The sequence below is a fragment of the Tropicimonas marinistellae genome (genome assembly GCF_001509585.1).
Taxonomy (GTDB): Bacteria; Pseudomonadota; Alphaproteobacteria; order Rhodobacterales; family Rhodobacteraceae; genus Tropicimonas; species Tropicimonas marinistellae.
Map to the genome: position 1 here is coordinate 286451 of NZ_LNCI01000005.1, position 57671 is coordinate 344121.

47 protein-coding genes (2 of these 47 running past the window's edge) are annotated in these 57671 nt (G+C 62.3%); 9 read left to right on the forward strand and 38 right to left on the reverse strand.

Annotated elements, in window-relative coordinates; all coding sequences use genetic code 11:
• The 23 genes from ARC39_RS12485 to nifH form a co-directional block, all read right to left on the reverse strand.
• Positions 1-121 carry the beginning of a 2Fe-2S iron-sulfur cluster-binding protein gene (locus ARC39_RS12485; protein WP_068115194.1) on the reverse strand. Its footprint begins 248 nt before the window's first position, so the window shows 121 of its 369 coding nt (coding positions 1-121); it begins with the start codon at positions 119-121; its stop codon lies off the left edge, out of view.
• 216 nt (positions 122-337) lie between these two features.
• Positions 338-1624 carry an RNA polymerase factor sigma-54 gene (gene rpoN, locus ARC39_RS12490; protein ID WP_068114894.1) on the reverse strand — a complete coding sequence of 429 codons (1287 nt, stop codon included), beginning with the start codon at positions 1622-1624 and terminating at the stop codon, positions 338-340.
• A 51-nt stretch (positions 1625-1675) separates the two neighbouring features.
• On the reverse strand, positions 1676-2374 hold the full coding sequence (locus ARC39_RS12495) for an ATP-binding cassette domain-containing protein (protein ID WP_068114896.1): 699 nt from the start codon (positions 2372-2374) through the stop codon (positions 1676-1678).
• Positions 2371-3066 carry a molybdate ABC transporter permease subunit gene (gene modB / locus ARC39_RS12500; RefSeq protein WP_068114898.1) on the reverse strand — a complete coding sequence of 232 codons (696 nt, stop codon included), beginning with the start codon at positions 3064-3066 and terminating at the stop codon, positions 2371-2373. Before modB ends, ARC39_RS12495 begins: the two co-directional genes overlap by 4 nt.
• Positions 3063-3842 carry a molybdate ABC transporter substrate-binding protein gene (gene modA, locus ARC39_RS12505; RefSeq protein ID WP_068114900.1) on the reverse strand — a complete coding sequence of 260 codons (780 nt, stop codon included), beginning with the start codon at positions 3840-3842 and terminating at the stop codon, positions 3063-3065. Before modA ends, modB begins: the two co-directional genes overlap by 4 nt.
• A 12-nt stretch (positions 3843-3854) precedes the next feature.
• Positions 3855-4202: a nitrogenase stabilizing/protective protein NifW gene (nifW, locus tag ARC39_RS12510; protein ID WP_078059231.1), complete on the reverse strand. Its 348-nt coding sequence runs from the start codon at positions 4200-4202 to the stop codon at positions 3855-3857.
• A gap of 35 nt (positions 4203-4237) precedes the next feature.
• Positions 4238-4951, reverse strand: a complete 714-nt coding sequence (cysE, locus tag ARC39_RS12515) for a serine O-acetyltransferase (protein ID WP_068114901.1) — start codon at positions 4949-4951, stop codon at positions 4238-4240.
• Positions 4948-6147: a homocitrate synthase gene (nifV, locus tag ARC39_RS12520; protein ID WP_149866408.1), complete on the reverse strand. Its 1200-nt coding sequence runs from the start codon at positions 6145-6147 to the stop codon at positions 4948-4950. The genes cysE and nifV overlap by 4 nt, the downstream gene beginning before the upstream one ends.
• 10 nt (positions 6148-6157) lie before the next feature.
• Entirely contained in the window at positions 6158-7357 is a 1200-nt protein-coding gene (nifS, locus tag ARC39_RS12525) for a cysteine desulfurase NifS (protein ID WP_068114905.1), read from the reverse strand.
• Positions 7358-7368: 11 nt separating this feature from the next.
• Complete coding sequence (nifU, locus tag ARC39_RS26500) at positions 7369-8409, reverse strand: Fe-S cluster assembly protein NifU (protein WP_068114906.1); 1041 nt, start codon at positions 8407-8409, stop codon at positions 7369-7371.
• Between the two features lie 11 nt (positions 8410-8420).
• Positions 8421-8741: a HesB/IscA family protein gene (locus tag ARC39_RS12535; RefSeq protein WP_068114908.1), complete on the reverse strand. Its 321-nt coding sequence runs from the start codon at positions 8739-8741 to the stop codon at positions 8421-8423.
• Positions 8742-8969: 228 nt separating this feature from the next.
• Positions 8970-9464, reverse strand: coding sequence for a hypothetical protein (locus tag ARC39_RS12540; RefSeq protein ID WP_068114910.1), 495 nt, complete (start codon positions 9462-9464; stop codon positions 8970-8972).
• A complete protein-coding gene (locus tag ARC39_RS12545) occupies positions 9442-10020 on the reverse strand; it encodes a nitrogen fixation protein NifQ (protein WP_068114912.1) in 579 nt (192 codons plus the stop codon). The genes ARC39_RS12540 and ARC39_RS12545 overlap by 23 nt, the downstream gene beginning before the upstream one ends.
• A complete protein-coding gene (gene fdxB, locus ARC39_RS12550; protein ID WP_149866409.1) occupies positions 10004-10300 on the reverse strand; it encodes a ferredoxin III, nif-specific in 297 nt (98 codons plus the stop codon). The genes ARC39_RS12545 and fdxB overlap by 17 nt, the downstream gene beginning before the upstream one ends.
• Before the next feature lie 3 nt (positions 10301-10303).
• Positions 10304-10510 carry a CCE_0567 family metalloprotein gene (locus ARC39_RS12555; RefSeq protein WP_068114915.1) on the reverse strand — a complete coding sequence of 69 codons (207 nt, stop codon included), beginning with the start codon at positions 10508-10510 and terminating at the stop codon, positions 10304-10306.
• 138 nt (positions 10511-10648) lie between these two features.
• Positions 10649-11119 (reverse strand): NifX-associated nitrogen fixation protein, encoded by a 471-nt coding sequence (locus tag ARC39_RS12560; protein ID WP_068114917.1) that lies wholly within the window; start codon positions 11117-11119, stop codon positions 10649-10651.
• The gene (gene nifX, locus ARC39_RS12565; protein WP_068114918.1) at positions 11116-11604 is read right to left on the reverse strand and encodes a nitrogen fixation protein NifX; all 489 of its coding nucleotides are present in this window, start codon (positions 11602-11604) and stop codon (positions 11116-11118) included. Before nifX ends, ARC39_RS12560 begins: the two co-directional genes overlap by 4 nt.
• On the reverse strand, positions 11579-12970 hold the full coding sequence (nifN, locus tag ARC39_RS12570; protein WP_068114920.1) for a nitrogenase iron-molybdenum cofactor biosynthesis protein NifN: 1392 nt from the start codon (positions 12968-12970) through the stop codon (positions 11579-11581). The genes nifX and nifN overlap by 26 nt, the downstream gene beginning before the upstream one ends.
• Position 12971: 1 nt before the next feature.
• Positions 12972-14549, reverse strand: coding sequence for a nitrogenase iron-molybdenum cofactor biosynthesis protein NifE (nifE, locus tag ARC39_RS12575; protein ID WP_068114922.1), 1578 nt, complete (start codon positions 14547-14549; stop codon positions 12972-12974).
• Between the two features lie 214 nt (positions 14550-14763).
• On the reverse strand, positions 14764-15930 hold the full coding sequence (locus ARC39_RS12580; protein WP_068114924.1) for an NnrS family protein: 1167 nt from the start codon (positions 15928-15930) through the stop codon (positions 14764-14766).
• Between the two features lie 101 nt (positions 15931-16031).
• Positions 16032-17576, reverse strand: coding sequence for a nitrogenase molybdenum-iron protein subunit beta (gene nifK, locus ARC39_RS12585; RefSeq protein ID WP_068114926.1), 1545 nt, complete (start codon positions 17574-17576; stop codon positions 16032-16034).
• 134 nt (positions 17577-17710) lie between these two features.
• Positions 17711-19222, reverse strand: a complete 1512-nt coding sequence (nifD, locus tag ARC39_RS12590) for a nitrogenase molybdenum-iron protein alpha chain (RefSeq protein ID WP_068114928.1) — start codon at positions 19220-19222, stop codon at positions 17711-17713.
• A 127-nt stretch (positions 19223-19349) separates the two neighbouring features.
• Positions 19350-20240, reverse strand: coding sequence for a nitrogenase iron protein (nifH, locus tag ARC39_RS12595; protein ID WP_068114929.1), 891 nt, complete (start codon positions 20238-20240; stop codon positions 19350-19352).
• 448 nt (positions 20241-20688) lie between these two features.
• Here nifH and ARC39_RS12600 point away from each other — a divergent pair, with 448 nt between their 5' ends.
• Positions 20689-21231: a flavodoxin gene (locus ARC39_RS12600; RefSeq protein WP_068114930.1), complete on the forward strand. Its 543-nt coding sequence runs from the start codon at positions 20689-20691 to the stop codon at positions 21229-21231.
• Positions 21232-21315: 84 nt separating this feature from the next.
• Here the strand turns inward: ARC39_RS12600 and ARC39_RS12605 are convergent, their stop codons facing one another.
• The 9 genes from ARC39_RS12605 to nifA all read right to left on the reverse strand — a co-directional run bounded on the left by ARC39_RS12605 (position 21316) and on the right by nifA (position 28123).
• Positions 21316-21693, reverse strand: a complete 378-nt coding sequence (locus ARC39_RS12605) for a hypothetical protein (protein ID WP_201455752.1) — start codon at positions 21691-21693, stop codon at positions 21316-21318.
• Entirely contained in the window at positions 21693-22520 is an 828-nt protein-coding gene (locus ARC39_RS12610; RefSeq protein WP_068114934.1) for an SIR2 family NAD-dependent protein deacylase, read from the reverse strand. Before ARC39_RS12610 ends, ARC39_RS12605 begins: the two co-directional genes overlap by 1 nt.
• A 6-nt stretch (positions 22521-22526) precedes the next feature.
• Complete coding sequence (nifT, locus tag ARC39_RS12615; RefSeq protein WP_068114936.1) at positions 22527-22739, reverse strand: putative nitrogen fixation protein NifT; 213 nt, start codon at positions 22737-22739, stop codon at positions 22527-22529.
• On the reverse strand, positions 22736-23029 hold the full coding sequence (locus tag ARC39_RS12620; protein WP_068114938.1) for a nitrogen fixation protein NifZ: 294 nt from the start codon (positions 23027-23029) through the stop codon (positions 22736-22738). The genes nifT and ARC39_RS12620 overlap by 4 nt, the downstream gene beginning before the upstream one ends.
• Positions 23019-23783, reverse strand: a complete 765-nt coding sequence (locus ARC39_RS12625; RefSeq protein WP_068114940.1) for a 4Fe4S-binding leucine-rich repeat protein — start codon at positions 23781-23783, stop codon at positions 23019-23021. Before ARC39_RS12625 ends, ARC39_RS12620 begins: the two co-directional genes overlap by 11 nt.
• A 4-nt stretch (positions 23784-23787) precedes the next feature.
• Positions 23788-23982, reverse strand: a complete 195-nt coding sequence (locus tag ARC39_RS12630; protein ID WP_068114942.1) for a 4Fe-4S dicluster domain-containing protein — start codon at positions 23980-23982, stop codon at positions 23788-23790.
• A 30-nt stretch (positions 23983-24012) separates the two neighbouring features.
• Positions 24013-25500: a nitrogenase cofactor biosynthesis protein NifB gene (nifB, locus tag ARC39_RS12635; protein ID WP_068114944.1), complete on the reverse strand. Its 1488-nt coding sequence runs from the start codon at positions 25498-25500 to the stop codon at positions 24013-24015.
• A gap of 218 nt (positions 25501-25718) precedes the next feature.
• The gene (locus ARC39_RS12640) at positions 25719-26201 is read right to left on the reverse strand and encodes a heme-degrading domain-containing protein (RefSeq protein WP_068114949.1); all 483 of its coding nucleotides are present in this window, start codon (positions 26199-26201) and stop codon (positions 25719-25721) included.
• A 161-nt stretch (positions 26202-26362) separates the two neighbouring features.
• Positions 26363-28123, reverse strand: a complete 1761-nt coding sequence (nifA, locus tag ARC39_RS12645) for a nif-specific transcriptional activator NifA (RefSeq protein WP_068114951.1) — start codon at positions 28121-28123, stop codon at positions 26363-26365.
• A 576-nt stretch (positions 28124-28699) separates the two neighbouring features.
• On the opposite strand from nifA, the gene ARC39_RS12650 reads away from it, so the two are divergent.
• Together ARC39_RS12650 and ARC39_RS12655 are read left to right on the forward strand one after the other, a co-directional pair.
• On the forward strand, positions 28700-39049 hold the full coding sequence (locus tag ARC39_RS12650) for a hybrid non-ribosomal peptide synthetase/type I polyketide synthase (protein ID WP_068114954.1): 10350 nt from the start codon (positions 28700-28702) through the stop codon (positions 39047-39049).
• A gap of 54 nt (positions 39050-39103) precedes the next feature.
• A complete protein-coding gene (locus tag ARC39_RS12655) occupies positions 39104-39772 on the forward strand; it encodes a 4'-phosphopantetheinyl transferase family protein (protein ID WP_161470965.1) in 669 nt (222 codons plus the stop codon).
• A gap of 138 nt (positions 39773-39910) precedes the next feature.
• Here the strand turns inward: ARC39_RS12655 and ARC39_RS12660 are convergent, their stop codons facing one another.
• Both ARC39_RS12660 and ARC39_RS12665 read right to left on the reverse strand, forming a co-directional pair.
• The gene (locus ARC39_RS12660) at positions 39911-41095 is read right to left on the reverse strand and encodes a glycosyltransferase (protein ID WP_068114957.1); all 1185 of its coding nucleotides are present in this window, start codon (positions 41093-41095) and stop codon (positions 39911-39913) included.
• Positions 41092-42636, reverse strand: a complete 1545-nt coding sequence (locus ARC39_RS12665; protein ID WP_068114959.1) for an oligosaccharide flippase family protein — start codon at positions 42634-42636, stop codon at positions 41092-41094. Before ARC39_RS12665 ends, ARC39_RS12660 begins: the two co-directional genes overlap by 4 nt.
• A gap of 588 nt (positions 42637-43224) precedes the next feature.
• On the opposite strand from ARC39_RS12665, the gene ARC39_RS12670 reads away from it, so the two are divergent.
• The 5 genes from ARC39_RS12670 (at position 43225) to ARC39_RS12690 (ending at position 50920) form a co-directional block, all read left to right on the forward strand.
• Complete coding sequence (locus ARC39_RS12670; RefSeq protein WP_161470966.1) at positions 43225-44508, forward strand: O-antigen ligase family protein; 1284 nt, start codon at positions 43225-43227, stop codon at positions 44506-44508.
• Between the two features lies 1 nt (position 44509).
• Positions 44510-46603: a LamG domain-containing protein gene (locus ARC39_RS12675; RefSeq protein WP_068114962.1), complete on the forward strand. Its 2094-nt coding sequence runs from the start codon at positions 44510-44512 to the stop codon at positions 46601-46603.
• Between the two features lie 97 nt (positions 46604-46700).
• Entirely contained in the window at positions 46701-48722 is a 2022-nt protein-coding gene (locus ARC39_RS12680; protein ID WP_068114965.1) for a GumC family protein, read from the forward strand.
• Positions 48723-48729: 7 nt separating this feature from the next.
• Entirely contained in the window at positions 48730-49974 is a 1245-nt protein-coding gene (locus tag ARC39_RS12685) for a polysaccharide biosynthesis/export family protein (protein ID WP_068114966.1), read from the forward strand.
• Between the two features lie 100 nt (positions 49975-50074).
• Positions 50075-50920: a class I SAM-dependent methyltransferase gene (locus ARC39_RS12690; protein ID WP_068114967.1), complete on the forward strand. Its 846-nt coding sequence runs from the start codon at positions 50075-50077 to the stop codon at positions 50918-50920.
• 17 nt (positions 50921-50937) lie between these two features.
• Here ARC39_RS12690 and ARC39_RS12695 read toward each other — a convergent pair whose 3' ends face one another.
• On the reverse strand, positions 50938-52128 hold the full coding sequence (locus ARC39_RS12695; RefSeq protein WP_078059236.1) for a glycosyltransferase family 4 protein: 1191 nt from the start codon (positions 52126-52128) through the stop codon (positions 50938-50940).
• A gap of 378 nt (positions 52129-52506) precedes the next feature.
• Between ARC39_RS12695 and ARC39_RS12700 the strand changes: the two genes are divergently transcribed.
• Positions 52507-53574: a glycosyltransferase family 2 protein gene (locus tag ARC39_RS12700; protein ID WP_068114972.1), complete on the forward strand. Its 1068-nt coding sequence runs from the start codon at positions 52507-52509 to the stop codon at positions 53572-53574.
• Here the strand turns inward: ARC39_RS12700 and ARC39_RS12705 are convergent.
• The 3 genes in view from ARC39_RS12705 to ARC39_RS12715 are tightly spaced (at most 57 nt apart) and all read right to left on the reverse strand, a layout consistent with a single transcriptional unit that may run on beyond the window.
• A complete protein-coding gene (locus ARC39_RS12705) occupies positions 53571-54740 on the reverse strand; it encodes a hypothetical protein (protein WP_149866411.1) in 1170 nt (389 codons plus the stop codon). The two genes, ARC39_RS12700 and ARC39_RS12705, sit on opposite strands and share 4 nt — an antisense overlap.
• A gap of 57 nt (positions 54741-54797) precedes the next feature.
• Entirely contained in the window at positions 54798-55565 is a 768-nt protein-coding gene (locus ARC39_RS12710) for a hypothetical protein (RefSeq protein WP_068114976.1), read from the reverse strand.
• Between the two features lie 3 nt (positions 55566-55568).
• Positions 55569-57671 carry the 3' portion of a hypothetical protein gene (locus ARC39_RS12715; RefSeq protein ID WP_068114978.1) on the reverse strand. It continues 114 nt past the right edge of the window, so only the last 2103 of its 2217 coding nucleotides appear in the window; the start codon falls outside the window, past its right edge — the gene reads right to left on this strand; the stop codon is at positions 55569-55571.

The window sequence follows — 57671 nt, forward strand, 5'->3', positions numbered from 1 at the left end:
CAAAAGGGATCGGAATCTTGTGCTCGTCAGCGAGTGCAAGAATGGTCTTGGTGTCGCCGGCGACCGCGTAGACTGTCTTGTCCCGATGCATGATGGGAGAGGTGAAGGTGATGTTTGCCATCTGGATAGATCCTTTCGGATGTGTCTGTGGGGAGATCTGCCTCAGATTTGCCGCCCCCCGGAGTTTCGGCTGGCGGGTGCCCGCGCACGCGCCCGCCGGGTACTCCAAGCAAACCCCATGCCATGCCTTTTGCGCCCCGATATGCGGCTCGACCGGCTGCGATGTCGCAACTGCGACACGCTTTGTGCCGATGCAGACGATGAACAGGGACGGCAATCAGGCCGCGGCAGCTTCCTTCCGACGTTGATAGGAAGACGCGATGCCCAGGACGCCGCGGAACTTTGCGACCGTTCGCCGGGCGATCTTCACACCTTCGCGCGCCGCGATCTCCGCAATCTCGGTGTCGCTCAACGGCCGGTCTGGATTCTCGTCGCCGATTATCCGCCGCACGAGATCGAGAACCGCGTCCTGTGACTGGGATTCGCCGTTCTCACCGGCAGAAAAAGTGCGACTGAAGAATGCCTTGAGCGGCAGAGCACCGTTTGGCGTGTCAATCAGCCGGCCCGCAATGGCCCGGCTGATCGTGCTGGGGTGGAGTTCCAGCGCTTCCCCGATGTCGCTGAGCGAGAGCGGCTGCAGCGCTCCGGCCCCCTTTTCAAGGAACGCATGCTGACGCGCGACAATGGCCGTCGCGGTTTGCAGTAACGTCGTCTGCCGGCGCAGCAGCGCACCGGCAAGCCAGCGCGCCTCGGACAGCGCCTGCGCCCTGTACCGCCGTGTCTCAGCATCGACAACTTGCGCCCGCGTGGCGGCGTCAACACTGATTGCCGGCAACGTCGAGCGGTTCAGTTCCACCTGCCATTTGCCGTTCACGCGGCGTACAGTCAGGTCCGGAGGAAAGACCGGAGGCCGATCATCGCTGAAACTCAGCCCGGGCTTGGGGTCGAACCTCCGCAGCGTGGCGGCGATGTCCGGGATGTCATCGGGTTCGCAATCGCAGATTTCCGCCAGCTCCGCCGTCCGTCCCTCGGCCAGAAGCGGCAAATTCTCGATCAGTGCCTCCAACTCCCACGTCAGGAGATCCTCCTCCTCCGCCTGGAGGCGCAGGCATTCTGAAAGCGAACGGGCGAAAAGACCGGTCGGCTCAAACGCCTGCATCGATCGGAGCACGGATTGCACCACCTCGACCGGCACGCGGTTGCTCAGCGCGACGCCTTGCAGATCCGACGTCATCCAGCCGCTCGGCTCCAGCATCTCCAGAAGATCATAGGCAATCGCCCGCAGGCGTGACGCATCGAAGGCGAGGTCGATCTGATCAGCAATATGGGCGAACAGGCTGGGGCGATCTGCGCTGAGCGCGGCGATCCTGTCCCAATCCTCCGCACTGGCCCCGAGACCGCCGCCGCTTGGCAGGCGGAGATCCACATAGGGGTTTTCGACGTATTTTTCTGCCAGAAAGTCGCTGAGATCGGCGTTGTTCATTTGCAGGATGCGCAAGCTTGCCTGCATCCGCTGTGTCATTGCCAGCGTCGTTCTCGTCTCTAGCGTCTGTGCCAGCTGCATGGGCTGCCTTCCCGGTCCGTCGACCCTGTACCTCGTCTCCCTGCGGCGCCGCTATCCTGCCTTGAGCATATCGGCCGGCGCGGCGATGTGCCCACGCAGATAGGGGCTGGGATGGGGTGAAATGTCGGCAATCGCCCCATTCTTGAGCGTCACCACGATGTTTGCCAATCGTCGTATCTCTTCCGGGGCATGGCTGATGTAGATCATCGGTGTCCCGGTGCGCGCATGTAGGCTTTCGAGCAGCAAGAGAACCTCCTCGCGAAGCACTGGATCGAGCGCTGAAACGGGTTCATCCAGCAGGAGCAACTGCGGTTGCGCCATGAGCGCGCGACCGATGGCGACGCGCTGGCGTTCGCCACCTGACAGCCGAGCGGGTCTCCGGCCAAGCAAGTGGCGGAGCTGTAGGGTATCGACAACCTCCTGAAGCAAGCCATCCGACCCCTTTGGCGCACCGAAGAGCAAGTTGCGCCGCACGGTCATGTGCGGAAAGAGCAACCCGTCTTGAAACACGAGCCCGATGCCGCGCCGCGCCGGTGGCACGTTGGTGGCATCGTCGGAATCAAACAAAGTTCGCCCGCCGATCCGGATGTGGCCCCTATCGGGGGGCTCGTGCCCGGCGAGAAGCGAGACTAGCGAGCTTTTCCCGGAACCCGACGGGCCGATAAGTCCGATGATGCCGGCTGCGGGCAATTCTGCTTCGATATCGAGCAGAAACTCGCCCTGGCGCTTGGTAATCGCGATGTCGATCATGCCTGTGGCTCCCAGGTCATACGCCGGGCGACGGCCTCGGAGGCAAAAAGCGCGGCACCAGCCAGCAGGATAGACAGAAGGCATAAACGCGCCGCGGCGGCATCTTCTCCCGGAACCTGCGTCACAGTGAACAACGCAAGCGGTAGCGTTTGGGTGTGGCCGGGGATATTGGCCGCGAGCGTGATTGTCGCTCCGAACTCGCCCACGGCGCGGGCGAAGGCCAGTGTCATGCCCGTCAGGATACCTGGCGCCAGCATCGGCAGGGTGACGGTTGCGAAAATGCGCGCCTCGCCGGCGCCGAGGCTGCGCGCCGCCTTTTCCAGCCGTTTGTCGGCGGCTTCGGCCGCTTGCCGGATCGACCGTAGCAGCAGCGGAAATGAGACCACCGCACAGGCAACAATCACGCCGGTCGTGCTGAAGGCCACACGGATCCCGAATTGTTCCATCAGCGGCCCGCCGATCACTCCCTTTCGGCCGAAAAGCAATAAAAGCAGGTAGCCGATGACGACCGGTGGGAGGACGAGCGGCAGATGCAGAAACGCGTTGAGCAATGCATGGCCAGGAAACCGGCGCCGCGCCAGCAACCACCCCAGAGCCAGGGCAAGTGGCAGGCTGAACAATACCGCCAGAACAGAGGCGCGAAGACTGAGCGCGAGCGCTTGCCACTCCATTTCGGACAGAACCCAGGTCATTCCGCCGCCTCGCCATCAATTGCCTCGAAGCCGAAGGATTCGAATATCCGTTGGCCATTCTCCCCGGTCAGGCAGGCAAGCACCCTTTCTGCAGCGTCGGGTTCACCGCCCTGCCCGACGGGCGCGATCAGGTAGTGTATGGGAGCGTGCGTATCGGCAGGGATTTCGGCCGCAATCTCCACCCCCGCAATCCCCGACGCGTCACTCCGATAGACCAGGCCGAGCGCGGCTTCGCCTCGCGAGACGGCGGCGACAGTCGAGATCGTATTCCGTGTTGGCAGCAACACGGGTTCGATGACGCGCCACAAGCCGAGGCTCACCAGGGCGTCTCGCCCGTACTGGCCGACCGGCGCAATACTCGGGTCTGCGACGGCGAAGAACGCGCTGGACAAACGTGCGTCCAGGCTCTCCCCGTCAAGATCGACCGGCCCCTCGCCCGTTGGAGCGATGAGTGACAAACGGTTGGAGATCAGGACGGTGACATCCCCCGGAGCGACGAGGCCGGCATCGACCATATAGTGCATCCATTTCGGGTTGGCGCTCAGGAACAAGTCCGCCGGCGCCCCTTCGGAAATCTGCCGGGCGATGCTTCCGGACGCTCCGTAGGAGACCACCGCCGACTGCCCACATTCCGCGAGCGCGGTATCGAGGGCAGCACGGGTCGACGCGGCGGCGAAGATCAGCGGGTCGGCCGCGACCGCGCCGCCGGCAGAGAGTGCGAACGCAGCGACAAGCACCGCGCCAGCACGCACCTTTCCGAAAAGATCCTGAAACACCTTGGCCCCCGCTCAGTCAGCCGCCAGACCAATCTGATCGATACTGACGAAACGCGCGGCCTGTTCCGCGGCTTTGTCGGTGAAGACCTTGAAGACCTTTTCCTGTAACGGCGTCGACTCGACAAAATCCATGTAGGCGCGTTTCAGGTGCTGCCGGGTCGCGAGGAAGATTTCCTCCTCGTCATAGCCGTTGAAATTGGTGCTGCGCAGGTATTGCCCCATGCGTTTCATGATATGCAGCCGCGAGACATTCAGGACCTCCTGCTCGAAGGGCAGCAGCAGGTAGGTGAAGATGTCTTCGGCAGAGGAAAGGCTGGCGATGTGCGAGATCACGCCGTTTTCTTCGTAGCTGGTCGTCATGGCTTTCTCCTGTTGGTCGGTTGCGGTTGATGATTTCAGTGCCGGCAATTTGCCGGACGGGTCTTCTTGGGGTCGCCCACGGGCGGGACCGGACCTTGGCGGGCGTTCAGACGTGCTTCCAGGAAGGCCACCCGGTCGGCGAGCCTTGCCAATGCGCGTCCCACGGGGTCAGGCATCAGGTGGTGGTCGAGATTGACGCGGAACGGGTCGCGCGACGGCTTGGCCTCTGTTCGCACGATCCGCGCGGGAATGCCGATGACGGTTGCCTCGTCGGGAACATCGGAGACAACCACCGAATTGGCGCCGACCCGGACGCGCGCACCGATGGTAACCGGGCCGAGGATCTTGGCCCCCGCCCCGACCATGGCGCCGTCCCCAAGGCTCGGATGCCGTTTGCCGGGCGACCATGAAACGCCGCCCAACGTCACCCCGTGGTAAAGGGTGACGTCGGCACCAACCTCGGCTGTCTCGCCGATCACTACGCCAGCGCCGTGGTCGATGAAGAATCCGGGGCCAATGGTGGCGCCGGGGTGAATGTCGATGCCCGTAGCCGCCCGCGTCAGATAGGACAGGAAACGCGCTGGAAACCGCAATCCGTGCCGCCACAGCACATTCGCGACGCGGTAGGCAAAGGTCGCGTGCAAGCCCGGGTAGCAGAGAGCGATTTCCACCGCGCCGCGGGCAGCCGGGTCACGAGCCCGGATCGCGGCGAAATCGCGCGCGACGAGGGAGCGGAACCCCTCGCTCACGCCGCGTTGCCCTGCGCAGGATCACCCTTGACGACAGTAGGCCGAAGCATGCCGACGAGCATGGCCAAGTCGTCCGGCCCGGCCGGCCGCTTGAACTCGTTCGCCCAGATCCGCAGCAGCGGGATCAACGCGCTCGCGGTGCCAACCTCATGCGGCAGACCGGCATCGTGAAGCGCCTTGCAGAGCCCCGCAAGCCCGGAATGCTTGCCGACCACCAGCCGATGGGTGCGGCCAAAACGGTCCGGGGCGATCACCTCCGCCTCATAGGTGCGTCGGTCCTTCAACAGGCCATCGACGTGGATACCGGCCTCGTGTGTGAAGGCGTATTCTCCCACAATCGGCTTGGAGGCGGGTAGCGGACGGGCCGAGGCTCCGGCCACAAGAGCAGACAGTGATGGCAGATCCCTGAGTACGATCCCGGTTGCCACGCCAGAGGCTTCCATCGCTGCCGAGACTTCTTCCAACGCGGCATTGCCCGCGCGCTCACCAAGCCCGTTCACGGTGACGGACAGATGCGTGGCGCCAGCCGCGGCGGCCACCAGCGTATTGGCGGTGGCCATGCCGAAATCGTTATGTGCGTGAAATTCCAGCGGCAGCGGGACCTGCCGTGTCAGCTCCGCCACCAGGCTGTGCGCGGCAAACGGGTTGAGAATGCCCAACGTGTCGGCCACCCGAAAGCGGACCGCACCGGCCCTTTGCGCGACATGGCCGAGTGCTCCGAGGAAGGCGGGATCGGTGCGGCTGGCGTCTTCGGCCCCCACCGACACTGTGAAACCGCGCGCAACGGCGGCCTCCAGAATGCGCCCGGTGTCCTCCAGAAGGTGCGCGCGGGTGGTTCTGAGCTTGCCCTCCACCTGACGGTCGGAGGTCGGAATAGCAACGTGCAGGCGTCTTACCCCCGTTTCGGCGGCCAGGTCGATGTCACCCAGTCGCAAGCGGGTCCAGACCACCGGGTCCGCCCGGCGCAGCTCGGCGCGGATTGCTCGGATATCGGCAATTTCATCGTGGCCCATCGCCGCCACGCCGACCTCGATCTCGGCCACGCCAACCGCATCCAGCGCGCGGGCGATGGCGCATTTCTCCTGTAGGGAAAATGCGACCCCCGCCGTTTGCTCCCCGTCCCTCAGCGTGGTGTCACAGATCGTTACCGCCTCGACGGGAGGGGCGAAGGGGAAGCTGAAACCGGCGGGGCTCATGGGCGCGTCCTTACGCATATTCGGGGTTGAATTCGGCCTTGCCGCCCTCGTTGGACCAGAACGGCGACATTTCACGGAGCTGGTCGATGATCGCCGGAACGGCCTCAATCACACGGTCGACTTCCGCCTCGGTTGTCTCACGCGAGAGGGAAAAGCGGATCGCGCCATGTGCTGCGGTGAAAGGAATGTCCATCGCCCGTAGAACGTGGCTGGGTTCCAGCGAGCCCGATGTGCAGGCCGAACCGGACGACGCGGCAATGCCCTGCTTGTTCAATAGCATCAGGATCGCCTCGCCCTCGATGTATTCGAACGCGATTGTCGTGGTGTTGGGCAAGCGGTCGCGGGCATCCCCGGTGACGAAGCAATGACCGACCTTCTCAACGATTCCCTCCTCGAGACGGTCGCGCAGCGCCGCAATGCGCGGCAGATCCCCGGCCATGGTCGCAAGCGTCAGGTCCGCAGCCTTGCCAAGGCCGATGATGGCCGGTGCGTTTTCCGTACCGCCGCGCCGGCCCCGCTCCTGGTGGCCGCCTCGCAGAAGCGGGCGAAAGCGGACCCCCTTGCGGACATAGAGCGCGCCGAGCCCCTTCGGGCCGTGCAGCTTGTGCGACGAGAGCGACATCATGTCGATCTCGGTGGATTTCAAATCGATCGGCACCTTTCCGACGGCCTGCACGGCGTCCGTGTGGAAGAGCGCACCGGCCTCGTGGGCCAGTTCGGCCAGCCCATCCACCGGGAAAATCGTGCCGGTTTCGTTGTTGGCCCACATGAAGCTGACCAGGGCCGTCTTGGAATTCAGCGCCTCGCGGTAGGCGTCAATATCCAAACGACCTTCCTTGTCGACCGGAATCCGGTGAACGGTGATGCCCTCATGTTTCTCAAGCCAGTCGGCCAGCGACAGGATTGCGGGGTGCTCCACTGCCGATGTGATAAATTCTGTGCGCTGCGGGTTCGCCGCCAATGCAGACCGGATCGCGGCGTTATTCGATTCCGTACCGCCGGAGGTGAAGATGATCTCGTGATCGAACTCAGCGCCGATCAGAGCCTGCAGCGAACGGCGCGCCTTGCGCAGGGCACTGCCGACATCCTCGCCAAAGGCGTGGATCGACGAGGCATTGCCGAACTGCTCGCTGAAGAAGGGCAGCATCTCCTGCACGACTTCGGGGAAGACGCGCGTCGTGGCGTTGTTGTCGAGATAGATCGGGTCCATCACGCACTCCTTCAGTTCTTGGGGGCCGGTACGACGACGAAGTCGCGACCGAGTTCTTCACGGATGCGCTTGCGCAACCCGCCCAGCGTCAGCGAGGCGATCTGGCAGCCTGCGCAGGCGCCTTTCATCTCGACCGAGACCTTGTTGCCCTCGACGTCGAGCAGCACCACGTCGCCGCCATCTGCCTGAAACACCGGCCGCATCTCCTCGATCACGCGGGCGATCACGATTGCCTCCTGGGCTGATGTGCGGCCCGATCGGGCGGGCTCGGGCGTGATCACCGGCGCAGGCGAAAGCTTTGCGGCATTGGCGGGTTTGACCTTGATAGGCTGGATCGAGATCGGTTCCGGTGCCGGCGTTACGGGCGGTGGCGGCGGCATGTCGGGGATCACGAAACCGGTCGCCTTCTTCTTCGGCGCAGGCGCCGGGGCGGCACCGAACACAAACGCTTCGTCCGCCGAAATCACGCCCTCGGCCACCATCGCGGCATTCACGTCGGACAGCAGTTCCTCCAGCGGCTCAGCGCAGGAGGAACATCCGCCCCCAGCCTTGGTGTAGAAGGTCACCATTTCCATTGTCGTCAGCTTGTTGGTGCGGATCGCACGCTCGATCATCCCGGCATCCACGGCAAAACACTTGCAGATCAGCGCGCCTTCCTCGTGGTCGTCCTCATCGAGTTCTTCGCCTTTCCAGGCCGCCACGGCGGCTGTGAGAGCCTCCTGACCCATCACCGAGCAATGCATCTTCTCTGGCGGCAACCCACCGAGAAACTCCGCAATGTCCTGGTTGGTCAGCGCGCGGGCCTCGTCGATCGTCTTGCCGATCACGAGTTCTGTCAGCGCCGAGGAAGAGGCGATAGCCGAGCCACATCCGAATGTCTGAAACTTCGCGTCTTCAATGACATCCGTTTCGGGGTTAACCTTGAGCATCAGCTTCAGCGCGTCGCCGCATGAAAGCGAGCCGACCTCGCCCACTGCGTTCGCTTCAGCCAGCGCTCCGGCGTTGCGCGGATTGAAGAAGTGATCCTTGACCTTGTCGCTGTAATCCCACATCCGGTCTCTCCTCAGCAGAAGGATTTGCCGCAGCCGCAGCTCTTGGTGGCATTCGGGTTATTGAAGACGAAGCCGGACCCCTCGAGCGAGGAAACGTAGTCAATGGTCGTGCCCGCGAGATGTTCCTGACTTGCCGGGTCAACCAGGACCAGAACGCCGTCGGCGTTGATCACCGCATCGTCATCCTGCTGGTCCAGTTCCAGGGCCATTCCATACTTCAGCCCGGCGCAACCGCCGTCCTGCACCATCACCCGCAACCCGGCGACCTGCTGGCCGGCCCCGTCGATCGCGGCGCGGATGGCATCCTTCGCACTGTCGGTGAGTTCGAGCATGTTTTTCTCCTGATGAAGGTATCGCGCTTTGGGTCTTGGTAAGCACGCATCGTGCCAAGCTATCATTCTGTTACTTTTCAGATGCTTGTGGTTTGCGTCGGTCCGCCGAAGACACACGACCACGATGCGACAATGACGTGTTTCAGACAGCACAACGCCGACAAAATCGATTTCGGCGGCTTCGCGGGCACGGAAATTGCTGTGAGTTGCGTGTGCCGGGGACGTGCGTCAGGCGCCGTCAGCGGACGGATCTTCCTCCGCCAGACGGGCCTCGACATGGGCAAGGATTGCAGCGGCACCGAACCGATCCGACGGATCGAGCCGCACGCAGTGGAGCAGCGCTTCGCGCGCGGGCTCCGTCCGCCCGCGCCTCAGGTGACAATAGCCCCAGGCGATCAGGGCCTGCAGGTAGAGCCCGGGGGCAAACTCCGCCTCGCTGAATGAAGCGTCGCTCGGGGAAACCGTGCGCCAATCGGCGGAAATGTTCAGCCTTCGCGCGGCGTGACACAGGAGCGCTTCACAGTGTTCCAGCGCCTCGATGTAACGATGATTGTAGAAATAGAACCGATAGGCACCCAGGCGGACATCGATGTCCTCCGGTGCCAGTTCGAGCGCCTCGAGCAATGCGGCTTCTGTCGCGGCAGGATCGCTGCGGGCCCGCCGGGCGCCGCGCTCCAGAAGTCCGAGCGCGGCAGCGCTGTCATGCCGGGGCGGCGGCGCCATTTCCGGATTCCTCGGGTGCGAAACACCCATCCCTCTCGTCACAGGAATCGCAACTCGGCGAGAGGCAGAGCGCGAAGTCGCTGTCCGAACAGATCTGGCGGTAGAAGAACTTCTTCCATCGCATGTTCTGTGAATTGGCGGAGTGAATCCGCGGGAAGTGCCGCGCCATCATCTCGCTCAGCGCAAGCCGGCTCGGAAGTCCGAGGTCCTCCCACAAGTGACGCGGCTCCAGCGCCCGGCGGCCGATGATCGCCGCCAGCCAGTGACTTTCGGGTGTTGCATGCCCGCCCCGCCAAAGAAGCAGCAGTGCAATCGCCTCCTGATCCGGCAAACGCGCGGGCTCGGGCGCATCGAGATCCGGCAGGGTCAGGTTGGGAAACCAGGTGTCGTTCAGATCTGCGAGTTGGGCCGGGACGAGGCCGAGACGTTCCGGCAGAGTCCCCAGCCCCGCTTCACGTTCACGCAGGCCATGGGCCAGGATGCAGGCGAAGTCCGAGCGAACCAACGCCCGGAGGTCCGGCACTGAGCGAAGCGATGGTTCAATCGAGAGTTGCATGGGTCTGGCAATCTGTAGGGCAGACCCGGTTGCAGGCGCCGCATCCGATGCAATTGTCAGGTTCGGCCATCACCATGACCCGACGCTCGATGTCGTCCTCATAGTCCTCGTCGTCCAGTTCAACGACCATGCCTTCATCGGTGACCCCCTTCAGGGTCATCACGTCGCGACCGCAGACCTTGTAGCAGCGGCCGCAACCGATGCATTTCTTGTCGTCGATCTCCATCAGGAACTCGGGGATGTACTCCACGCCGCCCCGATTGTAGGCCACCATCGGCATCGGTCAGACTCCCTCGGCCTTCTTGGCTGCCTTCAGTTCCTTGCGCGCCGCCGCGAGTTCCTTGAAGACCTCGAAGGTTTCCTGCGCAACTTCCGGGATCTTCTCCCAATCGGTCGGCAGTTCTTCCGATAGGTCATGCAGGTTCATCTTTGCATTGGTGGAGCGCATGGAGAGCTTCTTCACCTTGGCCTGGAGTTCTTCGACACTCATGACGGGGTCCTTTTCGGTTTGACGGGTGCCGCACGCAACCGGCGGCGCGCGGCCGTCCGGCCGCTGGAGGGTTTCAATTCTATGTTCGGTCGCTGCTTTCTTGCCGGTCCTGGCAAAAGCAGTGTCGCGATCCGGCCATCAGGCGCGCGCCGCGTCGGGGTATTTCTCGATCGTGCTGACGGCGTCGGCGACCAGCTTCTCGCCCGCCTCGGCGAGCTTGGCGTAGGTCACGAAGCCGAAGCGATGAACGTCGCGCAGATGCTTGGATATCACCACGAGCTTGCCGGCGATGAGCACGATGCGGCCAAACCCTTCGTGGCTCATCTTTTGCATCTGGCTGGCCATGCAGCCGGTTTCCTTTTCGATCATCAGCCCGATGGCATCGTAGAACTTTCCGATGCGCCACATGACATCCGGGTCCGGGTCGCCGATGATCGGAATGTCGCGGCGCTCCTCCTTGGTGACGATGAATTCCGACATCAACTCGGCATCGCTCTTGTCGTCCCAAGTGCCATAACTGTCCTCGGCACGGATTACCGCGGCAAGTTGTGTCAGGAACGGGCTGTCGGTCATTTCGCCCCCGCGCGGGGCCTCGGCGACTTCGCTCATTGGGCGCATCCTTCGCTCTCGTAATCGTCGTCCATGAAACTTGGCTTCTCGTCGCGGCCGAGGATCTTCCTCAGAAACGGCGGCGGCGTACCCTGAAGCATGGTCTGAACTTGTTCCAGTACCGCCGAGATCGGCTCCGGCGCCTTCCGCTTGATCGGATGCACGCCCGCTTTCACCACCTTGGCCGCCGACGGCCCGCCGATCGCCAGCGCGAAAAGGAGTGCGCAGCCCTCCAGAGCGTCGACCTTGGGCGTGATCTTGTCGTCGATATCGTCGTGCTTGCCCGATTGTGCCGTCACGTCGTCGAAGGCCACGGCCTCCACGAAACTCGCGCTATTGGAGGTCACATCGTAGATGGCAAATTTCTTCGCCGATCCGAAATGCGCGTTGAGATTTTCCAGGTCGTTGGTGGCAATGGCCACGCGCAGGGGTTTCTCCGCGCCGGGCTGCGTCTCCGTTTCAATGAGTCGCAATCTGCGGGACATGTTCGAACTCCTCGGGAATGGGCGCGGCGCCGAAATCTTCCGGTTTTGCGCGGTGATGCTGGGCAAGGACGATATTGGCGATCTCGTAGAGAAAGGCGCGCGTGCCACGGTAGCCGACGCGGCAGATGTCCTGGGCGCCCAGCCTGTCGTTGATCGGAAAACCTGCGCGCAGGAGCGGCAGATGCAGACGGTGCGCGGCATGCCGGCCGTGGGCATGGGTGACAAGCAGTTGTGCGCCGGTGCCGGACGCCAGGTGTTCGAAGTCGCCCAGATCGCCGACGACGACCTCCTCCGCCGGCACCCGTTCGGTGATACCGTTGGCGGTGGTCGTGGTGACGGCGGTCACGATCTCGGCCCCGAGCCCGCTCAGGCAGCTGGAGAGCGCGAAGAGCAGATCCGGATCCGCAGCGACGGCAACCTTCAGCCCGCCAATGTGGAAATGTGCGTCCAACGACGCGTCTATCAGCCGGGCGCGGTCGCGTTTTACGGACGGCGGTGCATCCTGCTGGCCGGACAGCCCCATGAGCGTGCGCACCAGTGCATCAACTGGCTTGAGACCCGTCACGGACTGGAAAATCCGATATGGCGCGAAAGTGCGATCTTCGATCAGCTTGGCCGCGGGGCGCATGCTCTCGCCGATGGCCAGCGTGAAGGCGCTCTCCACCATCCGCCCGATATCGTCGAGCCGTGTCCCACCGAGCGACGTTCCCGCCCAGTTTTCCGAAACATGACCGTCAAGCGACGAGGAGAGATCCGGCAGAACGATGGGTTCCAGCCCAAAGGCGCGGATCAACCTGACGATCTCTTCGATCTCTGCAGGCGTGAGGGCGGAACCGCAAAGCAGGTTCACCTGCCGGGGATTGGTGGATTTGAAGACCGGGTCGATGGACGGCACCAGGGTCTCGACAATGGCTTCGACGGCGCGCGCCCAGCCGTCTTCCAGCCCGCCGGCGAAATCCGGTGTCGAGGCGTAGACGATGGCGGTATCGGCGAAGTCGGTACGCCGGGTGACGATTTCCCTCAACTCGCCGACCACATCCTCACCACGGGTTTCGGTAAGCGCGGTGGAGGCGATGCCGATGAAACGGGGGTTGGATTTCTTCCGCAGGTTCTCGATGGCCTCCTCGATCTGCTCGGCGCCACCGAGGATGGTGGAGACCTCGTTCATTGCCGTGGTCTGCAACGGCACCGCTTCCTTGAAGTGGCGAACCAGGTGAACCATCGCGAAGGCGGTGCAGCCTTGGGAACCATGGAAAAGCGGCACCGCGCCCTCGATTCCGAGATAGGCAAGCGCCGCACCGAGCGGCGCGGAGGATTTGAGCGGGTTGGTCGAGAGCGCCCGTTTCGGATGGGTGAGCTTGGCCATCTCAGCAATCCTCGAAATCGGTCTGGGACGAGACGAAACTGCCAATGCCCTCTCCCGCAGCGGCGTTCGGCCGCTCCGCCGATGCCTGCGTGACGCGCACCGAAGGGATCGGAGTCGCGCCCTCGGTCGAGGCATTGGTCACCGGGCAGGTTCCACGCAAAGGCGGGACATAGCCGCCCAGATCGGGCAGCGGTTCATCCCACGGCGCCGGGCCGCGCAGATCCGCCCACATCGGGTTGTTCAGCGCCCGGTCGATGGCGCGCACCAGATCGAGCATGCCCATGTAACCGGCATATGGTTCGTGCTTCTCCTGGTTCACGTCGACCCAGGGCACCTTTGCCTTGAGCGCCACGAACTGGGAGCGGCCGCCCGACATGAGCACGTCCGCGCCCGCCTCTTTCAGCAGTCGGTACATATCCTTAGGCGCCATGTTGTCGAACATGTGCGCGTCGGTTTGCATGATCTCCTTGACGCGCTCCTTGTCCTCCTCGGTGGCCTTGCGGACGGAGGTGCCGATCACCTCCATGCCGAGTTCCTGCAAGGCCGCCACCACCGACCAGGACTTGTGCCCGCCCGTGTAGAGCAGCACCTTCTTGCCCTCGACCTTCGGGCGATAGGCGTTCAGCTCCGCCCAGATCTTCGCCTCCTCCTCGGCGATGAGCGTCTCGCAGCGGTCGAGCAGATCTTCGTCCGCGCCCCGCTCGACCAGCATCCGGCACATGGTGCGCAGCGCGTCGGAGGTATCGGAGATGCCGTAGAAGGACCCTTCGAAGAAGGGGATGCCGTGACGCTCCTCCAGCTTGCGCGCAACATTGATCAGTGCCTTGGAGCACACCATCATCGTCACCTTCGCGCGGTGCATCATGGCGACCTGACGGTAACGCGCGTCTGCGGACATGGAGCCGAGGATGCGGATGCCGAGGCGGTCGAGCAGCGGTTTGACCTGCCACAACTCACCCGAGAGGTTGTAGTCGCCCACGATGTTGATGTCGTAGGGCGTGCATTCCTCCGGCTCCAGCGTGCCGATGACGTGATCCAGCATCGCCTCGCCGGCGAGCTTGTTGCCCAGGTTCTTGGACCCGACATAGCCCGGGGCGTTGATCGGGATACATGGGGTGCCGAATTTCGCCGTCGCGGCCTTGCACACCGCGTCGATATCGTCGCCGATCAGCGCCGGAACGCAGGTGGAATAGACGAACACGGCCGGGGGTTGCTCTACGCCTATCACCTCACGGATGGCGCGAAAGAGCTTCTTTTCGCCGTATCCCATAACGATATCGAGTTCTGTCAGATCGGTGGTGAAACCCGTGCGATAGCGTTCGGAGCCAGAGGAGGCAGCGCCGCGATTGTCCCAACCATTGCCCTCGCAGGCAAGTGGTGCGTGCACAAGATGCGCAACGTCTACAATCGGTTGCAGGGCAATCTTCGCCCCATCGAAGGCACAACCGCCCGCCGCCGCGCCGGGCGTGAGCGGCTTGGCGCAGCCCTTCTTTCGCTGCTGCTCGGACTTGCTGACATTCGTCCCGCAGGCAGGTTCGTCGAAAACGTCGGCAATCTTGTTTTTCAGCGCGTCGGCCATTGGGGCCCCCTGTTCTTTGCACTAGCAAAGCAAGCCCCATGCCAACCCGCCTGCGCCTCCTAATGCATTGACAGATGGTGAAATTTCGGGAGATCAGACGCATCACGCCATGACCTGGACCACCAATGTCAGGAACGCGACACCGACATTATTGCCCAGTGTGAAAGCCCTACCCCTGTGAATGACGGTTTCTTCAGGCGGTTGTCGCCTGACGTCAGGCGGACCGCAGATGCCGATGCGCATAGAGCAGCGCAATGCCCCCGAACGCCACGATCCAGCCGATCGCAGCGAGGAACTGCATCGCCAGTGTGAAATCGGGGAAGATACCTGCCGTGGCGCGCAACACGGCGGCGGCGACGAGACATAGATAGAGAAACTGGGAGCCGGGCAAAGCCACAAGCGGGCCGCCGCTATGGGCCAGCGTGGCGCGAGTCATGACGGCCAACGTGGTCACGCCAACCGCGCCAACGGTCCACAGGTGCAGCGCCGGTGATGTCCCAGCCCCGCCCATTGTTGCGGCGCCAAGAGCAAGAGCGCCCACGGGCAGGAAGGCGTAGCCCGCGTGGAGAACCCAAAGGAGCGGGTCGGAAAGCGTTTTCAGGGATTGCCAGGATCGCATGCGCCACACATGCAGTGCACCCGCCAGCAAAAGCAGGCCACCGGCGACCCGGGCCTCCGGCCAGATGGCCCAGACCACCAGAGCCACTCCTATAACCACATGGCACAGGATGTCGTACCCACCGGCAGGCAAGGGCAGCGGTCCCTGCCCCCGCCGGTTGAGCCAGTTGCGTGTAAAGTTCGGCGCGATGCGACCGCCGACGACGGAAATCAGAAAAACCGCCGCGCCGATACCGAGGCGCGCGCCGAAACCCTGCGCAGCCGGCCAGCCTTGTGCCACCTCCCATAGGTACAGCGCATCGGCCAGCGTGAAAACGGCGAGCGCCCCGAGCACTGCCAGATTACGCCAGTTCTCAGAGACCAGGATCTGGCGTCCGACGATGAAACAGAGCGTCAGCGGCATGGCAAGTTCGAGCAAAGCCAACGGAAGTATCGGCACCATGCCGAGGCCGAGCATTGCCAATCGCGCGAGCGCCCAAGCGAGCCAGAGACCTGCCAGCGCCCTGCCCCTTAGGGGCGATTGCTTGGTCCAGCTCGGCGCCGCAGTCAGCAGGAAGCCTGCCATGGCGGCGGATAGGTAGCCGAACAGCATCTCATGAACGTGCCAGGCAAATGGGTCTGCCAATGGAATCGCGCCGGTCAGAACAGCGAGCCACAGCGCCATCGCCAAAGCGCCCCAAATCGCGGCGCCCAGGAAAAAGGGCCGAAAACCGGCGGAAAACACCGGCAGTCGGTCGATGAAGGCGGTGCTTGGCACGGTCATTCGCGGCACTCCAGAAGTCAGAAAAGACCGGCCGCACGAGGCGGCCGGTTGGAGGTACACGGTCGCGCCTCCAGACGGAAGCCGCACCCGTGACAGGGAGCTTACCGGGTCAGATCGTAGGAATAGTCCGTGACGCCGGGGTCAATCGTGTCCAGATCGTACTTGTCGAAGATCAGGTCGAGCATCTTCACCAGCACCGTCAACGTTCCCTGGTAGAACATCGTCGGGAAGCGGTGATGGTGGTGACGATCGAAAATCGGGAAGGCGAGACGCAGAAGCGGCGTGCCGGTGTCGCGTTCCAGATACTTCCCATAGGAGTTGCCGATCAGAAAGTCGACGGGCTCGGTGTTCAGGAACGAGCGCATGTGCCAGAGATCCTTGCCGGCCCAGACCTGACACTCCTTCCCGAAGGGCGAGGAAGCGAGCAGGTCTTCCATCTTCTTGGCCCAGGCCTTGGAGCCGTTGGTCGCCAGGCAGTGCCGCGGCTCACCGCCGGTTTCCATGATGAAGGCGGCCATCGCGAATACGAAGTCCGGGTCGCCATAGATCGCGTAGGTCTTGCCGTGCAGATAGGCCTGGCTGTCGGCCATGGCATCGATCAGGCGGCCGCGCTCGAGCCGAAGGCTCTCCGGGATCTCCTTACCGGACAGCTCGCTCAACTTCATGAGGAACTCGTCGGTACCTTTCACGCCCATCGGGTAGTGGAAGGCGGCGGTCTCTTGACCCTTATCCTTGCAGTAGGAGAGCGTCTTGGGCGTGCAGTATTCCTGCAGGGACACGGTTGCCTTGGCGTTCAGCGCCGTGGGCACATCTGCCAGCTTGGTGCCTCCGGAATACATGCGGAACTCACCGTCCGACGGCGTATCGTAGACGTCCGAAACGTCCGACAGGATGGTGAAGTCAGCAATGCCCATCTCGGCCAGAATGCGCTTCAATTCGCGGACGTTGCCCACGGCAAATCCGTCGAAACCCGGAATGATGTTGATGCTCTCGGATTCGGTGCGGCTTTCGGCCTTGTCCCAGAAGTGGCTGAGGATGCCCTTCTGCATGTTATCGTAGCCGTCCACGTGGCTGCCGACAAAAGCCGGCGTATGGGCGTAGGGCACATCGAAGTCAGCCTCGACGGACCCCTTTTCCTTCGCCTGGATGATGAAGGAGTTGAGGTCATCGCCGATGACCTCGGCCATGCAGGTCGTGGAAACCGCGATCATTTCCGGGTCGTAGAGCGCCTTGGTATTTGCCAGACCGTCCACCATGTTCACGAGTCCGCCGAACACGGCGGCGTCTTCGGTCATTGAGGAGGAGACGCAGGAGCTGGGCTCCTTGAAGTGGCGGCTGAGGTGCGACCGGTAGTAGGCCACGCAGCCTTGGGAGCCGTGCACGAAGCTCATTGTTTTCTCGTAGCCGGCGCCGGCGAAGACAGCGCCCAAAGGCTGGCAGGCCTTGGCCGGGTTGATCGTCGCGGCTTCACGGGCGAGGTTCTTTTCCCGGTACTCCCAGGATTTCGTCCAGTCGCCGATCTCCTGGACCAATTGGTCCGGATGGCCGCATTCGTAATTGATCTTCTTGTTCTCGAGCATCTCCGTGTATTCCGGCTCGCGGAACAGAGGGGCGTGATCGAGTACCTTGTCTGCCGATTGGGGCATGAGAGTGATCCTTCTTTTGGCCGTCCGCATTCCGAGACGCGCCGATCTGAGGAAAATGGAAGATCCGCAGGGGGCCGAGGGGACAAGCCCCCTGCGGTGGGGCACCGGTTGCGTGGAGCCACGCACCGACGGCATTACTCGGCGGCGATCGCCTCCGGCTTTTTCCAGGGCGCGTCGTACATGCCCCAGACCGGGTTGTTGATCGCCAGGTCCATGTCACGGGCGAAGATCGCGTAGCCGTCGTAGCCGTGATACGGGCCGGAGTAGTCCCAGCTGTGCATCTGGCGGAACGGGATGCCCATCTTCTGCACCGGGTACTTTTCCTTGATGCCGGAACCGACGAGATCCGGCCGGATCCCTTCGATGAACTTCTCCAGTTCATAGCCGGTGACGTCATCGTAGATCAGCGTGCCGTCCTTCACGTAGTGGCCAGTCCGCTTGTAGTCGTCGCCATGGCCGAATTCATAGCCGGTGCCGACCACCTTCATGCCCAGATCGTCATAGGCGGTGACGACGTGGCGCGGACGCAGGCCGCCGACATAGAGCATGACCGACTTGCCTTCCAGGCGCGGGCCGTACTTGGCGTTCACCGCGTCAACCAGGGGCTGGTACTTGGCGATGACCTTCTCGGCATTCTCCTTGATCTTGTCGTCGAATTTCTCCGCAATGGCACGGAGCGACGCGGCGATCTGGGTCGGACCGAAGAAGTTATACTCCATCCAGCCGATGCCGTATTTCTCTTCCATGTAGCGGCAGATGTAGTTCATCGACCGGTAGCAGTGGATGAGGTTGAGCTTGGCCTTGGGCGCGCGCTCCATTTCCGCCAGCGTGGCGTCGCCGGACCAGTTTCCGACCACGTTGAGGCCCATTTCCTCGAGCAGGATACGGGAAGCCCAGGCGTCACCACCGATGTTGTAGTCACCGATGACGTTAACGTCATATTCTCCGGGCTCGTACTCCTTGGCAGCGCCGCCATCGCCCTTTTCATAGACCCAGTCACGGACCGCGTCGTTGGCGATGTGGTGGCCGAGGGACTGCGACACGCCGCGGAAGCCTTCGCAGCGAACCGGAACCATCGTCTTGTTGTGTTCCTTGTTCTTCTGGCGCGCAACGGCTTCGATGTCGTCGCCGATCAGACCGATCGGGCATTCCGACTGGATGGTCGTGCCCTTGCTGAGCGGGAACAGCTCTTCCAGCTCGTCAATCATCTTGCCGAGTTTCTTGTCGCCGCCGAAAACGATGTCCTTCTCCTGAAAATCGGTGGTGAACTGCATCGTGACGAAACTGTCGACGCCGGTCTTGCCGATGTAGTAGTTGCGCCGCTGGGACCAGGAATACTGTCCGCAGCCAACGGGGCCGTGGGAGATATGGACCATATCTTTCACGGGCCCCCAGACCACCCCCTTGGAGCCCGCGTAGGCACAACCGCGCACGGTCATGACGCCGGGGATCGACTTGATGTTGGACTTGGTCGTGTCGCATTTGGACGCGATACCGGTCGCCGGGTCGGGGTCGCCCTCGGGGTCGGGCTGCGACACCTGAAGGTGCTTGGTGCGCTTTTTCTTGGCTTTCGCGGGATAGGCTTCGAGCACCTGTTCGATCAGGCTCTCATAGTCTTCCGGCCCGCTTGCGTGATCCTTGGCCATACTTTTGGCTCCTTCTCACTGCTGTTGGCATATGGCAGGGCGGTCGGTGCCCCATTGGCTGGTTTGCGAGGGTGCGCGCGATCACGCACCCGACGCTCGTCTTTTGGTTGAATGCGCACTGCGCGGCTTAGCTTGCAGCCATCTCCGCATCGGATTTGGCGATCATTGCCTCGCGCTCTTCCTCGGACTGCATGATGCCGAATTCCATCAGCATCTCTTCCAACTCGTCCATGGTCACCGGGGTTGGGATCACGCCCTTGCCGGAGTTCTCGTGGATCTTGCGGGCCAGTTCGCGGTATTCGTCGGCCTGCTGGGAGTCCGGCGCATATTGCAGCACGGTCTGTCGGCGAAGCTCGGCATGCTGCACGATATTGTCGCGCGGCACGAAGTGGATCAGCTTGGAACCAAGCTTCTCGGCCATGGCCTCAGCCAGTTCCAGTTCCTTGTCGGTCTGGCGCTCGTTGCAGATCAGGCCGCCGAGGCGCACGCCGCCGGAATTGGCGTATTTCAGGATGCCCTTGGAGATGTTGTTGGCGGCGTAGAGCGCCATCATCTCGCCAGACATGACGATGTAGATTTCCTGTGCCTTGTTCTCGCGGATGGGCATGGCGAAGCCGCCGCAGACAACGTCGCCGAGAACGTCATAGGAGACGTAGTCCACATCGTCGTAGGCACCATTTTCCTCAAGGAAGTTGATCGATGTGATCACGCCGCGTCCGGCACAGCCGACGCCCGGCTCGGGGCCGCCGGATTCAACACACTTGATGTCCTTGTACCCGATCTTCAGCACGTCCTCGAGTTCCAGGTCCTCGACCGAGCCCATTTCGGCGGCCAGGTGCAGCACGGTATCCTGCGCCTTGGAGTTCAGAATAAGGCGGGTGGAGTCAGCCTTCGGGTCGCAACCGACGATCAAGATTTTCTGCCCCAGCTCGACGAGAGCTGCGAGGGTGTTTTGCGAGGTGGTCGACTTCCCGATCCCCCCCTTGCCGTAAAAGGCAATCTGCCGGAGTTCGCTCATGGGTGTATGTCCTTTTGCAGGTCAATGTGTTCCGTCGAAGGGCGATCCTCCGCCCCTGCCCCGAATAAGCAGCAATTGTGCCAAGTCTGGATTTCTGAAATTTCATTTATTATCAACGACATGAATGGGCGTCGAAATTTCCGGCCTTTGTGTCGAACACAACAATTTCCCGACATTTCCCCACGCCGGTACCTTGGCTCAGCATCTTGTCGACTTCCGCAACGCGACGAAATCTCGACCAGTCCTTTTTCCTACAATTTTTGTCAGCTAGCGGCCAATCATAGTCATCTGCACACGGGCCGGCGCGCTTTCAATTAATGTTTCGTAATTTCAGCCGCTTAGACCGAGTACTGGGGGAGGCCTGTTGGCATGTCTCTTGCTTCGCATCCCCGACGTTCGGGGACGCCTCCTGACCGTCACCAAGAGCGACAAGAAAGGAACAGACCAAATGGCCAAGATCGGCGTTTTCTTTGGGACCGACACCGGCAACACGCGAAAGATCGCGAAACAGATCAAGAAACAATTCGACGACGACCTCATGGCCAAGCCGCTCAACGTGAATCGCACCGAGGTTGCCGATTTCATGAGCTACGACTTCCTGATCCTCGGGACACCAACCCTTGGCGACGGCCTTCTGCCGGGATTGAGCGCCGATGCCGAAAACGAAAGCTGGGAAGAATTCCTTCCCAAGCTGGAAGACCAGAGCTTTGATGGTAAGACGATCGCCATCTTCGGGCTTGGAGATCAGGTCACCTACCCGCTCGAATTCGTCAATGCGATCTACTTCCTACACGAGTTTTTCGAGGAGCGGGGTGCGACGCTCGTCGGACAATGGCCGACCGCGGGATACGGTTTCGAGGAATCCATGGCCGTTGTGGACGACAACTTCCTGGGACTGGCGCTCGATCTGGACAATGAATCCGCTTTGACCGAAGAGCGGCTCTCCGGGTGGCTGAAGTCAATTTCCGACGACTTCGGCCTTCCCCTCTAACCCTCCATGGGAAACAGAATCCTCGAAGCCTGGGAAAGACCCGGCAAGAACCGATGTCGCCAATCGCGCCGCAGCACCGTCCGGTCACGACCGGGCGGGCAAAATGCCGACATGGCGAAGTGACGCCTTGAAGGCTTTCATCACAGGCCGCGATATCCGTGTTTCCGCCAGCACTCTCGCCTCGTAGACATCCTGCCGGAAACGGCCGCTTTCCGAACTCCGCGCACGATCTATCATGCGCAATGCATCCGTGCCGAGATGCATCGCCGGGAGGTCGCGCACAGTGTCATAAACCACGGCCATGATCCGCGCCTCGTACGCCTGCATCTTGCATTTCCCATCGAGGATTTTGAGCATGACGGCGATTGCGCAATCGACCTCCGCCGGAGCCAGGCCGAACAGAAAAGCCCGCTGCGCAGCGGTCAGCGCAACGGGCCTCGAGCCCTCGGTCGGGATCGTCATCAGACGGTTGCGGCCACTGCTGCGGCGACCTCGGACATGGGCAGATCGAGACGGGTAATGCCGAGTTCGTTGAGAAACTTGCGCTCCATACGCGTCAGTTCTCCCTCGATAACGGCCACATGGCCGCCGCCGGAGCGCTTGGAGATCTGGCGCGCGAAAATGCGCAACATCTGGTCGTCGAAGCGGCAACCAAGGAAAAGGAAGCCACGTCCGCCACGACGGCTCTGAACCTCATCGGGGATCGGCGACTGGATGTCGATCTCAGTCAGGACTTCCACGTAATCGCTGTCCGACATCAGGAAGCTAGAGCCCTTGCGCGCCATCCCGTGCGGCTTGTAGACGAGCGTGCTCCAGCCGCTGTCCGGTCCCTCGGCGCGTTCCGACCCGTCGGGCGTATAGGCACGCGTCCAGATCTCGATCCACTCGCCGTTGCGGCTCACGCCCTGAACCCAGCCCCAGCCGGTTGCATCGGCCATCGCGGCCAGCAGCCCGTCGTCGTACCAGGTGTCCACGATCATCGGCGGACGCATTGCAGCAATGGCCCTCTGAACCGCATTCGCTTTGCCCTGCCCCGGCGCAAAGGCACGCTGCATGATGTCGTCGAGTGTGGCGCGGAATTTGCGACTTTCCACATATTGCGCAGCGGACCAGAGATTGCCCGAGGCACGTTTCGGCACGCGCACCTCCGCTTCTATCTTCGCGCACAGCGCTTCGGGAGAGGATGGAACGGAGGCATCGAGCCCGCAAACTCCCGGCCCCAGATAGGGGATCAGCTTGCCTGCGGCGACGGCGTCCAGCGCATCATTCAGTTTTCCAGCGTCGGTCATCTGGTTTTACTCCGCATCGGCCAGGCGCCGGGCATCGACGGTGATCGGGAGTTTCGGCGGCGAGTCGAAGGAAGGCATTTCCAGCATCCAGCCATTGGACAGTTTCGCCCACCCGCCCCAAAGATCATCCTTTTCGCTTTCGACCACGATTTCCTCGAGGTCTTTCTTGGGAACATAGACCTCCATGCCCTTGAGCGTGTTACGCACCATGACCTTCATTTCGAACCCTCCGTTTCCGTGACCTGTTCCGAAACGCCGGTCAGTTCGCGTTCGCGCATGCCGACGATCGAGCCGCGCTCGATGAAATCGACGGCATAGATGTAGAATTGCTGTAGAAAGGTGCCGATATCGCGGACGTAGCCCACGTCGCCCTTCTTCACGACGGTCTCGCCGATCTCCTTGCCGAACATCGTGCCGTCGTTCTTCACGTTTTTCCTGGAGACCACCTTGTCGCCCGGCATGTAGACCGGCGGGCGGTAAACTTCGATTTCCCGGTCGTCAGTCGACATTGTCGGGCTCCTTTTGCAGTGCGGCCAACCGTTCGGCGGCGGTTTCGCGAATGATGTCTTCGGAATCGTCGAGAAGCCGGCGCAGCAGTTCAGCGGGCGCGCGTTCGGCGACGGCATGACGGACACGGAAATCTTCGTCCTCCGCAAATGCTTGCAATCTGTCGGGGGGCGCCCGCCTTGCCGCCTCACGGCGGACGAGCGGGTCCGGATCGGTTACGAAATCGCCAAGCCATTCCGCGCGAATCCGGCGCGCGACGATGCAGCGGATTTCCGGGTCCGGATCGCGGGCCACGGTGGGCAGCGTGCCGGGCTCGGCCCGGCGCACTGCTATCTGGCGCACGTAGTTGTCCTGGTCGGACAGCATCGGCAGCAGGTCGTCGGCGGGCAACCGATGGGCGACCGCAATCCGCACCCGGCGGTCCTGGTCCCTCATTCGCTGGCGCGCATGGCGAACCGGAAGACGCAGGATCGCCATCGCGCGCACGCCCGGATCGGGATCGTTGAGCAGCGGCGGGAGGCGAAACAGCGTCGCAACCCGCGCCGCGTTTATCCGCGTCTCGAAATAAGGCATGCGCAGGCACTCGTCCGCGAGTTCGGGATTGAGCACGAAGAACCGTTCGATCCGCTTGGCATACCGATCATGCACACAGGCCCAGCCGAGCCCGCACTTGCCCTGCGGCAGCAGGCTGCGGAAACGGCAGCGCGCACAATCGAGCGCCGCGCCCTGCCAGTCGACCGGATCAGGTCCTTCCATCAACTCACACCGGAACGCAGGTTTCGGGCACAGGGCATACAGCAGCGCATTGCTCGGTCTCGAAATGCCCCTTGCATTCGGTGCACAGTTCCGGATCGATCACATAGGTGTCGTCGGCGAAGGCAATTGCGGCATTGGGGCACTCGAACTCGCAGGCGCCGCAGACGGTGCAATTGTCGACGATGATTTGGAATGCCATCAGGTTGGGTTCCCTCTGCTCTTGCCGGGATCAGGCGATCTCGGCCGCGGTTTCGGGAAGGCCCATCTTCTGGCGATAGACTGCGGAAACGGCGGTTTCGATATAGTCGTAGGCGTAGTTCTGGATTGCCTCGATACCGGCCGCCGCGAGGTCTTCGCGCGGGCAGTCGCCGATCTTTGCGCAAAGGATCGTGTCGATGCCTTCCAGCGTTTTGATGACCAGTTCCAGCTTGTCCTCCTCGCCGTAGCCACCGACGCAGTAATTGTCGCAGCGGCGATGGGTGACGAAGCGCACGCCCTCCGCATCGACTTCGAAAATCTGGAACTCCGTTGCGTGTCCGAAATGCTGGTTGATCCGTCCGCCGCCCTTGGTTGCGACGGCGACGAGCATCGCCTCGGCCCCGTTGGCAACGGCGGCGACGGTTTCGGCCTTGGCTTCCTCGGCCGCTGCGCGCCGTTCCTGGCGTTCGCCGGCCACCCATTCCTTGTAGGCTTCGCGCTTGGAAGGATCGTAGCTCACCTCCTCCGGGACCTGATCCATGGTGAATTCCTGGCCGCGATCCTCGCCCAGCAGGCCCACGGCATCGGCACGGCACTGGCGGCAATGTTTCATCAGGTTGGCGCCGCCGGCGCAGGCATCCTGCAGCTTCTTCAGCTCGGCCGCCGTTGGGCCGCGCTGACCGTCGAGGCCAAAGACCGTGCCATGTGCAGAGTCGGAAATCAGGGGCATGATATTGTGGAGGAAGGCACCGCGCTTCTTGACCTCCTTGTTCACCTCCAGAAGGTGCTCGTCGTTGATGCCGGGGATCATCACCGAATTGACCTTCACGAGAATGCCCCGCTCGGTGAGCATGTCGAGGCTCTGCATCTGCCGCTCATGCAGGATCTGGCTCGCCTCCAGCCCTTCGATCCGCCGGTGATCGTAGAAGATCCAGGGGTAGATCTTCGTGCCGACTTCCGGGTCGATCATGTTGATGGTCAGGGTGACGTGGTCGATGTTCATATCGAGCAGTTCGTCCACGTGGTCGGGCATCGCGAGACCATTGGTCGAAATGCAGAGCTTGATGTCGGGAAGCTGCTCCACGACCTTCTGGAAGGTCGCCTTCGTCTTGCGCCAGTCATAGGCACTGTCTCCCGGACCCGCGATCCCGAGCACGGAAAGCTGCGGCACCTCGTTCGCCACCGCGATCACCTTTCGCGCGGCGGCCTCCGGGTTCAACCGTTCGGAGACGACACCGGGACGGCTTTCATTGGCGCAGTCATACTTTCGGTTGCAGTAATTGCACTGGATGTTGCACGCCGGCGCGACAGCCACGTGCATGCGCGCGAAATAGTGGTGCGCCTCTTCGGAATAGCAGGGGTGGTCCTTCACCTTCTCCCATACCTCGGGCGCCATATCTTCAGGTCGGTCGGACGAACCGCAGGCGGAGCTGCTGCACCCCTCGCTTTCCATCGCTTTCGTGAGCGTGTCACGGCTGGCCACCTGAAGCCCACCGAGCGAAACGACATTACCGGCCATCTGTTGTTCCTTTCTGTCCGCGCGGACCTGGGGTCATAACACGGATTAGAAAAGCAACGGCTGTGCCAAAATCACTTTATTTTTTAATTACAGATACTTACTCAATATACCCCGGTGCGGCCGGTATCCGACCGTCGGGCAAACGACAAAATGGTGACGAAGCCGACATTCAACAATGACGGATGATCGCGTCGTGCCCGGCCTGCTCCAGACCCCACCTACGCGTGACGCGCCAGAAAATCCGAGAGCGTCTCGACAATCATCGCGTGATCCTCGGCGGACGCGAGGCCAGATACCGTAATCGCCCCGATCACTCCGACCCCGGCAACCCGGATCGGGAAGCTGCCGCCGTGGGCGGCGAAATCCAGCGGGTCTAACCCCAGGTCAGGCCCTGGTTGCTTGCCGGCCGCCTCAAGGCGCATCCCGACCAGCATCGACGCACAATGCTTGCGCAGGACAATGTTGCTCTTTCGTCGGGCCCAGTGGTCGTTGTCAGGCGCGCTGCCCGGCAGCGCTGCGTGAAACAGCGTTCGGTCCGGGGTTCGGATATTGATGACGACAGGCGCTGCCTGAGCCCGTGCCGCCGCGACAAGCGCCCCGCCAAGCGCAAATGCCGTGTCCTCCGAAAACCCGGGAAATACCAACTGCGCCTCCTGCGCTTCCAGGATTTCCGCCGTAAGTTCTGCAGCCTTGTCGCTCATTCTGCGCCACCCTTTCCGTCATCGAAGCGGCATGATGCCGGGTAAATGACCCTCCAGGCCAGCATCTTCTCGCATGAATGGATGGCGCGCACTTAACCTGATTTCGTTCCGCATGGCCACAGCGGCAGTTTTGCCGACGGCAGTGCCAGGGGAAACAGATCTCAGATCTTCTTGATCTCGACGTTGTGCTTTCGCAGCGCGTAGCCGATCTGCCGCGGCGTGAGACCCAGCAGCCGTGCCGCTTTTGCCTGCACCCAACCGGCCTGTTCCATCGCCTCGATCAACTCATCGCGTTCCGTGTTCGCGGTTTTCCGCGGCTGCGGCGCCGGCGCCCGACGATTTGCGAAGGGTTCGCGGGGCGCCGGGTTCACCGCCGGATAGACGATGTCTCCGGCAGACAATCCGCCGATCGGCGAATAGGCCGAGTTTTGCATCCGCCACAGTTCCGCCGACAGACAGGCATCCTGCTGACAAGCCATGTCGTCCGCGCTGATCACGCTGCCTTCGCAAAGCGCTGCACTGCGATGAATGCAGTTTTCGAGTTCGCGAACATTTCCGGGGAACCGACAGCCGAGCAGCGTATCCAACGCATTGTCCGCCAGTTCGATCTCCGTTCCATTCTCTTCGTTGAAGCGGTCGAGGAACGTCTTTGCGAGCTCGGGAATGTCCTCCGGCCGCTCTCGCAAGGGCGGCAGGTGGATCGGTACGACACAGATGCGGAAATACAGGTCGGCGCGAAACTGGCCGTGGGCCACGGCCTCCTCAAGATCCCTGTTTGTTGCGGTGATCAGGCGCACATCCACCTTGATCGTCTTGGTCCCACCGACCCGCTCGAATTCGCCTTCCTGCAGAACCCGAAGTAGCTTCGTCTGAAACTCGTGCTTGATCTCGCCAATCTCGTCGAGAAAAAGCGTCCCGCCATCGGCCAGCTCAAAGCGTCCCTTTTTCTGCCCCGTGGCGCCGGTGAATGACCCCTTTTCGTGGCCGAAGAGTTCGGTTTCCAGCAGCGTTTCGCTCAGTGCGGCACAATTTACTTTGATGAACGGTTTATCGGCGCGGTCGCTCAGTCCATGAATGGCGCGTGCAAAAAGTTCTTTACCCGTCCCGCTTTCGCCCCGCAAAAGCACCTGCGTACTGGTCTTTGCGACCTTGCGGATACGCTTGGCAACAGCACTGATCGCTGCGCTCTCTCCCACAATTCCCTGGTCCGGCAAAAGGGGCTCGCTTTCTTCACTCACGCCGTGCGCGGCCTTCAATGCCTTGCCTGCCTCGCGGAACAAGCGGTCGCGGTCCCGAGCAACGGCCCGACGAAAGCGCAGAGACTGCTCGAGCAAGGACGCAATCATCGTCATCACGCGCTGGTCGTTGGCGACGTCGCGAGCGGGATCGTTCGTGAATGGACGGAAAACGGTCAGCACACCGATAACGAGCGGCAGATGGGGTTCCGCCCTGATCGGCACCGCGATCAACGCCAGGTTCGTGTCCGTTGTATCATCGGGCAGCGCAATCGACCCGATTTCACCAACTACGTCCAACGAAACGAGCGGAACGCCGTTCTGAAACACCATTTCGGCGACAGGATCCGTGCGCTGGCGTTTCGGCTGGATCTCCGGCGCCGTGCCGCGAACCGTGGCCGCGAGGGTAAATGGATTATGACCGGATTTGCCGACGCCCGCGGCCCCAGGCTCGGCAATGAGCGACAGGGACCCGTTTTTCAAGCCCATGAACGAGGCCAATATCCCAAAAACCGCGGGCATCGCGGAAACCGGATCAACGGCGCCCGTCAACAGCTTTGCGATTTCGAATACCGTTTCCATGGAGGATTGCTCGGTCTCCCGAGCGGCGATTGCCGACTGCTGCCTGCGATATGCCAGGGCGGTCGATGAGATCAGTCGGATAGGCTCTGCAACGTCAATGTGCATGGCGACTTATCATTCCCAGAAGATCCAGGTGAACGCGGCTCGTCCCGAGCAACGTCTCCTCCCGATTCCATGTTGGGGGAGCGATTCGGGATTTGTCCAGTTCCGCTCCCGGAAATGCCGGCAGGCGCCTGCCGACGCCGCAACATTGCCCGCGAATGCGTGCAAACCCGGCAGGATTGTATCGCATCGGGCCTTTTTTTGCCCGCTGAGAGGGATAGTCGCTCTCACGGGCAGCGCCTCGAAAGGCTCCGCACCCGGCGGAAACGGACCGAATCGCAAGCCATGAGGTCGGTGCGCACCGGCATCGATCGCTCGGGTCACAGCCGGCAGGCGATTAACTGCCCTGCCTCGGCAGCGCGACCGTCCCGAACCGCTTCGAGCGGTCGGCAAGACGAGACATCTACATGGAACGTCCGTCCCATCGAGACCCCATACGCCACAATTTGAAATCAATACAGGAACAAGAATTCCATTTCCGCGCATTCGGCAACAAACGCAAAAATAATTGCTTCAACAACGGCGCAAAGGTAAAAGTCAACCTGTGTTATGTGTTGATTTTCGGTAAAGGGTGCGACCTTGGATTCGGGTTATTTTGAGCATGTTGCCGGGTTGGAATTCGACCCGCATCTCGGTCTCTTCGACATATTCCACAAGCGCTGCGAAGACATGCCGGATGCGACGGCGGTCATCCTTGATACGCAGGAAATCAGCTATCGCGAGCTTCATGCGTCCGCCCGTCAACTGAGTGCCCGGTTGATCCTCGCCGGCGTGCAACCCGGGGACCGGGTGGGGATACTTGCCGAACGTGGACTTGAGGCAATCACGGCCATCGTCGGAACCGCCGGAACCCGCGCGGCCTACGTGCCGTTGGTCCCAAGCTATCATCAGGGACAGATCGGGTTCATCGCCGGTGACGTTGCGCCAAGCGTCTTGCTCTTTGCCAACGGGCTGGAGGACGAGGCCCGCCGGATCGCACCTGAGGATTGCACGGTGCTGGCGATTTCCCAGCCGACGGACGTGGCGGACGACGTTGCGTTCGAACCATCCATGGGCGACGATGTCGCCTGTATCCTCTATACCTCCGGTTCGACCGGGAAGCCCAAGGGCGTCGAGCTTCTTCACAAGGGTCTCGCGAGACTGGGATACGATCAGACCGTCACGCTCTTCGATCGTGGCGAGCGTCTCCTCCACAGCAGCACACTTGCCGCCGACCTGGCGGCGGCCGAGATCTGGGGGCCGCTCAATGTCGGTGGCACGATTGTCGTCATGGAGGAAACGCGCGTTTCCATCGATGCGATCGCGCGTTGTATCGATGCGCATAAAGTCGACGTGGCAACCTTCTATACCGGCATCTTCCATCTCATTGTCGAAAGCCGACCCGAGGTCTTGTCCGGCCTGCGGCTCGTCTCGTCCGGCGGCGATGCGCTCTCCGCGCCGCATGTGGAACGCGTCATGCGCGCCTGTCCTGGCACGCAGGTCTGCAACATGTACGGTCCCACGGAAACGTCGGTCTACACCCACCTGCACATCGTACAGCCGGAGGATATTGCCGCCGGGGTGGTTCCGCTCGGAAAAGCCGTCGGGCATACGGAATGCCTCGTTCTCGACCCCGATCTACAGGAGGTGCCGGACAATACTCCTGGCCAATGTGTGATCGCCGGCCACGGCGTGGCGCGCGGCTACTTCATGCGACCCGACCTGAGTGGCGCGGCCTTCGTCGACGACCCGAGGCCCGGACGGGGCGGCAAGGTCTACCTGACGGGCGATCTGGTTGTCCGTGACACGAACGGTATTGTTCATTTCCGCGGGCGTGCGGATCGGCAAGTCAAACTCGGCGGTCGGCGGATCGAACTCGACGAGATCGAAGCCACGCTGCGTCACATGGAGATCGTCGACAATGCCGCCGTCGCAACAGTCAAGGACGCGACAGACGAGCTGCAGATCATCGCCTTCCTGAAGCGCGCGCCCGATGCCCCGGTTTCGGATACCGCGTTCTTGAAGGATCTTGGCAATTTGCTCGCGGCCGAGTTGCCGGAGGCACTGATCCCGCGTGTCATGCGCGTCTGTGACGAGTTTCCGCTGACAGGCAACGGCAAGGTCGACCGAAAGCGCTTGTTGAAGGATTACGAAGCGGAAGCCGCGGCAATGGCCACGAACGAGGCCACGCGGCTGCGCGCCGACATTTCGCTCGACACGCCATTCGCTTCGCCACAGGGCGCATCGGAAACAGCAATTGCCGAAATCTGGTGCGAGCTTCTTGGCCTCGACAGCGTTGGCCGAAATGATCGCTTCTTCGACCTCGGTGGCCGGTCGTTTCTGGCCATGCAATGTCTGGAACGCATTCAGGCAAAACTGGGCACCGCGATCAGCGTTGCGGAGTTCTTCGATACGCCCACCGTCTCTGGCCTCGCGTATGCCGCGGATGCGACCTTGCAGGACCGGGTTCGCGTTCGTCATGTCGAACGCGATGTTGAACGGGACGACCGCATCGCCATCGTGGGTCTCGGCGGTCGCTTTCCCGGCGCGGGGGACATTCCTTCGTTTTGGGAGATGCTTGCCAGCGGCCGCTCGGGCCGTGTGGATATCACCCGCGAAGACCTGATCGCGGCAGGCGAAGACCCCGCTCTCCTCGACGATCCCGATTACGTCGCCTCCGCCTATCCGCTGGATGACGCGGAGGACTTCGATGCCGAGTTCTTCGGGTTCACCCCGCGCGAAGCGCAGTTGATGGACCCACAGCAGCGCGTGCTGCTGGAGGCCGCCTGGACCGCGTTAGAGGACTCCGGATACGACCCCCGAACCGGCACCGACCGGATCGGTGTTTTCTGCGGTGTCGGCCGCAACGCCTACATGTTGCACAACCTCATGAGCCACCCGCTGCTGCGGGAGACGGCACATGAATACAACATGCTCATCGGGAACGAGCGGGACTTCCCCGCGACCCACATCTCGTTCCGTCTGGGCCTCAAGGGCCCCGGTATCAACGTGCAATCCGCGTGTTCCACATCCGGCGTGGCGATCCACCTCGCCGCCGAGAGCCTGCGTCGGCGCGAATGCGACGTGGCACTTGCGGGCGGTGCGAAAATCCTCGTGCCGAACCGTGTCGGGTACAGATACACCGAGGGCGGGCCGCTCTCGGCCGATGGTGTTGTGCGCGCCTTCGACGCCGAAGCCCGCGGCATGGTCCGTGGCAGCGGCGCCGCGATGCTGGCCTTCAAGCGCCTCGACGACGCGATCCGGGACCGGGACAATATCTATGCCGTGCTCATCGGGTCGGCCGTCAACAACGACGGCGACGTGAAAGCCGGTTTCACCGCGCCGAGCGCGACCGGGCAAGCAAACGTTATTGCGCAGGCCCTTCGGAACGCAGACGCCGACCCCTCCTCGATTTCGCTGATCGAGGCCCATGGCACCGGCACGATCCTGGGCGACCCGATCGAGGTCGCCGGCCTCACCCGCGCCTTCGCGACGTCCGAAGAACGCGAGTCGCCATGCTATCTCGGCTCGGTAAAGACGAACATCGGCCACCTGGATGCCGGAGCGACAGCCGCCGGCCTCATCAAGGTCGCGCTATCGCTGAAGAACGAGACCATACCCGCCAGCCTGAACTTCAACGAGGCGAACCCCAAGATCGGCTTCTGCAACACGCCGTTCCAGGTCGCGGACAAGACGATGGACTGGCCGCGCAGCGACAGCCCGCGCCGTGCTGGTGTCAGTTCCTTCGGCCTTGGAGGAACAAACGCACATCTCGTGATCGAGGAGGCACCGGTTCCGCGGGAGATGATGTCCGTGCAGTCCGGACCGGAGTTGATCCTTGTGTCGGCACGTACCGACAAGGCGCTGGAGGATTCCGCGGATCAACTCGCCGACTGGCTTGAGCGCGAGTCGACGGTCCGCTTTTCCGATGTTGCCCACACGCTGCGTGCAGGCCGCCGCAGGTTCGAGAAACGTCTGGCGTTTCTTGCCGAGGACCGCGAGCAGGCCGTGACACTGCTGCGCGGGCGCGACCCGGCACAGATGCTGCGCACCAGCACGGCGGCGCCCGACGCGCCGCTGGCGTTCCTCTTCCCCGGCGGTGGCGCGCAATACGCGGGCATGGCGCGCGACCTCTACGAGCAAGACCCGTCTTTCCGCGCCACGCTGGACGAATGCGACGCTATCTATGCTGCACAGACCGGCGGATCGCTCTTCGACATCATCTTCCGCGATGCGCCCATCGAGACCCCACGCGAGGCGCTGCCGTCGCTCTTCTCGGTGGAATTGGCCATGGCACGCCGTGCGTTGGAGCTTGGGCTGACGCCTTCGCTCCTGCTTGGGCACTCCATGGGCGAATACACGGCCGCCTGCGTTGCCGGGGTGATGTCGCTGGAAGATGCGATGAAGATCGTGCTGTGCCGCGGTCGGTTGTTCGAAACGCTGCGGCCGGGCGCGATGCTGAGCGTGCCGCTTGCGGCCGATGATCTCGATCTCGGGGAGCACTTGTCAGTTGCAGCGATTAACCGCCCGGATCAATGCGTTGTCGCCGGAGACAGCGAGAGCATCCGCGCCTTGGCCGATGATCTTGCGGGGCGCGGCACCGACTGCAAGCAAGTCCATATCAACGTCGCCGCCCATTCCGTGCTGGTCGAACCGATCCTAACGGAATTCCGTTCGGCGTTTGAATCAATCGCTCTCAGCGCGCCGAAGATCCCAATCGTCTCCAACGTCACGGGCGAGATCCTGACAGACGCGGAGGCCATCGACCCCGACTACTGGGTGCGTCACCTGCGGTCGACGGTGATGTTCGCAAAGGGTCTGGAATGTGTTTTCGCGCGGCAGAACGGCCTGTTGCTGGAGATCGGACCGGGCCAGACATTGAGCGCCTTTGCACGCCACCATGCCGGCCGGACCCGCGATCACGAAGTCATCGCCACCATGCGGCATCCGAAGGAGACCGCAGACGATTACCGCGTCTTTCTGTCCGCCCTGGGTCGGATCTGGCGCGCGGGCGGACCCGTCGACTGGTCGGCCTTCGACGGCGGACGCAGCAAGCGGGTCTCGCTGCCGACATATCCGTTCCAGCGCAAGCGGCACTGGATCGATGCCGTCCCGTTCACCGAAACAACGGCGCCGGAACCAACGCAGGATCGACACGCGGAACTCACCACACCGGAGCCGGACCACGACACCGACACACCGGTCGAGGCGGCGGCCGAGCCACTTTCGAACCAGGAAAGCATCCGCCTCAAGCTGCGCGATATCCTATCGCAACTCAGCGGGTTTCCGGCAGAGGAGATCGACCCCTACGCGACTTTCCTGGAGCTTGGCTTCGACTCGCTCTTCCTCACCCAGGCCAACGCCGCCTTCAAGCGCGCGTTCAAGGTACGACTGACCACGCGACAACTGATCGAGGCGACCCCGACCCTCGACGCACTGGCCACACATCTGGAAACGGAAGGGATTGCAGTCACAACGAGCCCGGAGCCGGCAACGGCCACGGCATCGGACGCCACTCCCGCGCCAGGCATCGACGGCGAGGCGGACACCGCTGCGGTGGAGAGCCCCGGTCTTGCCAAGGTCTCCAAGGGCGCCGGCCCGACGCTCACCGCCGATCAGGACGCCCATATTGACGCGCTCATCGCGGAAACCAACCGCAGAACACCATCCGCCAAGGAACAGACCCAATCCGCGCGCGGTGTGTTGGCCGATCCTCGGACGGTGCAGGGCTTCCGTTCGCGCTGGAAGGAGATGGTTTACCCGATCCTCTCCGACCGTGCGCAAGGCTCAAGGGTTTGGGACGTGGACGGAAATGAATATGTCGATCTCGTCAGCGGTTACGGCGTAACGTTCCTCGGCCACGGTCATCCACTCGTGATAGAAGCCGTCAAGCGCCAGATCGACCGGACACTGGCCATCGGCCCGCAAACCGTGCTGGCAGGCGAGACTGCGGAATTGGTTTCGCAACTCACCGGCATGGAGCGCGTTGCCTTCTGCAACACCGGCTCCGAGGCGGTGCTGGCGGCCGTGCGTATTGCCCGGACGGTCACCGGGCGGTCGAAAATCGTCAAGTTCGACGGCCATTACCACGGAATCTTCGACGAGATGCAGGTTCGCGGCAGCGGCCAGTCGGGCCAGTTGCGAACCCTGCCCGCCGCACCGGGCATTCCGCGAGAGGCGATCCAGAACACCATCGTGGTGAAGTACGGCGATCCGAGTGCGCTCGACGTGATACGCGACAATGCCGACGAGATCGCCTGCGTGCTGGTGGAGCCGGTGCGCAGTCGCAACCCGGACTTCCAGCCGAGAGAATACCTTCAGGAACTGCGCCGCGTGACGGAGGAGAGCGACGTGCCGCTCGTCTTTGACGAGATCGTTACGGGTTTCCGGTCCCATCCCGGCGGGGCGCAAGCGCTGTTCGATGTGCGCGCCGACATGGCGACCTATGGCAAGGTCGCGGGCGGTGGACTGCCGATCGGGATCGTCACCGGCAAGGCCCAGTTCATGGATGCGCTCGACGGCGGGATGTGGGAATTCGGCGACGAGAGCGTGCCCGAAGCCGACATGACCTGGTTCGCCGGGACCTTCGTGCGGCATCCGATGGCGCTTGCGGCGACCAAGGCGACGCTGACCCATCTGATCGCGGAAGGGCCGGCCCTCCAGGAGCAGCTCAACTCGCGGTCGGCGGCATTCGCCGATCGGTTGAACGCTCTCTTCACACGTCTTTCCGCTCCGCTTCACATGGAGCAATTCGCCTCCGTTCTGCGTCTGACATTCACGGAGCATCAGGAATACGCCGACCTCCTGTTCTTCCATCTGCGCAATCGCGGGATCATGACCTACGAGGGCCGGCCGATCTTCCTGACCACCGCCCACACGGACGCCGATCTCGACAAGGTCTACGACGCGTTCGCCGACAGCCTTCGCGCGTTGATCGCCGTCGGGTTGGTGGATGGCACAGACCCGGACCTGACCCGACGCATCCCGATGGCCACCGGCCAGCAAGAGATCTGGGTGACGGCGCAATTCAGCCGCGAAGCCGCCTGTTCCTACAACCTGTGCAGCACATTGGAACTGACAGGTGCGCTCGATGCCGACGCTGTCCACAAGGCCTATGATGACTTGGTGGCGCGCCACGAGGCCCTGCGCACCCTGCCCGATCGCGACGGCGAAATGCAGACGGTTTTCGCACGGGTGGAAGCGCCATACGATTACGTGGACCTCGCCCCCCTGTCGGGCCCCGACCGCGCTGAGCGTCTAGCCGCGCTCGAGTTGGACGAGGTCACGGTACCTTTCGATTTCGACACCGGCCCTCTGGTGCGTGCCAAGCTGATCCGGCTTGGCGAGGATCGCCACAAGGTCCTTTTGACCGCGCATCACGTCATTGCCGACGGGTGGTCCTGCGGCGTTCTCCTGCGGGAATTGGGACAGCTATATGCAGCCCACGCCGCGGGGGAAGTGCCAAACCTGCCGCCAGCACAGCAACTCGGCGATTTCGTCGCGTTCCAGACGTCGGAAGATCAGCAGAGCGCGCGCGAGGCCGCACGGCAGTACTGGCTCGACCTGCACAAGGATGGCGTCAAGACACCTGATTTCCCGAGCGACCGGCCGCGCCCGCCGGTGCGCGACGTAACAGCCCGCCGGCTGTCCATCATGCTGCCACGTGAACTCTCGGCAGCGCTCCGGCAGGCGGCGCAGGACACGCGCACAACCCTCTTTACCACGCTAATCGGCGGGTTCGCCGCCTATGTCAGCCGCCTGACGGGCGAAAAAGACGCTGCATTTGGCTTCTCCGCAGCCGGCCAACCGCTCTTGGGCGGCAGGAGCCTCGTCGGTCATTGCGTGAATTTCCTGCCACTGCGCCTGACCGCTGAGCCCGATGACGGCTTCGCGGCCCATCTGAAGCGCATCAGCGGTTCGATCCTCGACGCGTTGGACAATCAGAACTTCGACTTCGTCAGCTTCGTACGCGAGGCAAATGCGCAGCGCACGACGGACTGGGCACCGATCATCACCATCGGCGTCAACCTCGACCCGTCGTCCAAGGCCATGGCGTTCGGCGACCTTCAGGTTCGTCCGGGCTCGGTGGGCCGCGCATATGAAAACCTCGACCTGTTCCTCAACTTCGTCGACACCGAAATCGACCTCGAACTGCAATGCACCTACAATGCCGCGCTCTTCGACGAGGACACGATTGCCCGTCGCATGAACGAGTACTTGTGCCTGATGGAGCAAGGGAGCAAGGAAAACGAGCGCCCGCTCCGGGCGATCGGGTTCATCAGTGAGGAGGACCGCGCGCTTCTGGACGCCAACGCGCGAGAGCCGCGTGCGAACCTTCCCGCGACCATCACCGACGCCTTTGGCGCAGCGACGGCGGCCCACGACGACGCCCCCGCGCTTGTCGACGTGCTCTCCGCCGCGCCCGTTTCGATGAGCTACAGCGGCCTCGACGCAGCCTCAGACACCTGGGCCGCCGCGCTTTCCGATGCCGGTGTTGCCAAGGGGGATCGCGTGATCCTCTGGATGGCGCGGTCCTTCGACTACGTGGCCGCAATCCTCGGTGTACTGAAACTCGGCGCCGTCTATGTGCCGCTCGACAGTTCGACCCCGGCCGAACGCGTGGCCTTCGTGGCCGAGGATTGCCAGGCCCACCACATCGTCGTCGCGGGCGCCACGGTCGCCGGTGATGTGCCGGACGGCTTGACTGTGCTTACGCCAGCGGATGCCGCGCGCGCCATTTCGCCGGTATCGCCGACACACATTACCCCGCAGGATCCGGCGTACATCATGTACACGTCAGGCTCCACGGGCACGCCCAAGGGCGTGGTTGTCACCCACCACGGGATCGTCAGCCTCGCCCACGCGCCCGAGTATGCCCGGCTGGACGAGACGCGCACCGTCGCGCAACTCGCGCCGCTTGGCTTCGACGCGTCGACCTTCGAGATCTGGGGCGCGCTGCTGAACGGCGCAAGGCTCGCAATCTTCGCGGGCGATAGCGTGCCCTCGATTTCGCAACTGCGCGACGGATTGTCGGAAAGCGGCGTGACAACGCTCTGGCTCACAGCGGGGCTCTTCAACGCCATTGTCGACGAGGATCCCCATTTCTTCCGTCCGCTATCGCAGGTTCTGACGGGTGGCCAGGCGCTCAGCACCGCACATATGCGCAAGGCACAGGCAGCCTGTCCCATGACCGACTTCGTCAACGGCTACGGACCGACCGAATGCACGACCTTCGCCTGCACGCATGCGGTTCCGCGTCCGTTGTCTGCACAGGCGACCAGCGTTCCGATCGGTCGACCGCTTGCAGGAATGCAGGCACGTGTGGTCGACGCCAATCTCGCGACACTGCCAATTGGCGTTCCCGGAGAACTCGTGCTTGGCGGCGACGGTGTTTCGCCCGGGTACTGGAACCGCCCGGAGCTGGCCGATACGGCATTTGTGGTCGATCCGTCGGAGCCCGCCCAGCGGCTCTATCGTACCGGCGATATCTGCCGCGTTCTCGCCGACGGGACCATCGACTACCTGCGCCGCAAGGACGATCAGGTGAAGATCTCGGGGTATCGGATCGAACCCCGTGAAATCGAAACCTGCCTGACATCCCTCGACGGCGTTGATTCCGCAGCCGTGATCGCGGCAGGCGAACCCGGCAGTCTGCGATTGGTTGCCTTCGTCACCGTCGCAATTCAGCAGATGTCGGCCGAGACCATCCGCGACAAGCTGCGCATGCGGGTTCCGCGTCACCTGCTGCCAGCCGAAATCCGCGTGCTCGACGAAATCCCGGTCACCGCAAACGGCAAGACCGATGTGAAGGCACTGGAGAAATCCGCCGCTCGACCACAGCCATCGACGCGCGCGACCACGCCTTGCACCGATACCGAACACCGCATTCTTGCACTCTGGCGCGAGATACTCGGTACGCCGGTGGAATCCGTCACCGTCAGCTTCTTCGACCTTGGCGGACATTCGCTTCTGGCGTTGCGCTTGTTCGACCGGCTGGAACGTGCCTTCGACGTTTCGCTGCCGATTTCGACGCTGTTCTCTCATCCCACCGTGGCGGATCTGGCCGCGCTCATCGACTCCCTGAGCACCGGACACGACGCGCGGGAAATGGCGGTCGACACCTGGTCCCCTGCCGTGGTGCTCGCGCCCGGCCCGCAGAACGGCAAGGCGGCGCTCTTCATTGTCGGAGGTGTCGGCGGAACACTCAATCACCTGGCCGATGTGGCGCAGGCATTCGGGCAAAGCCGGCCTGTCATCGGCTTTGAGGCGCGCGGCGTTGCCGGACATGTGCCCCATGAGAGCGTCGAAGACATGGCGGAAGAAAACCTTCGCTTCCTCATGCAGCACCAACCCACCGGCCCATACGTGATCGGCGGCTATTCCGCCGGTGTTTATGTCGCCTTCGAGATGGCGCGCCAATTGCGTCTGCGGGGAGAGACAGTCGACCGTCTGGTACTGCTGGAGGCACTGGCCCCGGGAACCGTGCCAGACGAGGGAACCGTGAACGTTTCCGATGCCGCCGACCAACCGTCGTTGCGTGCGCGTGTGGCCTACGAGTTCGGCCAAACGGCATCCGGTGGCCGAGCATATCTCGGCCCTCGGCTTCGCCACGTCACCCGACGCTTCAAGGAAGAACGCTGGATCAAGCCGCGATTGCGCAAGGAGTCAGAGGCGTTCCGGAACAGTGAAACGACGGCCGCAGCCGTGTTGGATGCTGCCGCGCGGTACGGCGGCGGGCACTACGATTCCGAGGTCATTCTCGCCGTTTCCACCCCGAGCGGATTGGCCGAGTACAGGATGCATCAGGATAACCCGCTGTTGGGATGGGACAAATTCGTGGAGCGGGGCCGGATCGAACGGGTGTGCGTCCACGCCTCCCACCGCGACATGATCCTGGATCCGAACGTGCGCGTTCTCCTCGACTTCATCGAACCACGGTTGACGGTTTAGCCCATGGCGGATGGAGGTTGGACAGCAGCGGGCGTGGAGATGCAGGAGTTTGATTTGGACTCCGATCGGGATATTTCGCTGACGTCCGCGCGGGCCGTATTGAGCCCGACCGAGGTCGACAGGGCCGCTGCCTTCGCCTTCGACACCGACCGCCACCGCTACGTCCGGATGCGCGCCTTGCTTCGGCGCAGCCTCGGGGCGGCGCTTGGATGTTCTCCAGCAGTGGTCGATGTGAAAACCGAGCAGGATGGCAAACCGTTCGTCGAAACCGACGGGTTGCACTTCAACCTCTCTCATTCCGCCGGACTTGGGCTGCTGGCGGTCTCCGACAACGGCCCTGTCGGTGTGGACGTCGAACGTGTCGATGCACTGGACGGGGCGACCGACGAACCCGGCTTCCCGGCCCAGTTTCTCACAGCAGAAGAACTCTTGACGCTGTCGCGGTGTCCTCCCGCAGAACGTCGGCGGACGCTGCTGACATGGTGGACCGCCAAGGAAGCGCTCATGAAACTCGGGGGCGAAGGGTTCGGCCGCGATCCGAGGCAGATTCGCCTCGTCCTGCAAGGCACCCGCCCTGTGGGGTATGGTGGAGCCGACAGCACCGCCTTGCTCCAGTGCGGGTCAACCGCAGGTGGAGAGGCCATCTACGCGTTGGCCCGCGAGGTACGCTCCTGGCCGGCCGCGCGCGTGCCCCCCCTGCAACGCCAGACCGAAACCGCCTGACTGACGCACGATCGCGCGCCCGTACGATCGGAGCGCGCCGCGATGATACCCGTTCAGGGGCTTGGTCAGCCCTCCCGTTTCATGGTCAGTCAAACAGGTTGCTCGAGGCGTAACCACGGACGCGCGGCTGCGTTCCGGTCAGTTTCTGGCAAACCACTGACGTATCGGACGAACGACCTGCCGCGTCTTCATGGCATCGACGTAGATCTCCGTCGTGCAACGCCCCAATGCCTCGAGCGACCAGCGTGACAGGTCTGTGTTTCGCGCGCCGCTGGCTAGTCGCTCTCGGGACTTCGCATCGCTCAATACCTCAGCAAGCGCCTGAACGGCTTCCATCACGTCCGGTCCAGTGACAATCGCGTTGCGGCCGTCGGTCAGGATTTCCGTCAACCCGGGCAACTCCGTCGCGACAAAAGGTTTGCCACCGGCAAGCGCCTGTACAGCGACCCGCGGCAACCCCTCCCTGTCCGAGGTCAGCACGCAGACATCGGCGCCGGCCACAAGTCGTTCCGGATCGGGGCGATGGCCACAGAACACGACAACGTCGTCAAGTTCGAGCCGTTGCGCAAGCTGCATCGCCTCATCCTCCGTCGGCCCCGTGCCCGCAAGGAGCAAACGGAACTCGGGAAACCGCGTCCGCCGCTCTGCCAAGGCTTCGAGAAACGGGACATGTCGTTTGCGCGGCTCGAATGCTGCCAGCATGAGCACGACGGATGGCCTGTTGTTCCCGACGAATCCCGGCCCGAGGAGCGTGTCATAGTCGTCTGGTGGAACGGCGGAGGCAAAACGCTCAAGATCCATCCCGGAGTAGACGACGTCGGTGTTGTCGGAAGTGCAGACCCCGATTTCCGAGTAGCGGTCGGCCACGGATTGGGAAACCGCGATGAAGCAATCTGTCCAGCGCGCCGAAAGGCGTTCGACCGCAATGTAGAATGCACGCTTCCAGCGACTATCGACATCGAAGTTGACGATGTGAAGTCCGTGCACCACCAGCACGCCCGGAAGGCCGATCGCCGCGGCGCGCCCGACGATCCCGGCCTTGCTTTGGTGTGTGTGAACGACGTCGGGCCGCAGCTCGCGAAGTAGGTTTCTGAACCGGTAGATTGCAATCGCGTCCTGTACCGGCGACAGCGCGTGAACCAGGTCCGGCATTGCGCGGATTTCAACCTGGCCATCCAGTTCACGGTACCAGCTCCGGTCGTAGTCACATCCGTGGACGATCACCACGTCGTGACCCTGCGCCGCCTGCCAGAGGCTTGTGGCAACGGTATTCTCCTCCGAGCCCGCACGCAGGAATCGTGTTAGAACATGGACGATTTTCATGATGCTTGTCCCCCTGCCTCGCCAGCTGGGACGATGCGGCGCCCGAACAGGACGAGCCGGTCACCGAACACAGAGCGAAGAATTTCGAGCCCTGCGCGCCCAAGGAAGAGTTGCGGGCAAAGCACTGTCGCAACGGCTGCGACCACGGTTTCAACCAATGCAGCAACACTCAGCGCGAGCGCGGGATGAAAATCCGCCAGCATGAACTTGAGCCCGACCGCGACCGCCGTCACGACCAGGGTCAACGCCAGGGGCGCCATGTGGACCGCCACAATCTCTGAAGGGACGATTTCGGCCCGGCGGCACGTCAGCCAGAGCGAGATGACGGCGGTTATTGTCGCGGCGGAAGCAACACCGACACAGGCGCCGACAATGCCAAAACCCGAGAGGGCCCAAACGCCGGTTGCGACGAGCCCCGCACCGGCGAGACGAACCGGCAGCAGGACGTAGGGGCGCCCAATTGCGTCGAAAAACGTTCCCAGCACGTGCTGGGCGATGATCGGATAAAAAGCCAGCGAGAAGACTGCAAAGGGTAGGATGGCGCCGCCCCACTGGTCGCCGAGCAGGAGGGTGATCACCTCCTCCGCGAAAACCGCCGCGAAAACACCGATTGGCAGTGTGATCAGAGCGACGAGTGCGAGTCCCCGGCGAATAGCGGAGCGCAAACGGGCCGCGTCCGACTGCACCCGCGACATGGCAGGGAATGCTGTCAGCCGGGTGATTGTCGCGACGAGGGTCACGCTATGGACCGACAGGAAGCGCGACCGGGTGTAGAGACCAAGCCCCTGGGTGCCGAAAAGACGGACGATCAGGAATCGGTCGACGCTGTCGTTGAGAAATTCGACCGGCGCCATGATCGCATAGCCCAAGCCGAGCCGGAGAATCTCTGTACCGGGGCCACGTGAAAGCCGTGGCAAAACAAGCCGTTCGCGGGCGAACGCAAAGAGCGCCAGCGACTTTACGACCGCTTCGGCGACCTCTCCGAAAATGATCGCCCAAAAACCAGCGCCCGCCATTCCCAACGGGATGGCAACACCGAAGGAGGCCAGTGCCCAGGCAAGCAAGTTGATACTGCCGACCTTCTTGGCACCGTCATGCCGTGCCAGCAGCCCTTCCGGCAACGCTCCGAATATCCTGAAGCCGATAATTGCCGCCAGCCACGGCGCAATATCGAGCACCTCCTCAATGTTGACGACACGCGCGAACAAGGGCGCCGCCAAGAGCAGCAATCCACAGAGCGCCACTGCATAAAGAAACAGGATACTCGCCGCATTCGCGACGTGCTCGCGGGTCAAGGCCTCCCGCTGGATAACAGCCTGCGGAATGCCGAGGTAGCCGAACATCATCGCGAATTCGACGAGAAGCAGAGCGCCGACAGCGATACCGAATTGATCCGGCGCCACAAGACGAGCCAGAATCGCGACTGACCCGATACGTAATATCAATCTGAAGACAGAAAGTCCGCCGACCCACGCCGACCCACGCAATACCTGCGCGGTAAGGAAACGCCCCGGCGTTTCGCGGTCACGTCCGTTGGACATTACCCGAAGTTCCTAACAAATAACTCATAACGACACGGTTGGACCTTAGCGGCAAAATTTTTGAGATCAAAGTCCTAGATCACACCTAATTGGCGCCGGTGTCGGAATTATTGGGGCGCGCAGACTCGCGCGCCCGCGAATATGTAGGAAACCGGGCTTTCACGAAATAATATGCCGAGGTTCTACGCAACGCCTCACGTTATGTATTTCGTTTAATTACAGTTACTTATCACAAAATCCGCATTCCGGACTAATATTCGGATACGTAGTGCCTACCGGGCAGCGGAGAATCAGAGCCCCCCACCAAAACCCGTTTCTAATTCACGAACAATTCGTTTCCGAATTCGCAAACGTTGCGGTTTTGCCTAAAAATTGTCTTCATGATACGTACACTCACTCTGAATACGAGTTTTGAACGTTCTGGTTATTGCTATTCTCATGTGTCCCCATGCCTGACAGAGTGGCCTGCCCTCTCCGTTCCTGTGCGACGCGGCATCTTGCACCCGGCTGTGCTCCGGAGAGATGTCGTGTGTCATCGGGCCTGCCCCACGATGCGACCATGGCGGACGCATTGGGAGAATATCCATCATGACATACGCTCAGTCAGACGGGCTGGACACAGGGATGGACCGGCAACGTCAGTTCCTGCTCAACAAGGCTCTTGCGGTCACTCTTTTTGTGGGCTTTTGCAGTCTTTTTGCCGGTTTCGAACTGGACGTGGGACCGATTGCAATCAAGCCCTTCGACCTGATTACCCTTGCCGTCGGTTCCCTGCTCATGACCCCCGTCATTCTGAGAGGGCGGCTACCGGCCTCTCCGGGCCTCGCGCTGTTCGCTATCTACATGGCGATCCACGTGAGTATGGCGTTCGTGACCTCGGCCACTGACGGTGCCAAGGAACTCTTGCAAGCGATCGAACTTCTGCTTTTCGCGGCGGTCCTTACGTATCTGCGTGGCTCGCTCAACTGGCAGAAACTCGGGCATTGGTTCATTGTCGCGGCCATCGTACTGACGATCTACAACATCGCCTGGCATGTCTCGCATGGCTATCTCGTCGGCTGGAAGCGGCTGGACGAGCCGAAACTGCTGATGACCTACGGTACGGTGGTTATCCTGGCCGTGATGACTCTCAGCCGTCCGCGCGCGACCTTTCAGGACTATGTCATCCTTGCACTGCTCGCGGCTGTTCTGATCCTCAGCGGCGAGCGCAAGGCACAGCTCGCCTTCGGTTTCCATGTGGTCATTCTGATTTTTGCCGGCTACATCCGGCCGCTCTACGTCGCAATCGCAGCTGCGGTGACGGCGCCCATCCTCGCAGTCCTCATCCAGTCGGACCCCTATCTTGCCCGTCAGCTGGAATCCGTCGTTGCGCTCACCGCCTCCGAAAAGCCCAGCCTGAACGCGTTGATCTCGGGCGAGTCCGGGCTTTCCCCCAGCAATGCGCAGCGCCGTTTCGCTTGGCTCCTGAGTGTCGACCTCTTCCGCGCAAATCCGTTGATCGGTATCGGAACGAATGGCTACGAGCCTTACGTCCAATCGGCGTACCATTGGCTGCCCGGTCAGATGCTGCTGGCGATCCACAACGAGTTCCAACGGGTCATGGTGGAAAACGGCCTTCTGGGGCTTCTGGCCTATGCCGCGCCCTGGGTACGCGCCGTTGCTTTCCTGCCGGATATCGTTCGGCGCCACGGTCGCCGAAGCGCGGCGGCCTATGCCATGTTCCTCGTTGCATTCTTCGTGCAATGCCTATTCGAAAGCGCCGGGATCGAAGCGTTTCTGGCATTCCTTTTCGTTTGCCTTCTGCCGGAACTTTTCACAGCCGCGAATGCGAGAAAAATTTCGTTCAAACAACACCCTGATGCAGCCAGCTAACGTGTTACGTCAAAGAAAATCTATCGTCGTTCGTCGGACGCTCCTCGCGGTTCTCCTCGCGGTTTTCGCCACGCCTTCCCTTGCCGCTGAGGCCTGGGACCTGTTCGATTTCCCCGAGCTTCTCATCAATAGCTACGACGTGCGGGACTTGCCTGACGGACCGGTTGCGCGCCACACGGCCGGCGGCATTGATCCGAAAGACGCGGTACAGCCCGACAGTTCTTTCCGGCCCGTGAAACTCTCCGATGGCGATGGTGTTCGTTTTGCGCCCGGCTCCGGCGCGCATCTCGACTTCGCGGACATTCGCGACGCACTCGGCAGCTACCGTTGGTCTCTCGTCACCTTCCGGATTTCCGCCAATACAGACGACGCCGAAACGGCGCTGATTACCGTCAATCTACCGGCGGAGGTTGGGAACGTCGCGGGCACTCAAACGCCCGCCCTCATCTTCAGGCCGGTGGACGGAACACTCATAGCCCGCTGGCGCGGGTTGACGGATGCCGGATCCACCGATTTTGACGTGATCAGCGCTGCCGTGGTCGCCGATGGCGAAACCTGGAATGTCGCGCTTGCCTACCGCAGGCACGGGCGGATTTTTCTGAACGTGAATGGCTATGAAGGGCGTCCATCCGGGCCGGAGACCTTCACCTTCTCCAATGTACGTTCCATCTCGTCACGCCTGTCCCGGATTGGATCCGCCGAGCCATCCGGCATCGACTGGAGCTACCAAACGATCGCTTTCGGGCAATCCGACCTCAGCGAAGCTCTGGTGGACAAGATCGTCGCTTGGGCCATGTGGCGTGTCGGACGCGGGCCGCAATTGCCACCCGACAGCCGCTATTCTATGGCGCCGCCGCTGGTCGACACGGCGGACCGGCCGAAACGCTATGTCTTCGATGCCGAAAGCTGGAAGAAAACATGGGCCAAAACATCCAAGAGATCGCGGCAACGCAAGAAGGGTGATCCCCTGCCGCAGGCGTCAGCCTATGTGCCTGTGTTTCTCGACGACTTTCGGAGGAACTCCGTCGGCCTGAGCTACGCTAGTGCAGGCGGAGAGCGGCATATCTGGTACGGACCGGGTTGGAACGAAAGCGTCGGAAAACTCGCACGGATGCAGCCGCCCGGCGCGACCCCGGACCTTTATCGTCACGACCCGGAGGCGCAGCACCTCACGCTGTCACTTGCCTACGATGACGGCTGGCGTGCCCCGGCGCTCTACTCGGTCAACGACGCCGGTGTGGGTCGGTCCTGGGCCGGCGGCGGGATCTTTCGTGCGCGCGTGAAGTTCCCGGCCATCGAGGGCAACCCAAAGGTCGGCTACTTTCCCGCAATTCCATGGTTCTACAACGTGGAACACCTGATCTGGCGCAGCGGGGAGCGGATCGAGTTCGACGGGTTCGAGTTCGAAGGGATTGACCCGCGCTGGATCAACGGCGGTTCCTCGCACGTTCACAAGGGCTACTATCCCGGCCACTTCGGCCGCCTTTCGGAGGACGCGCCGAACCACAAGATTTTCGGAAAGCGCGCCTGGGTCGACGTCTGGGACGGTGAGTTTCATCTCTGGGAGGTCAGAATCGAGCCGGAGGAGACGTCACTGGCCGTGGACGGCAAGATCCTCGCCACCGCGCCGACCCCGCGGGAGTACCTCGAACGCCTCTACATGGTGATCGACTATGCGTTGAAACCGGATCAGGGTGAACCGGACCGGACCACTTCCCATGACATGGTGATCGACTATGTGGAAGTGCTCCAACGCCGCGAAATCGTTGACGCGGTTCCGGCGTTGTTCCTCCGGCGCCCCGAGATCTCCGGTTCCGCTCGCGTTGGGGCGGCGCTAACCTGCCATGCGCATCTTCCGGATGCGGTGCGGGACATCCGATTCCACTGGATTGGCGCTGACGGCTATCCAAAGGCCGTTTCCACTGCCCCGGAGTACGTCGTTTCAGAGGCAGATCTTGGCGACAAGCTCCGCTGCCGCGTTCGAGCGGTCGGCGCAACGGACATGCCCGAAGCCTATTCTGCCGAAACGGACCAGATTGTTTCCGGGAAACGCGCGAAAATGGACACATACTCGGACAAATCCGCAGCAAGATAGACGACTTGAAATCGGCGAGATAAGATTGCACGCGTGTTTCTTGTTTGGCGGCGGCTGTTCGTCGGTAACGATCGCTCGGTATTGCGGGTAGTGGGTAATGATTAAGAACGATGCTGCGACGAGCCAACAGATACAGCTTGTCGATCTCCATTCTCTTTGGCGCACCGTATGGAGCGGGCGGCGGCTGATCTTCCTCGCCATCGCAGGCGCTCTGCTTCTGGCGATTGTCTATCTGCGGCTCACGCCACCGGTATACACGGCCGAAACCATGCTGGTCGTCGACCCGTCCCGGCTCGGCCATGCGGACCTGCGCGGCGCACTGACGGCCGGCGACCAGTCCGGTGATCGTCCGCGCATGGACGAATCTCTGAATGACGAGCTTCAGATCGCAATGTCGCGACGTGTTCTGGAGATGACCGCGGAGGCGCTGGCACTCGACGAGAACCCTCTGTTCAACCCAGCGTCAGCGGGAGAGACAGCGAAGAGCACGGGAGACTTCGGCGCCGTGATCGCCCGCCTGACCGGGGGCCGGACCGAGACGATGACGGACCCGCAGCAGATCGAGGATGCCACCCGACGGGCCGTTGTGGAAGCGCTGCGCAGCACCCTTGACGCACGCCAGGAGGCGAGTTCGCGGGTCGTGCGCTTGTCTGCCACGCTGCCCGACCCGTTGCTGGCCGCGGACATCGCCAACACCATCGCACGATCCTACATCAGCCTCGATCAGCAGGACAACATCGAGGCAACGCGCGGCGCGGAGGAATGGCTGCGCAGCCGGATCAGCGATTTGGAAATGCAAGTCCAGAGATCGGAAGAGGCGTTGAATGCCTATCGCGTGCAGGCAGGATTGATCGACGAGGCGGCGATCCAGTCGCTCACCGAACAACTTGACCGCTTGCGGCGGACCGCGCTGGACGCGCGCGCCGCACGGATTCAGCTCGAAGCGGCTGTGGCAAGCGGCAACGTAACCGGAGCCGCAGAGCAACTGGACATCGCACGGGAGCGTGAGGAGGTTCTGGCGGCTAGCATCGAGGATTCCGGTGCGCGGCTGTCTGCCCTTACCGAGGCCCAGAGCCGCGTTGTGGAGTTGGAGCGGCAGGCCGAAACCGACCGAATAATCTACGAACGGTTTCTGGAGCAGATGAAGCAGATGAACGCGCTGGCGACATTTACGACGCCGCGGGCGCAGATAATCGACGCGGCGGAGCCGCCGATGGAATCCTCTGGCCCCAGCAAGCTCATGACACTGGTGGCCGCAGTCATTGCGGGCGCCATCATCGGCGTTCTTGCCGTTCTCTTTCGCGACAGCCGCCGCGACGTCTTCGTGTCGCGTGACGAGTTGGAGCGGGAAACCGGCGTGCCCGTCCTCGCAAATCTTCCCGAGGTATCCGACCTCCGGGATCCATTGGAATTGACGGCGCATTTGCGCACAGCTCCCGATTCCGAGTTTTCCGAAGCAGTGCGAGGTCTGCGGGCAACCGTCTTCCTTGATCGTCCAGACGGAGGGGCGAAGGTCATCGCGCTGACATCCTCGCAACCCAACGAGGGCAAATCCACGATCGCGATGGCGCTCGCCTATGCCGGGACCGCCGCAGGGTATCGAACGCTTCTGGTCGACGCGGACCTGCGCAAGGCCCAGTTGACCAAGTACCTCGGAATCAAGGGCGAGACCGATATCGAAGGCGTGCTCATGGAGGGTGGCGAAATCCGCGAGGCGATCCAGAAGGACCCCTCCTTCGACCTGGAGATCATTCCGTCGCAGCTCACCGGTAAATGCGATCCGAACACGGTAAACGATCAGGATGTCCGCTGGCTCATTTCCGAGTTACGGGACCGCTACGACCTGATCATTTTCGATACGCCGCCGATTACGCCGGTCTTCGATGCTGGCGTGATTTCAAAGCATTGCGACATGACGCTCATGTTGGTGAAATACGGAGCCACCCGGCGCGCCGCATTGGCGGAATCGCTGCGTCGGCTGCAAGGCCTCAACGTCGACGTGTCCGGTTTCATTTTCAATCAGGTCGACTTCCGGAAGGAAGCGAGTTTTCGGGGAATCGCCTATGAGGAATATGCCGAGTACTGGAGCAACACCCCAGGTCCTCATGCGGCAAGCTAGAGGTCTGATGGCGGCTCTCCTCGCCTGTTGGCTGACCACCGCGGCCGCAGCACAAGGCGAACAATACCTGTTGCACCCCGGCGACCGGTTGGCGATTTCGATTGCCGGGATGCCGGAAAGCACGCTTGCGGCGACCATCGGCCTTGACGGAACGGTTACCCTGCCCCAGTTCGGCACATTCGCGGCTGCCGGGAAATCGCTGGCGCATCTTCAGCAGAGTATCAGCCTTGCCAGTGTCGGGCGCCCGTTTTCCTTCTACTCACCGGCCGGCGAGCGCGTGGAGATCACCTTAACGGGACCTGACATCTACCTGAAGGTCGACCAGTTTCGCCCGGTCTACATGAGCGGCGCCGTGGTCCGCCGCGGACCCATCGACTTCTTTCCCGGCATGAGCCTGCGCATGGCGCTGGCAACGGCGGGCGGCCCCTCGGTCGAACAAACGGCCGATTGGGCAAGCGCCCGGCAATCCATCGACATTGCAGAGCGGTTTCAGACACTTGCAATCGATCACGCGAGCGCGGTCGCCGCGCTTTGGGCGGCAGATGCCACGCTTGCACGCGATTCCGACCTCGCTGCGCCCGTGACACCGGCCATTTTCGTGCCGCGGGCAGAAATGGATCAGCTCCTCGAGGTCGCCCGCGAAGGCGTGCGTCGGCAATTGGAGGAACACAACCGCCAGAAAGCCAATCTCGACGAGCGCTACGATGTGCTCGAGCGGCGCATCGCCCTGCTCAATGACGGGCTCGACAACCAGGAAGGTGCGCTTGCGACGGAACGCGCGGAGTTGGAGCGGATGATCGGGCTCGACAACCGCGGGTTGACGGTCAAATCAGGTGTCGTCGATGCGCGCCGCACGGTCTTCGATTCCGCTGGCCGGGTGCTGGATGTTCGTAGCCGGCTGGCTGAACTCGATCTGCTGCGAAGCGAAATCCAGGCGCAGATTGCCACGTTCGAGCTTACCTTCGATCGTCAGCAGATGGCGCGGCGCTCCGAGTTGATCCCGCGCATCTGGTCACTTGGCTCGCGGATCAACGCGAGTCGCGGCATCGCGGAGATTTACGGCTATGAAACGCTGATGAACCCGCTCGGCTCCGCGCCCGAGCTTGACTTCACCCTGACACGCCAGATGGCAGACGGGTCCGAAACGATCCGGCCCGACCTCGATACGCTCCTGATGCCGGGCGATGTGGTGGACCTCGAGATCCGGTTTACCTACGCCAACGGCGCGAACCTGACAGCTCCGACGCAGTAGCGATGTCAGGATGGCTTTTCACGCCGGCAGACATGTACCGGCAACAACTGATTTCAGCCGTGATGCCACGGCTTTCCTATTGCGAAAGGAGACGCGGGCAATGCAAAAAGCTCAGCGGATGAAGGAAGATCTCAAGCTTCTGGCGCTCAGAGCGGGCGAGATCGTGGCGCCACGCAAGATTCATCGCGTTCTTTCAGGACATTACAATGGGTTTCTCGGCCGCGCACTGGTCAGCGGTGCGCGTGTCAGGGCACGCCAGCGCGAGGATATGACGGCACTGGAACAGGGACATGTCGCGTTCTGGAGCGGCTGGGCGGGCGATACGTTTCATCGCGAATCCATCGATCTTCGCGAGCAATTGTTCCGGGAGCATCACGCCAACTTCGTGGACAGCTTCGCGGAATTCGTCAATGCCCGCCCCGCGCATTCCCGGCTGGTCGAGGTTGGCTGCGGCAATGGCACGGTCTTGCGGTATTGTTCCGAGAAGATGCCCGCACTCGGATCCATCATCGGGCTCGACCTCAACGCAACCGCGGTCGAACGCGCCGCACAGGCGCCAACGCTCGATCCCCGCACAGCCCTCCACGTGGCCGAAGCGGTGGAGTGGCTCACCGAGCACCCTGCGAAGGGAACAGCACTTCTGACCTACGGCGGCGTGTTCGAGTACTTCTTGCCAGAGAAACTTCAGGCGCTCTTTTCGACGCTCGCCGCCAATGGACCAGCGACCGTCGCACTCGTGGAGCCGGTGGCCACGGACGTGCCGTTTCGGGACGTGCCGGGATCGCGGGTCTTCGGAAAGGAAGATTCCTTTTCCCACAACTATCCCCAGTACCTGGAAGCGGCCGGTTTCGAGGTGATCTCCTGCGAGGAAATCTATCACGAAGACATCGATGCGCTGCTTGTCCTCGTTCTGGCGCATTGCCCCGCCCCGCGGAACGCCGTCTAGGTCGCGCGTGGGAGCCGTCAGGAAAGAGGAAGCTCTGGGTAGGTTTCCTTCGCACAGGATAGCCAGGTGAAGGTCTCCGCGTGCCGCCGGGCTTCCTCTGCGGCGCGTGCACGCATCGTTGCATCCCGCGCATAGGCCGCCGCCGCGACCGCACCGGCCTCGATATCACCCGGAGCGACAACTACGCCACTATTGCCAAGGGCCTCGGGAATACCTCCTGTTGCGGTCGAGATCGATGGGCAACCGCCCGCAGCGGCCTCAATCAAGACCAGCCCGAACCCCTCGCGCCGACCGGGTTGGTCGGATGCCATGAGAAGGTGACAGACGCTGCGGCGGTAGAGACGCTTCACGTCATCGCTTCCGAGCCGGCCTGTCATGACAAGGCGAATGCCGAACTCGGCCGCCGTTCGGCGGACATCGTCAGCGTATGATGGCACCTCCAGGTGCCCTGCAACGACGAACACAGGATCGACGAGACCATGCCCTTCGCGCGCGCGCGCCAGCATGCGCACGGCGTCCACCTGCCCCTTCCGCGGCTCCACCCGTCCGACGGCGCAGAACACCGGCGCATCCCCCAGCGACGCAAGCTCCGCGTGCTCGAACGCCCCCGCCGGATCGACAAACCATTGGGAGTCAACGCCCAGATACCCGACGGACGTCCGGCCGGTGTAGGCGGTGGCATCCGTGAAGGTATCCAGCGTCGATTGAGAGTTTGCGACAATCATTTCCGCACCCGCATAGGCGCGTTTTGCCAGTGACAGCGCGGGAGACTTGCCCGTCAGCTTGCTGACTTCGCTGCCATGTATCCCGATCCGATAAGGGCGCCGATGCATGGGTGACAGCGAATAGACCAGCAGCGCACTTCGAATATCCGCACAATGAACGATCGTGTTGGGGGGCGCCGACCGGAGCAAGGACGTAATTCGCGGGATGTGGCGTGGCAAGATCCGATGATGACCGAACAACCGATGGGTATCCGGGTCATCCTTGCGCGCGACGGGAATGTCGTAGGCAGGGGCGATGACGATTGTTCGGAGACCGCTGTTCCGCACAACATCCGCGAGTTCACTGGAATAGGTGGCAATCCCACCAGGAAATGGCGCGTACTCACAAGAAAGGAGCAGCACACCAGGACAATCGCTAACCACTGAAACAACCTCGTACGAATCCTGCCCGCGTAGCATATCGCTGTGAACATCGTTTTGCACGCGGTAGCTTCTATCCGGTTTGCAACTGCGTTCGGATATATCTGAACCGCCACAGGAAACCGGCAGTTTCGAGGTTATTGACGCGATTAACCCCTCGGCATGTTGGAGATGGACAAAACAAGGTTGCTACGAAATTCCACGCTTTGTGGACAATGGCGGAAATGGATTGAATTTGGACTCCAGACGTTGACATTGAATTGGATTGCCACGGCAAAGCGCGCAAAAACCTCTCCCATGGCAAAACGTTCGACGCTATAGTAAGCCGTGTCGTGAATTGCACCGGTTGGGCACCCGAGGCGGGACGCGCGTAGGTAATTGTTCGTGAGTTGCGACCTCCCAGAGGTTGATCGTGTAAAGGTACAGGAGAGAAATCGCGCCATGGCCCTGATCCGCAAGGCCGACGTTGATGTCGTTTTGACCTGTTTCAACGAGGGTCCGTACATCGAGGCGGCCGTGCAATCCGTACTGGCGCAAAGCTGCGCAGAGCGAATTGCCTCCATCACGATCAACGACGACGGCTCGGCACCGGACACTCTGAATGTCCTGCGCGGCCTGCCCGATATGGATCCGCGTGTCCGCGTGTTGTTCGGCACAGGCGGAGCCGGAATCTCCCGCCAACGCAATATTGCAATCCAACAAGGTCACGCCACCTACGTGGCGGTTCTGGACGGCGACGATATCTGGGCGAGTGACAAGCTCGCGCGGCAGTTGGAGATCGTGGACCGCGACGCGCAGGTCGGACTGGTCTACAGCGATTATTATGTCTTTCCCGGCCAGGATCTCACGCGGCGCCGGAATGCCGGAATCCTCGATATCTCCGGCGCGAAGAATCTGGCGCGGGCGTACTTCGTCGAAAGCCCGACGATCATCCCGTCCACCACGCTCATGCGGAGGACCACCCTTGATGCGGTCGGCTTGTTCGATGAACGCGTCGAGGTGTTCGAAGACACGGACCACATCTTCCGCATGGCCCGCGGTTGCCGGTTCGGATTTGTCGGAGAACCACTGACCTACAAGCGCGTTCATCCGGCAAGCATTACCGAAAGCCGCGCGGATCTGATGGCACACCACGCCTTTGTCAGCATGAAGGCCGCCACGCTGGAGCCGGATCTTCAACGACATGTGCCGCGGCGGCTTTCCGAACGCGCCCGCAAACTCGGCAACCGGGCCTTTATCGACGGGTCCCGCGACCTTGCACTGAGCCACCTTGCCTTGGCTGTACGGTTCGCGCCGCTGAACCTGCGCGCGCTCTCGTCACTCTTCGTCGTTGCCATGGCGCCGGGGCTCGGTCGGCGATACCTGAGCACCTTCCGGCGGGACAAGCTCGACGCGTTCGGCGTTTCAGACGGGAGGGGGTCGACGCGTCTTCCCCATGTTGCCCGCAACCGAACCGATATCGGCGGCATCGGGCGAGACACCATGGGGCCGGTCGACCGCAGTATCTAGGTCATTGGCTGGTTCTTGGGGACAGGATAATCCGCCAGGAACTTCGCCGCATTGTCACGGCATTCCTTCCAGTGCTTTAGCACCGCCTTGTGCTGAAGCCGGACAGGCACCGTGAAATCCTGCAACTTCTGTGCCTGGATGCGCCGGTAATAGACCTCCGCCCGGATCCCGCCGAGATAGACGTCGCCGCGATGCTCGTTGAACCCGTCGTCGTCGATGCCGGTGATATTCAGCGTGGCAAAGGGGTAGCCGCCGGGGCTCTGCGTTTCGCTGAGCTGGAGGCGGCGGTTTGTGCCGGTGTCGATGATCGAGCCGCCATTCGACAAGCCGGCGACATCGGTGACGGTGATCTGGTTCGCGCGGGCGCAGAACTCGTTATGCGCATCCATGAATTCCTTTTGCAGATCATCGATGACGCTTTCCAGATAGGGGATAAAGAGCTGATCCATCTTGTCATGGATCAGCTGAACGTAGTGGCTCTGCTGCTCGATTTCGTCCTTGGGCAGCAACGCCTCCACCGCCGGGGGCAAGGTGGGGGCCGGGCCGCGCGTTGCCTTGTCGGCCTGCATCCACTTTCGATACGCCGCCACATGGGATTGGTTGGCCTTGTCCCGCATCGCCTGCGCGTAGTCATGCGCCCGAACGATCCGCGAATACTCCCACATCACGTTGATCTTGCAGAACAAGGCATAGGCGGTACCGGCATAGATGAAGAGCGCCAGCGAATCGTACTTGATGCTCGGATGCGTCTTGCAGAATGTGGCGGCCTGCAGGATCGGCGAGGTCCCGGTGATCGGCGCCCGCAGATCGGCGTTCATGTCGTTGACCCAATCGGTTTCCGCCGTCTTCGACATATCGCCGACGAAGGCCGGCCCCTTTCCGGCGGCCGCATCGTTCCAGTGCTGCGCAAGGTTGTCGCTGAAGAGCGTGTCGATCACGTCGAAGTGGTTGCTCAGGTCGTCGTGCAGGCTGTTGTCGCGCATGCCGGCGAGAATATCGTTCTTGACCTGGGTGAGCTGGTTCGCCGTCACATTCATGTCGCCCGGCGACATGCTGCTGTCCCCGGTGTAAAATATGTCGAAGATCGCCTGGGCGACGGAAATGCCGGCGGCCAGGAACGGGCCCGCCCCCGGAACGGTGAAGGACGCCATCTGGGCAGCGCTCATGATGGAATCGCCGATTGCCTTTGGGGATGAAAGCACGGTGGAGGCTCCGGAGTGAGGTCAGGCGGGCTTCGGCCCGATGAAAAAGGTGAAGACGCCAACGGGGCCGTCTTCGCCCGGATTGACAATGTCCAACCCGCCATTGTTCGCGAAGGCTTGGGTGGCGCTGGACAGGATGGAGATGCCATTCTTCGAGGCCGTCGCGATAGTCTTGCTGTCGTCAACCGTGGCATCGTGGAAACCCTGGAGCGAGCCATAGGGCTGCATATCCATGGTGACGGCGTGATAGAGGCCACCGCCGCCTTCTGTGATACAGGCGGCGATGGCCATGGTGGTCGAGACGCGGCTATCCGCGGTGGTGAAGGATATCCCCGCCTCGGTGCCCCGGAACATGCCGTCCTTGCCGGTCTGGAACACGCCGATGCCGAAGCTGTCCACATCACTGATCGTGCTGTTTGTGGGGTCGTCTGGGGTGTCAGGGATCATCGATTCCGTCTGGCCCGGGATCATGTTGGAGACCCGCGTGACCGGCGTATCCGGCGCCTTGACCGGGATATCCACGATGCCCGGTTGCAGGTACTGCCAGCCGTGGCCCTCATAGAATTCGCTCATCGTGATCGGCCGGTCGAGGAAGTTCGCCACGATGAAATAGGCCTTGTGATAGCCGTCGCGGTGCATTTCCACGCCGGCCGTCTCCATGAGCATGTCGATGCTGTAGGAGATCCCCTTGCCGCCCGCTACGAGACCGGTGCCGGAGACGGCCTGATAGAGCTTTTTGGCGTATGGCTCGATGGGAAGGAGGGTGACCGGATAGTCCGCGATACTCATGGTCTATCCCTGCCCCCCGCCGGCCTGGCGCATCGCCTGAAGCGTGATGAACTGATCCTTGAGCAGCCGCAGGATCAGCAGCAATTGCACATCGCGCTCCACGAGCGGTTCCAGCCCCTTTTCGCCAGCGAGGTGCTTCTTCACGGCGGCCTCGGCAACGCTCAGCAATTGTGCCGAGGTCCCGTCCGTCCAGGCATCGAGCGCGTCAGTGTAGTCGTTGCCGCGCAGACGCAGGCCGAGATCGCTCGGCGTCTTCTGCTCGCCCCGTACCTGCTTGCGCCCGGCGCCGGAAATCATTGCATCCGTTGCAACTTCCAACTGGTAGGTCAGCCCGTACACGACTTCGAGCGACAGGTTGGTATCAATCAATTCCCGCTTGTAGTCGGCCCAGAAGGTCGCGTCGTCCTTGGCCGCCATGACCTTGATTGCGTCGGCAATCTCTCCGATGTGCTTGTTGGCGATGATCATCGCGGGGGCGGACCGGTTGCCGTCCACGTCCTCGACCCAGTAGACGATCGGCGTGGGAGAGCCGGTGAACAGGTCGTTTCCCTTGGTGATCGGCGTGAAGGTGATCGTCTTGGCGGACGTATCGACAGACCAGCTCCCTTCGCGCTTCACATCGAGGGAGGTAACGCCGTCCGGCTTGCCATCGCCGACCGGAGCCCGGTCGCTGATGCGCAGCGTTGACCAGTCGATGGTCTTGCTACCCTTCGTGACCCAACGATCCATCTTGAAGGTGATCGGGTCGATATGCGGTTTGTTGCCCGTGGGATCGACGTAGTACTGCTTGTCCACGGCATCTTGCGCGGTTGGCGGCACGGGCACAACGGGCATTGGCATGCTCTTGTATCCCGCCGTCAGCACACCCGGGTTGGAGACCCGGCCGACGACGTCTTTCACCTGGTACCGCACGGGCATCGGGTTTTCCGACACTCCGGCATCTGGCGTGAAGGTGATAACGCCCGTGGTGGCGTCGACGCTCCAGGTTCCCTTGCCCTCGATCACGAGCTTCTTCTGATCCGCCGTTGCGCCCACAAGAACGACACTGGTGAAATCCACGTCGTCCAATCCCTTGGTGACGTTGGTCGGAACATCGAACGTCAGCACCGATCCGGCTGTCTGATCGGTCAGGCTGATATTGCCGGCAACGGGGGCCTCCATTTCGCTTACCGGCGTCGGCGCCGGCTTGTCTGCCATTGCCGTGAAGGCAACGGTCACTTTGGCAATGTTCGATTTGCGCCCCTCGGTGTCCGCCACCTGGTAGGAGACCGGGCTCGGGTTGGTGGCAAGCGCCGGATTGGCTTGTGGCGTGAAGGTGATCGCGCCGCTGGTCGCATCGACAGACCATGTGCCTTCCCCTGCCACGTCCAGCTTCGTTTGGGAGTTCCCCGCGCCGTCGACGAGCTTGACCGACGTGAAATCGATCGGGGCGTCGCCCTCCGCTACATGCTCGGTAATGTCGATCGTCACCGGTTTTCCCGGTGTCTGGTCGGGGACGTTGATATCCTTGGCGACAGGGCTTTCCGCGCCAATAACACCGAACCAGCGCCCCTTGAAAATCCCTACCAGGAAAACCACCACCAGCATCAGGGCAAGCGATGTGATTGCCACCCCCCAGAAGCACTTGGAGCGAAGAATGGATTCCTTGGCGTCGGCCTCGTTGTAAGGCGGATTGTTCGTGTCGGACGGTTCCTTTGATGCGTCCCCATCGCCCCTTTTGGCGTCGGCGGCCATGTCCCGCAGCGGTACCGCATTGTCCAATCCACCGACCCCTGCGGGATTGGCCGCGTCTATGCCCTCCGCGATGTCGTCATCCGACGAGGAATCATAGGCGCCGTCTTCGCTGTATTGCATTCCGTCGCCGCCGTACTCCAACGGCGCGCCCGGCGCGATGTAGTCCGGATCCATCGGCGATGTCGCGGAATCGTACCCGGGATTGTTGCCGGCAACCCGTTCCGCCGCCGCCGCGCGCGCCGCTTCCACCGACATGTAGGCAGGGGCGGAGTTTATGTCGATCCCGGCCTGCGGTCCGGTTGTGGACCCTGCCGCCTGACCGTTGGCGACCGCCTGCCAGACCGTGTTGTTTCGCTGATTGGCGTCGAGGCT

What these genes read in the sequence shown, in the direction of transcription:
- nifB (WP_068114944.1), bottom strand. Translation starts at nt 25,500, where the DNA reads ATGGCCGGTAATGTCGTTTCGCTCGGTGGGCTTCAGGTGGCCAGCCGT.
- nifT (WP_068114936.1), bottom strand. Translation starts at nt 22,739, where the DNA reads ATGAAGGTCATGGTGCGTAACACGCTCAAGGGCATGGAGGTCTATGTT.
- ARC39_RS12605 (WP_201455752.1), bottom strand. Translation starts at nt 21,693, where the DNA reads ATGACGATCCCGACCGAGGGCTCGAGGCCCGTTGCGCTGACCGCTGCG.
- ARC39_RS12665 (WP_068114959.1), bottom strand. Translation starts at nt 42,636, where the DNA reads ATGTCCAACGGACGTGACCGCGAAACGCCGGGGCGTTTCCTTACCGCG.
- ARC39_RS12560 (WP_068114917.1), bottom strand. Translation starts at nt 11,119, where the DNA reads ATGAGCGAAGTCGCCGAGGCCCCGCGCGGGGGCGAAATGACCGACAGC.
- nifH (WP_068114929.1), bottom strand. Translation starts at nt 20,240, where the DNA reads ATGAGCGAACTCCGGCAGATTGCCTTTTACGGCAAGGGGGGGATCGGG.
- nifW (WP_078059231.1), bottom strand. Translation starts at nt 4,202, where the DNA reads ATGACGACCAGCTACGAAGAAAACGGCGTGATCTCGCACATCGCCAGC.
- nifA (WP_068114951.1), bottom strand. Translation starts at nt 28,123, where the DNA reads ATGCACATTGACGTTGCAGAGCCTATCCGACTGATCTCATCGACCGCC.
- nifX (WP_068114918.1), bottom strand. Translation starts at nt 11,604, where the DNA reads ATGTCCCGCAGATTGCGACTCATTGAAACGGAGACGCAGCCCGGCGCG.
- ARC39_RS12640 (WP_068114949.1), bottom strand. Translation starts at nt 26,201, where the DNA reads ATGAGCGACAAGGCTGCAGAACTTACGGCGGAAATCCTGGAAGCGCAG.
- ARC39_RS12625 (WP_068114940.1), bottom strand. Translation starts at nt 23,783, where the DNA reads ATGGAAGGACCTGATCCGGTCGACTGGCAGGGCGCGGCGCTCGATTGT.
- ARC39_RS12540 (WP_068114910.1), bottom strand. Translation starts at nt 9,464, where the DNA reads ATGGCGCCGCCGCCCCGGCATGACAGCGCTGCCGCGCTCGGACTTCTG.
- ARC39_RS12620 (WP_068114938.1), bottom strand. Translation starts at nt 23,029, where the DNA reads ATGTCGACTGACGACCGGGAAATCGAAGTTTACCGCCCGCCGGTCTAC.
- nifE (WP_068114922.1), bottom strand. Translation starts at nt 14,549, where the DNA reads ATGGCCGACGCGCTGAAAAACAAGATTGCCGACGTTTTCGACGAACCT.
- ARC39_RS12710 (WP_068114976.1), bottom strand. Translation starts at nt 55,565, where the DNA reads ATGAGTATCGCGGACTATCCGGTCACCCTCCTTCCCATCGAGCCATAC.
- ARC39_RS12555 (WP_068114915.1), bottom strand. Translation starts at nt 10,510, where the DNA reads ATGAGTGTCGAAGAACTCCAGGCCAAGGTGAAGAAGCTCTCCATGCGC.
- modB (WP_068114898.1), bottom strand. Translation starts at nt 3,066, where the DNA reads ATGACCTGGGTTCTGTCCGAAATGGAGTGGCAAGCGCTCGCGCTCAGT.
- nifU (WP_068114906.1), bottom strand. Translation starts at nt 8,409, where the DNA reads ATGTGGGATTACAGCGACAAGGTCAAGGATCACTTCTTCAATCCGCGC.
- ARC39_RS12580 (WP_068114924.1), bottom strand. Translation starts at nt 15,930, where the DNA reads ATGACCGTGCCAAGCACCGCCTTCATCGACCGACTGCCGGTGTTTTCC.
- nifN (WP_068114920.1), bottom strand. Translation starts at nt 12,970, where the DNA reads ATGGCCAAGCTCACCCATCCGAAACGGGCGCTCTCGACCAACCCGCTC.
- nifS (WP_068114905.1), bottom strand. Translation starts at nt 7,357, where the DNA reads ATGGACCCGATCTATCTCGACAACAACGCCACGACGCGCGTCTTCCCC.
- fdxB (WP_149866409.1), bottom strand. Translation starts at nt 10,300, where the DNA reads ATGCCGATGGTGGCCTACAATCGGGGCGGCGTGGAGTACATCCCCGAG.
- ARC39_RS12685 (WP_068114966.1), top strand. Translation starts at nt 48,730, where the DNA reads ATGGCGGCTCTCCTCGCCTGTTGGCTGACCACCGCGGCCGCAGCACAA.
- ARC39_RS12670 (WP_161470966.1), top strand. Translation starts at nt 43,225, where the DNA reads ATGACATACGCTCAGTCAGACGGGCTGGACACAGGGATGGACCGGCAA.
- ARC39_RS12680 (WP_068114965.1), top strand. Translation starts at nt 46,701, where the DNA reads ATGATTAAGAACGATGCTGCGACGAGCCAACAGATACAGCTTGTCGAT.
- ARC39_RS12610 (WP_068114934.1), bottom strand. Translation starts at nt 22,520, where the DNA reads ATGACCGACGCTGGAAAACTGAATGATGCGCTGGACGCCGTCGCCGCA.
- rpoN (WP_068114894.1), bottom strand. Translation starts at nt 1,624, where the DNA reads ATGCAGCTGGCACAGACGCTAGAGACGAGAACGACGCTGGCAATGACA.
- nifV (WP_149866408.1), bottom strand. Translation starts at nt 6,147, where the DNA reads ATGAGCCCCGCCGGTTTCAGCTTCCCCTTCGCCCCTCCCGTCGAGGCG.
- ARC39_RS12700 (WP_068114972.1), top strand. Translation starts at nt 52,507, where the DNA reads ATGGCCCTGATCCGCAAGGCCGACGTTGATGTCGTTTTGACCTGTTTC.
- ARC39_RS12705 (WP_149866411.1), bottom strand. Translation starts at nt 54,740, where the DNA reads ATGAGCGCTGCCCAGATGGCGTCCTTCACCGTTCCGGGGGCGGGCCCG.
- nifD (WP_068114928.1), bottom strand. Translation starts at nt 19,222, where the DNA reads ATGGCCAAGGATCACGCAAGCGGGCCGGAAGACTATGAGAGCCTGATC.
- ARC39_RS12660 (WP_068114957.1), bottom strand. Translation starts at nt 41,095, where the DNA reads ATGAAAATCGTCCATGTTCTAACACGATTCCTGCGTGCGGGCTCGGAG.
- ARC39_RS12600 (WP_068114930.1), top strand. Translation starts at nt 20,689, where the DNA reads ATGGCCAAGATCGGCGTTTTCTTTGGGACCGACACCGGCAACACGCGA.
- ARC39_RS12495 (WP_068114896.1), bottom strand. Translation starts at nt 2,374, where the DNA reads ATGATCGACATCGCGATTACCAAGCGCCAGGGCGAGTTTCTGCTCGAT.
- ARC39_RS12630 (WP_068114942.1), bottom strand. Translation starts at nt 23,982, where the DNA reads ATGGCATTCCAAATCATCGTCGACAATTGCACCGTCTGCGGCGCCTGC.
- ARC39_RS12535 (WP_068114908.1), bottom strand. Translation starts at nt 8,741, where the DNA reads ATGCTCGAACTCACCGACAGTGCGAAGGATGCCATCCGCGCCGCGATC.
- ARC39_RS12545 (WP_068114912.1), bottom strand. Translation starts at nt 10,020, where the DNA reads ATGCAACTCTCGATTGAACCATCGCTTCGCTCAGTGCCGGACCTCCGG.
- nifK (WP_068114926.1), bottom strand. Translation starts at nt 17,576, where the DNA reads ATGCCCCAATCGGCAGACAAGGTACTCGATCACGCCCCTCTGTTCCGC.
- ARC39_RS12690 (WP_068114967.1), top strand. Translation starts at nt 50,075, where the DNA reads ATGCAAAAAGCTCAGCGGATGAAGGAAGATCTCAAGCTTCTGGCGCTC.